General features: G+C 53.8%; 43 protein-coding genes and 1 pseudogene (2 of these 44 running past the window's edge). 28 read left to right on the forward strand and 16 right to left on the reverse strand.

All coding sequences use genetic code 11. The features are described from left to right. The 5 genes in view from Poly59_RS28260 to Poly59_RS28280 are tightly spaced (at most 18 nt apart) and all read left to right on the forward strand, a layout consistent with a single transcriptional unit that may run on beyond the window. A protein-coding gene (locus Poly59_RS28260; protein WP_146537410.1) for a peptidase M42 crosses the window boundary here: on the forward strand, positions 1 to 931 show its 3' portion. It extends 119 nt beyond the left edge of the window; 931 of the gene's 1,050 nt are visible here — the last part of the coding sequence; its start codon lies off the left edge, out of view; the stop codon is at positions 929 to 931. Further along, positions 928 to 1,662, forward strand: coding sequence for a cysteine peptidase family C39 domain-containing protein (locus Poly59_RS28265; RefSeq protein WP_146537411.1), 735 nt, complete (start codon positions 928 to 930; stop codon positions 1,660 to 1,662). The genes Poly59_RS28260 and Poly59_RS28265 overlap by 4 nt, the downstream gene beginning before the upstream one ends. A gap of 10 nt (positions 1,663 to 1,672) precedes the next feature. Continuing rightward, positions 1,673 to 3,139, forward strand: coding sequence for a RimK family protein (locus tag Poly59_RS28270; RefSeq protein ID WP_146537412.1), 1,467 nt, complete (start codon positions 1,673 to 1,675; stop codon positions 3,137 to 3,139). Between the two features lie 18 nt (positions 3,140 to 3,157). Further along, positions 3,158 to 4,390: a carboxylate-amine ligase gene (locus tag Poly59_RS28275; RefSeq protein ID WP_146537413.1), complete on the forward strand. Its 1,233-nt coding sequence runs from the start codon at positions 3,158 to 3,160 to the stop codon at positions 4,388 to 4,390. After that, positions 4,387 to 5,088, forward strand: a complete 702-nt coding sequence (locus tag Poly59_RS28280) for an N-formylglutamate amidohydrolase (RefSeq protein ID WP_146537414.1) — start codon at positions 4,387 to 4,389, stop codon at positions 5,086 to 5,088. Before Poly59_RS28275 ends, Poly59_RS28280 begins: the two co-directional genes overlap by 4 nt. 37 nt (positions 5,089 to 5,125) lie before the next feature. Here the strand turns inward: Poly59_RS28280 and Poly59_RS28285 are convergent, their stop codons facing one another. The 3 genes from Poly59_RS28285 to Poly59_RS28295 form a co-directional block, all read right to left on the reverse strand. Continuing rightward, positions 5,126 to 8,245 carry an efflux RND transporter permease subunit gene (locus tag Poly59_RS28285; protein WP_146537415.1) on the reverse strand — a complete coding sequence of 1,040 codons (3,120 nt, stop codon included), beginning with the start codon at positions 8,243 to 8,245 and terminating at the stop codon, positions 5,126 to 5,128. Further along, on the reverse strand, positions 8,242 to 9,522 hold the full coding sequence (locus Poly59_RS28290; protein WP_186776573.1) for an efflux RND transporter periplasmic adaptor subunit: 1,281 nt from the start codon (positions 9,520 to 9,522) through the stop codon (positions 8,242 to 8,244). Before Poly59_RS28290 ends, Poly59_RS28285 begins: the two co-directional genes overlap by 4 nt. Positions 9,523 to 9,662: 140 nt before the next feature. Next, positions 9,663 to 11,078 (reverse strand): TolC family protein, encoded by a 1,416-nt coding sequence (locus Poly59_RS28295; RefSeq protein ID WP_146537417.1) that lies wholly within the window; start codon positions 11,076 to 11,078, stop codon positions 9,663 to 9,665. A 487-nt stretch (positions 11,079 to 11,565) separates the two neighbouring features. On the opposite strand from Poly59_RS28295, the gene Poly59_RS28300 reads away from it, so the two are divergent. Next, positions 11,566 to 12,942 (forward strand): MFS transporter, encoded by a 1,377-nt coding sequence (locus tag Poly59_RS28300; protein WP_146537418.1) that lies wholly within the window; start codon positions 11,566 to 11,568, stop codon positions 12,940 to 12,942. A 9-nt stretch (positions 12,943 to 12,951) separates the two neighbouring features. On the opposite strand, the gene Poly59_RS28305 is transcribed toward Poly59_RS28300, so the two are convergent. Both Poly59_RS28305 and Poly59_RS28310 read right to left on the reverse strand, forming a co-directional pair. Next, the gene (locus Poly59_RS28305; protein WP_146537419.1) at positions 12,952 to 15,177 is read right to left on the reverse strand and encodes an outer membrane protein assembly factor BamB family protein; all 2,226 of its coding nucleotides are present in this window, start codon (positions 15,175 to 15,177) and stop codon (positions 12,952 to 12,954) included. 434 nt (positions 15,178 to 15,611) lie between these two features. Further along, a complete protein-coding gene (locus Poly59_RS28310; RefSeq protein ID WP_146537420.1) occupies positions 15,612 to 16,835 on the reverse strand; it encodes an MFS transporter in 1,224 nt (407 codons plus the stop codon). A gap of 313 nt (positions 16,836 to 17,148) precedes the next feature. On the opposite strand from Poly59_RS28310, the gene Poly59_RS29870 reads away from it, so the two are divergent. After that, positions 17,149 to 17,400, forward strand: coding sequence for a hypothetical protein (locus Poly59_RS29870; protein ID WP_186776574.1), 252 nt, complete (start codon positions 17,149 to 17,151; stop codon positions 17,398 to 17,400). A gap of 199 nt (positions 17,401 to 17,599) precedes the next feature. Here the strand turns inward: Poly59_RS29870 and Poly59_RS28315 are convergent, their stop codons facing one another. From Poly59_RS28315 to nhaD, 3 genes are all read right to left on the reverse strand, one after another. Further along, a complete protein-coding gene (locus Poly59_RS28315) occupies positions 17,600 to 18,616 on the reverse strand; it encodes an NAD(P)H-dependent flavin oxidoreductase (RefSeq protein ID WP_222436186.1) in 1,017 nt (338 codons plus the stop codon). A 214-nt stretch (positions 18,617 to 18,830) separates the two neighbouring features. Beyond that, on the reverse strand, positions 18,831 to 20,765 hold the full coding sequence (locus Poly59_RS28320) for a TolC family protein (protein WP_186776575.1): 1,935 nt from the start codon (positions 20,763 to 20,765) through the stop codon (positions 18,831 to 18,833). Between the two features lie 243 nt (positions 20,766 to 21,008). Next, positions 21,009 to 22,355, reverse strand: coding sequence for a sodium:proton antiporter NhaD (nhaD, locus tag Poly59_RS28325; RefSeq protein ID WP_146537421.1), 1,347 nt, complete (start codon positions 22,353 to 22,355; stop codon positions 21,009 to 21,011). A 559-nt stretch (positions 22,356 to 22,914) separates the two neighbouring features. Between nhaD and Poly59_RS28330 the strand changes: the two genes are divergently transcribed. Together Poly59_RS28330 and Poly59_RS28335 are read left to right on the forward strand one after the other, a co-directional pair. Further along, positions 22,915 to 23,622 (forward strand): cytidylate kinase-like family protein, encoded by a 708-nt coding sequence (locus tag Poly59_RS28330; RefSeq protein WP_146537422.1) that lies wholly within the window; start codon positions 22,915 to 22,917, stop codon positions 23,620 to 23,622. A 180-nt stretch (positions 23,623 to 23,802) separates the two neighbouring features. After that, positions 23,803 to 24,090, forward strand: a complete 288-nt coding sequence (locus tag Poly59_RS28335; RefSeq protein ID WP_146537423.1) for a hypothetical protein — start codon at positions 23,803 to 23,805, stop codon at positions 24,088 to 24,090. Between the two features lie 82 nt (positions 24,091 to 24,172). Here Poly59_RS28335 and Poly59_RS28340 read toward each other — a convergent pair whose 3' ends face one another. Continuing rightward, entirely contained in the window at positions 24,173 to 24,433 is a 261-nt protein-coding gene (locus Poly59_RS28340; protein ID WP_186776576.1) for a hypothetical protein, read from the reverse strand. Beyond that, complete coding sequence (locus Poly59_RS28345) at positions 24,433 to 24,666, reverse strand: carbon storage regulator (protein WP_146537425.1); 234 nt, start codon at positions 24,664 to 24,666, stop codon at positions 24,433 to 24,435. Before Poly59_RS28345 ends, Poly59_RS28340 begins: the two co-directional genes overlap by 1 nt. 74 nt (positions 24,667 to 24,740) lie before the next feature. Here Poly59_RS28345 and Poly59_RS29875 point away from each other — a divergent pair, with 74 nt between their 5' ends. The 12 genes from Poly59_RS29875 to Poly59_RS28400 all read left to right on the forward strand — a co-directional run bounded on the left by Poly59_RS29875 (position 24,741) and on the right by Poly59_RS28400 (position 44,421). Continuing rightward, positions 24,741 to 24,929 (forward strand): hypothetical protein, encoded by a 189-nt coding sequence (locus Poly59_RS29875; protein ID WP_186776577.1) that lies wholly within the window; start codon positions 24,741 to 24,743, stop codon positions 24,927 to 24,929. Between the two features lie 22 nt (positions 24,930 to 24,951). Beyond that, on the forward strand, positions 24,952 to 25,131 hold the full coding sequence (locus Poly59_RS28350; RefSeq protein ID WP_146537426.1) for a hypothetical protein: 180 nt from the start codon (positions 24,952 to 24,954) through the stop codon (positions 25,129 to 25,131). A gap of 804 nt (positions 25,132 to 25,935) precedes the next feature. Further along, the gene (locus Poly59_RS28355) at positions 25,936 to 27,174 is read left to right on the forward strand and encodes an efflux RND transporter periplasmic adaptor subunit (RefSeq protein WP_146537427.1); all 1,239 of its coding nucleotides are present in this window, start codon (positions 25,936 to 25,938) and stop codon (positions 27,172 to 27,174) included. Positions 27,175 to 27,237: 63 nt separating this feature from the next. Beyond that, positions 27,238 to 30,684 carry an efflux RND transporter permease subunit gene (locus tag Poly59_RS28360; RefSeq protein WP_146537428.1) on the forward strand — a complete coding sequence of 1,149 codons (3,447 nt, stop codon included), beginning with the start codon at positions 27,238 to 27,240 and terminating at the stop codon, positions 30,682 to 30,684. A 2-nt stretch (positions 30,685 to 30,686) separates the two neighbouring features. Beyond that, on the forward strand, positions 30,687 to 32,141 hold the full coding sequence (locus tag Poly59_RS28365; protein WP_146537429.1) for a two-component system sensor histidine kinase NtrB: 1,455 nt from the start codon (positions 30,687 to 30,689) through the stop codon (positions 32,139 to 32,141). Between the two features lie 8 nt (positions 32,142 to 32,149). Continuing rightward, positions 32,150 to 33,508: a sigma-54-dependent transcriptional regulator gene (locus Poly59_RS28370; protein ID WP_146537430.1), complete on the forward strand. Its 1,359-nt coding sequence runs from the start codon at positions 32,150 to 32,152 to the stop codon at positions 33,506 to 33,508. A gap of 15 nt (positions 33,509 to 33,523) precedes the next feature. Further along, entirely contained in the window at positions 33,524 to 34,045 is a 522-nt protein-coding gene (locus tag Poly59_RS28375) for a PTS sugar transporter subunit IIA (RefSeq protein ID WP_146537431.1), read from the forward strand. 667 nt (positions 34,046 to 34,712) lie between these two features. After that, positions 34,713 to 35,942, forward strand: coding sequence for an NO-inducible flavohemoprotein (gene hmpA / locus Poly59_RS28380; protein WP_146537432.1), 1,230 nt, complete (start codon positions 34,713 to 34,715; stop codon positions 35,940 to 35,942). Positions 35,943 to 36,118: 176 nt separating this feature from the next. Then, positions 36,119 to 39,958, forward strand: a complete 3,840-nt coding sequence (locus tag Poly59_RS30340) for an alpha-L-fucosidase (protein WP_246152001.1) — start codon at positions 36,119 to 36,121, stop codon at positions 39,956 to 39,958. A gap of 114 nt (positions 39,959 to 40,072) precedes the next feature. Beyond that, a complete protein-coding gene (locus Poly59_RS28390) occupies positions 40,073 to 41,614 on the forward strand; it encodes a sulfatase family protein (protein WP_146537433.1) in 1,542 nt (513 codons plus the stop codon). 58 nt (positions 41,615 to 41,672) lie between these two features. Beyond that, positions 41,673 to 42,509, forward strand: a complete 837-nt coding sequence (locus tag Poly59_RS28395) for an endonuclease/exonuclease/phosphatase family protein (RefSeq protein WP_246152002.1) — start codon at positions 41,673 to 41,675, stop codon at positions 42,507 to 42,509. Between the two features lie 838 nt (positions 42,510 to 43,347). Then, positions 43,348 to 44,421 (forward strand): hypothetical protein, encoded by a 1,074-nt coding sequence (locus Poly59_RS28400; RefSeq protein ID WP_222436187.1) that lies wholly within the window; start codon positions 43,348 to 43,350, stop codon positions 44,419 to 44,421. Between the two features lie 420 nt (positions 44,422 to 44,841). On the opposite strand, the pseudogene Poly59_RS30495 reads toward Poly59_RS28400, so the two are convergent. The 3 genes and pseudogenes from Poly59_RS30495 to Poly59_RS28410 all read right to left on the reverse strand — a co-directional run. Next, positions 44,842 to 44,907: pseudogene (locus Poly59_RS30495) on the reverse strand (hypothetical protein); the annotation flags it as partial. 9 nt (positions 44,908 to 44,916) lie between these two features. Further along, positions 44,917 to 45,045, reverse strand: a complete 129-nt coding sequence (locus Poly59_RS30350; protein WP_246152003.1) for a DUF1501 domain-containing protein — start codon at positions 45,043 to 45,045, stop codon at positions 44,917 to 44,919. Positions 45,046 to 45,141: 96 nt separating this feature from the next. After that, complete coding sequence (locus Poly59_RS28410; protein ID WP_146537434.1) at positions 45,142 to 46,560, reverse strand: sulfatase; 1,419 nt, start codon at positions 46,558 to 46,560, stop codon at positions 45,142 to 45,144. 456 nt (positions 46,561 to 47,016) lie between these two features. Here Poly59_RS28410 and Poly59_RS28415 point away from each other — a divergent pair, with 456 nt between their 5' ends. Next, positions 47,017 to 47,310 carry a hypothetical protein gene (locus Poly59_RS28415; RefSeq protein ID WP_146537435.1) on the forward strand — a complete coding sequence of 98 codons (294 nt, stop codon included), beginning with the start codon at positions 47,017 to 47,019 and terminating at the stop codon, positions 47,308 to 47,310. 276 nt (positions 47,311 to 47,586) lie between these two features. Further along, positions 47,587 to 48,768: a Gfo/Idh/MocA family protein gene (locus Poly59_RS28420; RefSeq protein ID WP_146537436.1), complete on the forward strand. Its 1,182-nt coding sequence runs from the start codon at positions 47,587 to 47,589 to the stop codon at positions 48,766 to 48,768. 153 nt (positions 48,769 to 48,921) lie between these two features. Here Poly59_RS28420 and Poly59_RS28425 read toward each other — a convergent pair whose 3' ends face one another. After that, on the reverse strand, positions 48,922 to 49,359 hold the full coding sequence (locus Poly59_RS28425; RefSeq protein WP_146537437.1) for a hypothetical protein: 438 nt from the start codon (positions 49,357 to 49,359) through the stop codon (positions 48,922 to 48,924). Further along, positions 49,350 to 49,712, reverse strand: a complete 363-nt coding sequence (locus Poly59_RS30770; RefSeq protein WP_390621539.1) for a glycoside hydrolase family 95-like protein — start codon at positions 49,710 to 49,712, stop codon at positions 49,350 to 49,352. The genes Poly59_RS28425 and Poly59_RS30770 overlap by 10 nt, the downstream gene beginning before the upstream one ends. 266 nt (positions 49,713 to 49,978) lie before the next feature. Here Poly59_RS30770 and Poly59_RS28430 point away from each other — a divergent pair, with 266 nt between their 5' ends. The 3 genes from Poly59_RS28430 to Poly59_RS29885 all read left to right on the forward strand — a co-directional run bounded on the left by Poly59_RS28430 (position 49,979) and on the right by Poly59_RS29885 (position 53,864). Further along, on the forward strand, positions 49,979 to 50,188 hold the full coding sequence (locus Poly59_RS28430) for a hypothetical protein (RefSeq protein WP_146537438.1): 210 nt from the start codon (positions 49,979 to 49,981) through the stop codon (positions 50,186 to 50,188). Positions 50,189 to 50,665: 477 nt separating this feature from the next. After that, complete coding sequence (locus Poly59_RS28435; protein ID WP_222436188.1) at positions 50,666 to 52,096, forward strand: outer membrane protein assembly factor BamB family protein; 1,431 nt, start codon at positions 50,666 to 50,668, stop codon at positions 52,094 to 52,096. Between the two features lie 247 nt (positions 52,097 to 52,343). Further along, on the forward strand, positions 52,344 to 53,864 hold the full coding sequence (locus tag Poly59_RS29885; RefSeq protein ID WP_186776578.1) for a GDSL-type esterase/lipase family protein: 1,521 nt from the start codon (positions 52,344 to 52,346) through the stop codon (positions 53,862 to 53,864). A 76-nt stretch (positions 53,865 to 53,940) separates the two neighbouring features. Here the strand turns inward: Poly59_RS29885 and Poly59_RS28445 are convergent, their stop codons facing one another. Continuing rightward, on the reverse strand, positions 53,941 to 55,794 hold the full coding sequence (locus Poly59_RS28445; RefSeq protein ID WP_146537439.1) for a DUF3472 domain-containing protein: 1,854 nt from the start codon (positions 55,792 to 55,794) through the stop codon (positions 53,941 to 53,943). A 131-nt stretch (positions 55,795 to 55,925) separates the two neighbouring features. Between Poly59_RS28445 and Poly59_RS28450 the strand changes: the two genes are divergently transcribed. Together Poly59_RS28450 and Poly59_RS28455 are read left to right on the forward strand one after the other, a co-directional pair. After that, positions 55,926 to 57,314 (forward strand): sulfatase family protein, encoded by a 1,389-nt coding sequence (locus tag Poly59_RS28450; protein WP_246152004.1) that lies wholly within the window; start codon positions 55,926 to 55,928, stop codon positions 57,312 to 57,314. 42 nt (positions 57,315 to 57,356) lie between these two features. After that, a protein-coding gene (locus Poly59_RS28455; RefSeq protein WP_146537440.1) for a sulfatase family protein crosses the window boundary here: on the forward strand, positions 57,357 to 57,671 show its 5' end (the start). 1,260 nt of this gene lie beyond the right edge of the window; 315 of the gene's 1,575 nt are visible here — the first part of the coding sequence; the start codon lies at positions 57,357 to 57,359; its stop codon lies off the right edge, out of view.

The following is a 57,671-nucleotide window of genomic DNA, read 5'->3' on the forward strand; positions in this document are numbered from 1 at the left end:
GTACCCGGTCAAGATCACGCGGTACCACGGCTTGCTTGTCGTTGAAGGCGATGAACCCGAAAGCGTTTACTTGTCGGCTCACGTCGATCGACACGGCTTGTTGTGCACTGGGCCGCGTGAATTCCAGTACGCCGCGTTCATCGCCGGCAACCGAGGCGAGTTGAACGGCGACTCGATTTCAGAACAATTTATGGAACTGATCGCCGGACGGTTTCGCGGTCAACGTGTCCAGGCTCACACGCCGTATGCGGGATCGTACCTAGGGCAGGGCACCATCACCGAATCGTATGTTTGTCCGCGACGAAAAAATCTGATCTTTGAAATTGACGGTCTCGATTACCTACAACCCGCAACGCCAGTTTCTTTTGTCGATCGCCTGCAAGAAAAAGACGGCTACATTTCCGCTCAGCTCGATAACGTAATTTCGGTCGCGATGGTGATCGAACTGGTGCGCCGAGGATTCGCAGGAACGGCTTTCTTCTCGGCCGGCGAAGAATCCGGACGTAGCTGGCGATTCATCGCCGAATGGTTTCAACGTCACGATACAACAACCGACCAATTGATCGTGCTCGACACGAGCCCATTTCCGACAGTCGATGATTGCGACCAACAAGATGTGGTGCTCCGCCATGGCGATTCCAACGCATTGTTCGACCCAGCCGCGACCGAGCGACTTCGCAAGTCGTGCGATCGGTTAGCGATCACCTACTGCTTCAAAGATGATTACATCCAGGCGCTCAATCGAACCCGCGAAAAACAGAGCTCGATCGGACGCACCGAACTAGGGCGATTGATCGCCGCCACGTCGGGCCAAGTGTCCGGCACAACTCTGCAATTGCCGACATCGTCATACCACACTCAATTGGAAACCGCGTCGCTGATTAGCGTCGATGCGATGCTGCGACTGCTCTGTCATCGGTGCCAGCTTTGACGCACGAACTTGTCCTCGAAATTCAACCGCAGCCGACTCAAACGGCCTGTGGTCCAACCTGCTTGGCCGCTGTTTACGAATACTGGGATCGCCCCGTCGACCTGCACGAACTAGTTGGCAAGATCACCGAACTGGATACCGGCGGTACACTCGCAGTCGACTTGGCCTGCGACGCGCTCGAGCGTGGTTTCATGGCCGAGATCGTGACTTACAACCTGCAACTGTTCGACCCAACTTGGTTCGACGGCGAGGGAGAAATGAAATCCGCCGACGAGTTAGTTAAAAAGTTGTCTCGGCAACTTGGTGCGAAACAACATCGCACCGACATTGACGTCATGCGTTTGACGGCCGCGACGAATACTTACCTGCGATTCCTCCACCTCGGCGGCAAAGTACGCATGCAGCCGCTCGATGACTTACTGCTGGTATCGATGATGGCACGCGAAACCCCTGTCCTTTGCGGACTAAGCGCGACCTACTTGTACCAAGAGTCTCGCGAGAAACCATCCGGGGATTCAGACGATGAAGCGGGCGATCCAACCGGCCATTTCGTCGTGTTGCACGGATTTGATCCTATCAAACGAACAGTCTTGATCGCCGATCCGCTGCATCCGAACCCGATGGCACCGACCAATAAGTACATCGCTCCGCTATCGCGAGTTACGTCAGCAATTTTGTTAGGCATCGTGACATTTGATGCCAACCTGCTGACCATCACCCTCAAGGATTGAACCGAGCTTTATGAAAACGATTCTTGTTGCTGAATCCAATGACGACTGGATCGGCAACTTCGATGGTGTGGAAACCGTCGACCCTCGCGATTACCTCTCTTCTCCAGATGCCAAGTCGCGTGGACGCACTCGCGTCTACAACCTAAGTCGATCCTATGCCTACCAGAGCATGGGCTATTACGTTTCACTGTTGGCCGAAGCCCGTGGTGAACGCCCCATGCCAGACGTCACCACAATCCAAGACCTGTCTGGATCAGCCGCCGTCCGATTAATTCCTCAACATCTCGAAGAACTGATCGAAAGCTCGTTCAAAGGCCTTTCCAGCGATGAGTTCGTGCTGAGTGTCTATTTCGGCCAGAACCTGGCCAAGAAGTATGACCGCCTGGCCAAAGAACTGTTTAACCTATTTCAAGCACCGCTACTGCAATTCAAATTCACACGCCGCAGCAAATGGCGACTCCGACGCGCGTCAGCGGTCTCGCTGGGTAATGTCCCGGCACATCATCGAAAATTCGTCGCCGATGCAGCCAAGAAACACTTTGCTCGTGGTGTTTCCAGCCGTCCCAAACGCAAGTCAATGCGTTATGACATGGCGATTCTGCACAATCCGGCTGAAGGGGACTTGGCGCCATCCGACGAATCGGCGCTGAAAAAGATGGTCAAAGCCGCAGCCGCGGAAGGTATCAATGCCGAACTGATCACACGATCTGACTCAAACCGATTGCTTGAGTTCGATGCGCTGTTCATTCGTGAAACGACGGCTGTCAACCATCACACGTATCGTTTAGCACGCCGGGCCGAAGCGGCCGGAATGGTGGTGATCGACGATCCGATATCGATCCTTCGATGCACCAATAAGGTTTACTTGGCCGAACTGCTGACCCGTGCCAAAGTGCCGATCCCGCAGACCACAATCGTGCATCGTCGCAACGCAGATGAATTGGCCGAGACGCTTTCTTATCCGTGTGTGCTGAAACGGCCTGATAGCGCGTTTTCGCAGGGAGTGGTCAAAGCCGCCGACGCTGATGAATTGCAGGCGAGGCTGTCCGAATTTTTTGCTGATTCTGAGCTTGTAATCGCCCAGCAATACATGCGAACCGATTTTGATTGGCGGATCGGTGTGATGGACGGCCGGGCAATGTTCGCTTGCAAGTACCACATGGCGCGTGGTCACTGGCAGATCGCGAAGCATGGCACCGAATCGGAATCGAAACCTCAGTTCGGTAAAGCTGAGACGATCCCTGTGGAAACTGCACCGCGAAAAGCGGTCGCGACCGCCGTCAAAGCCGCCAATCTAATCGGTGCCGGTTTATATGGCGTCGATGTCAAAGAGGTCGACGGACAGTTTTACGTCATCGAAGTCAACGACAACCCAAACTTGGATTCCGGCGTCGAAGACGCCGTGCTGCGAGAAGAACTTTATCGCCGCATCATGGAATCGTTTGCCCGCCGAATTGAAGCCACCAAACAAACTTAACGATAAAGCTTTCCAATCATGACACTGAAATTGTTTGACGCCTTTGGCATTGAAATGGAATACATGCTGGTCGATCGCGACACGCTGGGCGTGCGCCCGGTCGCCGACTCGCTGTTAGCGATTCTGACAGGCGGAAACATGGCCAGCGACTACGAGGCAGGTCCAATCACATGGTCCAACGAACTTGCGCTGCACATCATCGAGCTCAAAACAACGCTGCCAGTAACTAAGATTGGGTCGCTGCCATCGCAGTTTGAAACCGCCATTCGCAAACTTCGCCCCGCGATGGATCGATTAAATATTCGATTGCTGCCCACCGCCATGCACCCGTGGATGAACCCCGCGGTCGAAACCATCCTGTGGCCGCATGAAAACCATGAAATCTATCGGACCTATGATCGCATCTTCAATTGCAAGTCGCACGGTTGGGCCAACGTTCAAAGCGTTCACTTGAACCTGCCTTTTGATGGCGACGATGAGTTTGCTCGTTTGCATGCGGCTGTTCGTTTAGTTCTGCCGATCCTACCAGCCCTGACCGCCAGTTCGCCAATCGTCGACGGGCAATACACTGGCAAGGCAGATTCTCGGATGCAGCACTACGCCGACCATTGTAAAGCGATGCCGTCGCTGACCGGGCGTCTTGTTCCCGAGCCGTTGTTTGACGAGGCCAGCTATCGGAGTGAAGTGTTTGACAAGATCGCCAAAGATGTACGGCCACACGATCCACAGGGCGTGCTCGAGGTCGACTTTCTAAACTCGCGCGGAGCGATCGCGAGATTTGACCGTGGTTCGATCGAACTTCGCGTCATGGACGTGCAAGAGTATCCCGGTGCAGACGTGTCCATTTGCGCCGCCGCGATCGCAGTCATCAAATCGTTAGTAGCCCAGCAATGGTCGACGACCGAACTGCAGAAAACAGCTTCGACAGATTCGCTACGAGCAATCCTGGATCAAGTCACCGTCAGCGCGGAAAATGCCTTGATCGACAATGCAGATTTCCTGGCTATGTTTGACATTCAAAAATCGTCGTGTACCGCGAGACAGCTTTGGGGTGTCCTGCTTGAACGAGTGCGACGCGATGACACGGCGCTTGCAAATCTGTACGCACCGATCGAAATCATCATGGAACAGGGAACACTCGCGACCCGGATTCGCACCTCTCTTGGCGAAAACTTCGACCACGAAGAACTCCACAACGTGTATGACCAGATCGCCGACTGCTTGGATACTTGGGAACCGTTCCAGCCATGACTAGCCCAGAATGGTTGATCACGTGCGAACACGGCGGCAACCTGGTGCCCAAGCCTTTTCAATCGCACTTCGCGACACCCGGTGCGGCCAGAGCCCTCAACAGTCACCGCGGCTATGACCCCGGTGCACTGGAAGCGGCGACGCAGTTCGCAAAAGCTCAAGTTGCGGAACTAATCTCATCAGAAACCACTCGGTTGCTTGTCGACCTAAACCGATCACAAGACAATCCGGGCCTGTATTCCCCGTTCACATCTAATCTTTCCGCTAGCCAGCGAGCCACGTTGCTGGACGACTGGTACTACCCCTACCGCAAACAAGTAGAAGGCGAACTTCGCAGTCGAATTCAATCCGCCGGCTGTGTCGTCCATCTGTCCATTCATACGTTCACGCCACGTTTCAAAGGAACATGGCGTCCCATCGATGTTGGTTTTCTTTTCGATCCTGTGCGAGCCGGTGAAGCAGCTTTTTGCCAAGCTTGGCTTAGCGACGTGAAAAGAAAGCATCCGCGCGTTCGAGCGGTCGCCAACCAACCTTACGCCGGAACTGACGACGGATTCACAACTGCCCTACGCCAAAAGTTCGCAGACTCAAATTACCTTGGCATCGAAGTCGAGATCAGCCACCGGTTTTGGAAGCGATCGCCGCAAAGCCAAAAGAACATAGTCCGAGCATTGTTAGAAACGATTCCGCCACATTGACAAACACCTTGTTGCGGAAGCTCGCGGTCACAATCACCTAGCTTGGATTGGCTTCCTTGGGTTGGTGCGGTGCGAACATTCCATACATCACCGGCAAGACCAGCAAGTTCACGATCGTCGCACCGAACAGACCACAGAGAATCACCAGGGCCATCGGATACTCAATTTCTTGACCGGGAAGCTCGCCGGTGTAGATCAGCGGAACGAGCGCTAGCCCGGTTGTCAGCGCAGTCATCAGAATCGGCGCCAGGCGTTCTTCAGCCCCGCGCAGAATCAACTCCATTGCCGTGATCGTCGGCTCTTCTTCGGCGAGGTGCCGATAATGACTGATCAACATGATCGCATTGCGTGCTGCAATACCAAGCACCGTCACAAATCCAACGAGCGAGCCTAATGAGATGATGCCGCCACCAGCGAAAACACCTAGCAAGCCACTGGCCAACGCGAGTGGCAAGGCGAGCAGGATCAACAGCACCAATCGCCAGCTTTCAAAGTCGATGTACAGAATGATCGTGATCGCCAAGATCGAACCGAGCGACAGTAAAAGTAAACGTTGGCGAGATGCCTTGGCTTCCGCATATTCGCCCAGGAACTCGGGGTGATAGCCAGTCTTAAATTTCACGTTCGCAAGAACTGCGGCTTCGATTTCAGTCGCGACCGACGCCAAATCGCGGCCTTCGACGTTGCAGGTCACGTCAAGACGACGCGAGGCTCCTTCACGCTGGATAACGTTCGGAGCCGGAACGACGGTCAGACTGGCGACACTTGAAAGCGGTACCTGCGCACCCGAGGGCGTATCGATCATCAGATCGCCCAATGTGGCCAAGTCGGTGCGCAATTTGGCTTCGCCGCGAACAACGACAGGAAAGATCGCTTGGTCACGATACATTTCGCCAAATTGCGTTCCATTGACCAGCGTCGTGACGTTATTCATCAACATCCCAGGCGTCAAACCAAACTGTGACGCCGCCTCGACTTTCATGTCGATTGCAATTTGCGGCACAAGAACTTGCGGTTCGACTTTCAAGGTAGCCACACCTTCGATTGGCTTAATGACCGATTCAATTTCCTTAGCGGTTGCACGAAGTTGATCTAAATCGGGCCCATAAATGCGAACGACGATCGAAGCACTCGTACCGGTCAGGACTTCTTTGATTCGCTCGGTCAGATACGTTAACAAGTCGCGATACAAACCTGGATAACCGTCGACGATCTCTTGGACTTCGGCAACCGTCGCATCGTAGTCCTTGGTATCATCGATGCTGATCCAGAGTTCGGTGAAGTTCGGTCCGACAACTTCGTCCGCAACGGTTGCACGTCCGATGTGCGATCCAAAGTTACGGACGCCGTCGACCGCCATCAATTCGTCGCTGGCCCGGATCGTGATGCGGTTCATCGCGTCGATTCCAATACCAGGTTTTTCGACCCAGTGCATCAGGAAGTCGGTTTCACGAAATTTCGGCATCAACCGTTCGCCGAGCATTGGAATCGTCGAAACCAAACAGCCAAACAGAACCAAGGTGACAGCGATGGTGCCCCATTTGAGCCGCAGCGATAAGCCCAAAACCGTACGGTAGATTCGTTTGAACAAACGAACCAGTAGCCCATCGATGCTGCGACGTTCAGCCGACTTGGGCAACAGAATCAACGACATTGCGGGCGTCACTGTCAATGCAACGAACAGCGACGCAAGGATGGCCAAGATGTAAGCAGCGGCCAACGGCCTGAAGAACGCCCCGGCAAGGCCAGTAAGAAAGAACACGGGCAGAAACGCAAGAACGACAATCACTGTCGCATAGACGACGGCGCTTCGAACCTCCATCGACGCTTCCAACACGACCGCGAAATTGCTTCGTGGCTGCTTCAGCTTCGCGTTCAAACGCAGTCGCCGCATGATGTTCTCAACGTCGATGATCGCGTCGTCGACGACTTCACCTAGTGCAATCACCAATCCGGCTAAGACCATCGTGTTGACGGTGCCGCCGCGATAGTAAAGCACCATCACAGCCGCCAGCAGCGAAAGCGGGATCGCGGTGGCACTGATGACCGCACATCGCCAATCAAACAGAAACAGCAACAGCACGATCACCACCAACACACAGCCAACCAACATCGAATGGCCGAGGTTCGCCAGGGCTCGTTCGATGAACGTTGCCGGACGAAACACCGTCGTGTCATATTCAACTTCGCCCATCGCAGGCTTCAGCTCGGCCATCGCCTTCTCGACATTGCGAGTCACGTCGAGCGTGTTGGCCCACGGTTGCTTTTCCACAATCAGCAGCAAGCCCAGCCGACTGTTGATGATTGCATCGCCAATCGGGGGCGCGTAATCGTAGGTAACCTCCGCGACGTCTTTCAATCGCAGCGGTGCCGAGACGACGGCGGGCCCTGTGGCGGCCGCCGAGGGAGCACGAAAACCGACAACAATCTCGCCGAGTTGCTCGGGCGTATACACAGCTGGTACGTGACGAAGAGCCAGACGTTGATTGGCGGTGTCGACAAATCCACCCGCGCCGACCGCCGTCGCATCGCGAACCGTTTGCAAGATCGCGTCCAGGGTCAGACTGTTTGCACGAAGCCGATCAGGATCGACGACCACTTGCAATTGCGGTTCCTTCTCGCCCCATACCGCAATGTTGGCCACGCCTGCGATCGACATCAATCGCGGACGAATGGTCCACTTCGTTAGCACCGTCATTTCCATTTGCGACTGTGTGTTGGACCAAAGCCCGATCTTCAAACAGCGGCTAAGTGACGATAGCGGCGGCAAGATCACCGGCGGTCTGGCGACCATCGGCAGCGTCCTTGCAGCCAGCGCGAGACGCTCCTGCACCAATTGCCGTGCGGTAAGCAGATCCGTACCCGGTTCAAAGATCAATCGCACACTCGACAGCCCCAGCACGGACTTGGATCGCACGGTCTGAACAAAGGGAATGCCGTTGACCGCGTTCTCGATCGGAACCGTGATCAGACTCTCGACGTCCTCGGTTGAGATCCCGGGCGCTTCGGTTTGGATTTCCACAAGTGGCGGAGCGAACTCGGGAAATACGTCAAGCGGCACCGAGTCAGACGTGCGAACGCCAACAATGACAAGCGCGACGGCGAGAACGAGTACGAGCAATCGAAATTGCAATGATGTCTTGATGAGCCAGTTCACTTACCGGCTCCGAATTCGGTACCGAACAACTCGGCGGCACCGTCGACCACGACTTTTGTTCCCACCGGCGGGCCCGACGCCAACACGGCTTCGTCACCGTCGACGAACCGGACACTGACTCGGCTGCGGGTGTACTGTCGATCGCCGGTCATCGCGTAAACCCAGGCGTTGCCGTAGATATCGAACAAGATCGAACCATTGGGAACGATCAAAGATGACTCGGCCTTTGATGTCGGCAATTCAACACCGACTCGTTGACCGGGACGCAGCCCCAGTTGGCGGTTGTCGACTTCATAATACAGATCGGCGGACGAAGTCATCGCATCCGCTGTCGGCGGAGCGGAAATCGGATTCGCGATCGCGGATTGAGAAAGTGCGTCACCGGACAGCGAGACAAGATTGGCGGGTTGTTCGACTTGAATACTTGAAAGCATGTCCACAAATACCGGAACACGAATCCAAATCTTGTCCATACTGACGACTTCAAACATTACCGCGCCGCTGGCAACGGTTTGCCCTTCGCTGACTTCGATACGATTGACCAATCCGCTAATCGGCGTCGTCATCGGTAGTACCGAGGCTTCGCCTTCGGGATTCTTGACGTCTAGCATCGTTAGCAATTCGATCAGTTGCTTTTCACGTTCCTCGGCGGCAGCGAGATTTGATTTCGCAATGTTCAGCGCCGCTTCGGCATCGTCAACGGCGCGACGGGCACCGGCACGGTCGGCAAACAATTTCGTGGCTCGATCGAAAGCAATCTGGGCACCTTCGACTTCCGCCTTGCCGCGGTCCACATCACCGGCCGCAACGGTTTGCGCGGCCATCATGTTGGCTTGGGCTGCAACAAGCTGGACTCGTTCGGCGGGCGTCGGAACGTCACGCTCGGCCGACAGAAGCGGTTTTAGCGAAAACAGCGGTTGGTTCGCGATCACCTTCGTCCCTGGTACCGGCAATGAAACACGGCCTACACGTGTCACAACACCAGCCAAAGGAGCTGAGACGATGATCGTACTTCCCGACGGGATAACCGCTTGCCCACCGAGCGACCGTCGCTGCGTGACTTCTTGCTCGACAACAGTTGCCGTTGTGATTCCCAGTCGCGAATTGGCATCGTCCGTCAACGTGATTCTGGCCAAATCCGTTTCAACCGGAAGCTTCTCGACCTTGGCCGGGCTGACGGATTCCTTTTTCGACGATTTGTCCGTCTTCGTGCCGCAGCCGACCAGCGAAGAAATCAGCAGGATCAGCGTGGTCGTCGGTTTGATGGATTTCAACAACGATTAACCTCGGGGAAATCGCGGCAAACACGAGCACAACCAACGTGGGCCGCAATACGTTACTAAAAGCATAGTTGCAAACCACTGTATTGGAATCCGACTCGCAGCTTGCGATCGCATTCTAATCGCGTTAGTCGTGCTTAGGATTCGTCGAACTCTTGCACGACGACCTGTTCTAGCTCAAATTCGGACGCAGCCAGAATCTGCTCGACATTCACCCCACCCGCTTCCAAGTGGCACCCCACCGCTCGCTCAAGCTCGGCCAAAGCCCGCGAGTAGGCTGCTTTCTGGTCCAGTATCCGGGCTCGCGTGTCTAGATACTGAGTCGTCGTCTGCAGTACCAGCAAGTAGTCGGTGCCGCCATCGGCAAAGCCTTTCTGGGCAATCGTCAAAGCTTCGGCCAGCACGGGGGCCACTTCCTGTTCGAGGATGCGCAGATTCTCGCTGGCTTGCCGCATCTGCCGAACCGCCGTTCGCACATCGGCGACGATCTGGTCATGAATCGCATCACGAGCGTGCATCGCTGCGTTGACTTCCCAGTCCGCGCGAAGCACACCACCTTGGTTCCGATTGAAGATCGGAATGTCGAATCTCATCCCGCCACCGGTGCGTCCGCCCGGATTGCTGCGAACATCTAACACACCGTCCATTCGCAGAAATAGCCAGCGTGACAATCGCGATCGCTGCGACGCGGCTGCTACCGCCCACTTTGCCGACGCATAGTCTGGTCGACATGCCAGTGCTTGCGCGATCAATGTCGCTTCGTCGAGCATCGGCATCGCAGGCGACTGGATCGGCAATGGGACCAACGGAGTATCAAGGTTTGTCAGACCAATCCGAGACGCAAGTCTCGCTTCCGCAATTGCGACCACGTTCTGCTGCACACCGCTGGCGGCGGTTGCGTTTAGACGATCGACCTTCGCAGAAATCGTTTCGAGTTCGCTAATGTCACCTTCTTCAAGACGCTTCCGAGTCAAATCCGCAATACTCTCACGAATCTGCAACGCTTCATTCGCTAAGGAAGCCTGTTGACTGGCGACGGCAAAGTCTGCGTACGCGACGCGGACGTTGCGAGCCAGATCGAGTCCATTCTGGACAAGCTGTTCACCAACTCGGCGGTATTCGCGGTTGGCAATCTTGACGCGAGTCGGACGCAGGAGATACGACTCGATCGGTGCAAACAGTGTGTACTGACCTTCTTTCGATCCCGTCGGAAAGTAGACCAAGAACTGTGGGTTCGCTATCAAGTTTGCCTGCACAGCATCACCCTGTGCCATCCCGAATTGCGCAAGTGTGGCTTGGAAGGCCGAGTTATTGACGAGCGCCGTTTGCACGGCTTCGTCCTCGCTAAGTCCGTCCTCCAACACGACGCCAGCGGGAACTACTTCGCGGCAAGGCTCGACTCGCTCGTGCTGTGACTCCGTTCGCCAACTTACTTCGCGAGATACAAAATTCGGATCGCAACAAGGCTGCGGTGATTTGCAACCAACCGTCGCGGCCGTCACAACCGTTACAGCCAACATTGTTTTGATCGCATCACGTTTCAGTATCGCCATCGATGGCCTCGCAATTCGTGGTCAGTCGGTCGGATCAGCCGTTAGCGTCCGAGTCTTGGTGACTTTGGTTGCAACTGGCATCTCCCCAACTTCCAAATCGACCAACGCCAACGATACATTTAGTAGCACAGTACCTGCCTGATCGATCCCAACAATCGGAACGACCGGCTAGTGGGCCAGCCTGTGACCAAGCCGACGGTCAACAAAGCAGAACTACACCGGATAACACGGTATCCACAACCAACCCGAGTGGCTGTTTGGTCGCCCTAGGTGTGGACCGACAACGGTTTAGCAATGCTGCGATGTCGACATTTCTCAAACGCAAAGTAACTTGGAATCGAACTGCAGAACAGCAATCCGTTGTGGAAACGATCTGTCGACTGCCGACATAAGGCTGTAAAAGACCTGATCAAGACCATTTGTTCTTGTCACACCTATGTCGCCGAGACTTTCAGCTAACCACGAATCCCAAAACACTTTCGCTTTGATGGACCGCTCCCTCGCTGCCCCTGCACTCGCCGCGTCTGAAAGGTTCGCTGATCTTCCTTCGCGGGCCAACGATCCGAACCTATCACGCAGCATGGGCGACGCGGCGTGCTTTGGCGGCATGGTCGGCTGCGGCGAAACTTACTTTTCCGCCTTTGCATTGGCAGTTGGTTTGGGTGAAACCGCAGCCGGTTTGGTCGCCAGCATTCCGTTACTAGTCGGCGGCGTTCTGCAATTGGGATCACCGTACGCGATCAAACGAATCGGCGGCTATCGGCGATGGATCGTCTTGGGCGCCTCGTTACAGGCACTCGCGTTCCTGCCATTGGCGTTGGCAGCTTGGAACGAAACCCTGACCCTGCCGATGATGTTGATCATTGCTTCGGTGTACTGGGCCGCCGGTTTGTCGACCGGCCCAGCGTGGAACACTTGGATGGAACAAATTGTTCCGTCGCAACACCGCGCAAGATTCTTTTCCAAACGATCTCGACTTCAGCAAACTTGCACGTTCGTGTCCCTGATGATCGCTGGCTTGATCTTGCACTGGACGTCTAAGAATGGAATCGCACTGATCGGATTTGCGGGTCTGTTCTGCGCAGCCGCCGGATTCCGACTGGTTTCGGCTGGTTTCTTACACCGAACACGCGAGCCAAAAACGAAAAACCAGCCGATCGAAAGCACGACAAAACCTGTGGCTGATCTCGGTCAGATCGCAAGCACCGATACTCGTCCTGCGATGCGATTGCTGGCCTACTTGGTTGCGATGCAAGTCTTTATCCAATTGAGCGGCCCCTACTTTGTCCCCTACATGCTGGGCCAACTGGAGTTCGGATATGGCGTCTACGTTAGTTTGGTCGCCATCGCCTTTCTCAGCAAAGTTATCTCGCTCAACTTTTGGGGTCGCATTGCCGAACGGTCAGGCGCATCGAAGGTACTGTGGTTTGGTGGAATAGGTTTGGTCCCCCTGGCATCGCTGTGGATCCTGTCGACCAACCTGTACTGGCTTGCACTGATCCAAATTCTCAGCGGCATCGCATGGGCAGCCTACGAACTCGGGTTCTTCCTGATGTTCTTTGAAACCATGCCGGCCAACCAGCGAACGCGACTGCTGACCTACTACAACTTCGCCAACACGCTAGCGGTTTGCACGGGCGCCCTGACCGGCGCCGCGATCCTGGCAACGCTGGGCTGCGAGTCGCGAACGTACTACTATCTGTTCGGAATCTCATCGACTGGCCGCATGCTCTGCCTAGGATTGTTGGCGGGCGTCGTGCTACCGAAAGGATCACTCAAGACCATCCGGATGAGAATCCTGTCTGTCCGCCTGGGCGCCGGCAGCGTCACTGCGCCGATTACCGCCAGCGCTGAAGAAAACTGAAAGAGAATTTCACTCGGTCGCCTTCACAGTTACGTTGTCAATGAAGACTTCTGCATTGGTTGCGTTACCGAACAAACCGGGGCTGCCAATCAGATTTGCGGCTTCGTCCGTCGCAGTTACTGTCCACTCATCGGGCTCTTTTTCGTCGCGCGGCCAGACCTTGCCCTTTAAAACTGCGACGCCGTCTTCAACCGACGCCGAGAATTTCAACGTGTACCAAACACCTGCTTGCCACGTGACAGGAACACTCTTTGCCATTCGCAGTTGTGCGGCCCAGGTTCTGATCTGCAATTGTTGGGACTCACCCATCAGATCCAACGTGTAACGCTGACCGATCACGCCCATGTCTGGCAGCTTGCTGGTTCCCGATTGAGCCTTGACGTCTGCTGTTACTGTGTAGTCGTGCAAGTCAGTCGGACCGAACCAAGTTTGGCTACGGGTTCCTTTGGGGATCGTGGAGATCTTCACGATCATGGGTTCGCCATCAACTTTGCGGTACTCGTGACGATAGCGAGCGCCGATCCAAGTCACGGGAACCTCGCCAGGGGTGAAATCAAATTGCCACGGAAGCACTGGTATGACGCGAACACGAGCGGTTCCGACAGCGTCTCCCAGACGAACGTTTACCGTTGCCGCAACATGCGCGGAATCGGCATTCGGCACAAACACGCCTGACGATCCCACCGTTGCTCGGCCCGTGGTTTCAAACGCGACGTCGCCCATCTGAACCGCAACCGGTTCGCCGATGGCGTTGAAAGCGTTTACGGTAAATGCCAGTTCCTGGCCCGGATGCACAATCGCTTCGGCTGGGACAAGTTGCAACTGCGTGATCGTTCGCGACGCGTCAGACGCTGCCGATGGTTCCGACTTCGACGAACTCGATGGCGAGCGAACAGCCTCCGCCGATTTCGCGTCACCAGAACTTTCACCAGTCGCCAAACAGAACAGTCCACCGGTAGTCGGCAGGTAAACGCGGCCGTCGGCAGCGATCATCGAACCGCCCACGTCGTGTCCTTTGGGCAAACGCACCTTGAAGTCCGAATCCAATCCCGTGTCCGTTGGGCGAAGAATGTGAATGATACCGCTGGCCGTTGCAGCGTAAATTTTGCCATCCGCATAGAGCAAGCTGCCACGCATGGCGGTTCCGAGTTTCAAGGGCTTGCCGACTTCTTCACCGTTTGCCGAATCGAGCACGTGCAAACGCGACGAATCTTCGACTACGTACAAACGATCGCCGATCAGCAGCGGCGAACTCTTGCCAACGGTCAGCGATTCAGTCCGCCAAACTTCGGCCGCACCTGAACCATCGCCCGCTGCGACTGCGTCGATACGGACTACCGCGCCCATCTCGGTTCCTTCCGGGTTTTCTTCACCGTGAGCCGCATAAACTTGGCCCGCATCGTCAACGACCGCCGACGTGTTGATACCACGACGTGACAGCCTGTGATTCCAAAGAATCTTTCCGGTGCGTGGCTGGATTCCATAGACATCACCGTCACCACTGCCCGCCACCATGACATCTTGCCCATTGATTTTTCGGACCACTGGCGTGCTGTAAGTCGTATCCTCGGGTAGCGGCCGGGTTCCGGTCAACCAAACGAGTTTGCCGTCGGACTTGTCAAAGGCAAGAAAACGATGTCCTGGACGGGCCGTTTCGTCCCAGCCCGTGGTAACGCCACTGATAACGACTAAGTTTTCGTACACAATTGGCGTGTTGGTACGACCGCCGTACGTGCTAAGCATGCCGAATTCTTCACTCAACGATCGAGACCAAACCGTCTTACCGGTTTCGCCGTCAATGCACTGAAACAAACAACACGCACCAAGCGTATAGATGCGGTTCATTTCCGCATCACCACAGACGTTCGACCAACCAACACGCTCGGCGGGCAGGTCGGACAGGAAGACGTTGTACACGTTTTCCCACAGCAGTTCTCCTGTCACGGCATCCAGCGCAATCACTCGTTCGGCATCCATGTTCGTGTCCGGCTGGTCACGAACGATCGTGAACAAACGTCCGTTCATCACGATTGGGGTGCTAATGCCGGCCGCTACCTCGCTCTTCCACAAAACGTTGCTGCCTTCGCCACCCTTGGGATCAAATGCGTCAACTAAGCCTTTCTCCATGGAAATGCTGTCTTGATTCGGGCCACGCCACTGCGGCCAATCGCCAGAATAGAGGTTGCCCGTGAGGCAGGTGATGCATGCGATTGCAAAGCAGTGACGTCGAAGCATGTTCGGAAGTGGTAGGCTATAAGGTGGAAGGGAACCGCCGGAAAAACAACGCTCTTGCGGATGCATTGCAACACAGCGCAGTCACTCTGGCAAGAATCTGTCGGCGGATTTCAAGTTCTCAGAAAGGCACTTTCCGTACCAAAGTCGACGGAGCTTCACCGACCGCGACGAAGTCATGCCAGGCACCTAGCACGGACGGCCAACGCCGATGCAATCCCACCGATACGCGAGCATCTCGCCGCAAAGAAAAGCGATTGTCCACACTGTAAGTTTGCCTAGACGGTCTAAAAACAAGAAGATGCTTTCCAGGCGGCGGAAGAAATTTTTCCACCGCGTTCCCCGCATCATTCGCAACGCAAGTCAAAAGCCGCCAGGAACTGGATCTTTTAAATGGCATTTTGGACGCCAGGGAATCCAAGATTCAGCGAGTTGCATTACGCGACTTGTTCGGACTTTCGCGTATCAAGTAAGAACAGTACTGGAACCATCACAAGCGACACAGCGGCCATCGAATACATCGCGGCGGAGTACCCCGTCGCAGCGATGATCAAACCCGACGCGTAGCTAGACCATGATTCACATCCATTGGTGGATCCCATGAAGGTGCTAAACTGTGTCGCAGCGATTTTTGGTTCAGTCAGATCCATGAACAAAGCATACGACGACGCGGTGAAAATGCCGATTCCCAGAGCCGCGATCGACAGTATTGGAAACGCGTAAGTCTCCGCCTGCAGCCCCGAAAACTGGTCCGCAAGCCCCAACGCAACCACAGACGTGGACAACAGCACCAAGGCTCCGCCGACGGTCTTCTTAACGCCACCGCGATCGGTCAGCCATCCGCCTAACAGCGAACCGACGATCATCATGCCAATCATGGGGATCATCGAAAACCAACCAATCGTATCTTGCGATACTCCGCGGTCGATTAAAAAAGGACCGTAGAAAACTTCCAAAGATTTGAACGCCGCGCCACCGACGCCGCCGAACAGCAGGCCAAGCCAAGTGTTGCGCCGCGATAGCATCGTTTTGATCGACTGACCAATCTCTCGCAAACGGAATGATCGGTCGCCATCGGTGCTGACCAGCACTTGCTGTGGCAGAGTAATTACAAGCGACATCGAAAACGTGGTCAGCACGATCAACATGACAGTCACGAATCCGTCGCCAACGTACGTCGACAAGATCAGCGCCCCGCCGCCCATGATTGCACGGCCCGCCAACATTCCCGTTTGCATCCAACCATTGAACTGCCCACGTTCGCCGAGTGTAGTGGTCGCGATGCAGTACGCGTCGATTGCAACGTCCTGAGTGGCAGCCGAAACTGCGTGAACAAGTAGCGTTGCGGCGATCCACCCGAGTTGTTCCAGCGGATCGATCCACAACAGCGGCAGCAGGGTCAATCCCATCATCGTTTGTGCAGTCACGATCCAGTGCCTGAGCGTCCACGAACGGCTTCGCAGCAAATCAATCAGCGGTGCCCACAGAAACTTCAGCGTCCAAGGCAAAACCAGCATCGCCGTCAGCCAAGTGATCTGTTCAATGGGGACCTCGCGGGCGCGCAACCGTGTCGGCATGGCAAGCCAGATGAACCCGATCGGTGCACCCTCGCTGAAGTACAAACAAGTGAACAGCAATTTGCGAGTGGTGTTACTAGGCATGGTGCAGCCATCGTAACCGATGTTCGCGTATGCCTCGATGCCGAAGCCACACCAAAAACGGACGATGCAGATCAGGGTGCATCAGCACCACGCGGACGTCTCCGGGCAATGGAACCAAACGCCGTTGGCAAACGTGCCGGGAAAGAACGTCACTCGGTTGGTCTTCACCAATCGCCGTCCTTGAGTTCTTGGCCAGACCGCGAAGAGCAATCACATCGTTGCTGCGCGAACCACATCAAACTGCGAGGGTAGGAAAAACACAAGTCGGAATGAACGTCGTCGAGACTTACAACTTGACTTGGTTCTTGATGCAGTGCCGAAACTCCTGACGAGTTTTACTACCGAACCTTCGGACGCGTCGTTGAGTTGCGAACACACCGATCTGGTCCCAACTCCTGTTCCCGTCGGCGTTGCTGCTGGTGTCTTGCGTCCTAAGAATGCAATCGCCCAGCCAATCAACGCTCTAGATCGTATCCCTTGCTTTGGCTGGTTCGTCGAGGACTGCTGCAAAAAACAAACCTACATGATTCAATCCGGCGACAACCGATACCGTGTCGATGGTTAGCACCAGGCCTATAGATTTTCGATGACAACGAAGCAACACGAATTAGTTTGTTCGAGCTGATCCTAGAAGTGCAAACGACAAACGAACGTCAGTCAGTTACCGATGATGGCGAAGAAGCCACCACGTTCATTTCGGATCACCTTGTAGCCATTATTGACGAATCAAACGAGTCGGGCCGATCCGAGCATGCCATCTGCACTTACCGAATCGAAGTCAGTCGAAGGATCGTCGCTTCCGCTTCGCTAACGATGCGTTCGACAACTTCGCCCGCCGTCGCCACTTCGTTAACTTGTCCCGTTACCTGTCCAGCGTACATTGCGAGTTTGTGCAGATCACCTGTCATGGACTTCAGTGGCGAGTCGGTGCTCATCAGATAGATCGGGCGTCCTTCCTCTTCGGCGATTTGCCGTCGAGGTATGTCGGCTGCGCTGTGTCCAAACAGATTATCTCCGATGCCCGTAGTCGCTTCGCTTTTTAGGACTCGGACTGGCGAGTGCGGTGGCCAGTTGATTGCAAACGCGTCCGTGTGAATCGTGTCGGTCGAGTCCGCGTCGACCACCGTTTGTTTGTGAACGTCATGCGCGAACGATTCGGTCGTGGCTAAAAAAGCAGTTCCGCAGTGGATACCTTGTCCGCCAAGCGCCAACGAAGCCACCAAACTTCGCCCGCCAGCGAAACCACCTGAACCGACAACCGGAATCGAGACGGCATCCACCACAAGTGGCAGCAATACCAGAGACGACACTCCGCCATGCACATGCCCACCCGCTTCGACTCCTTGCGCGATGATCGCGTCGGCCCCCGATTGTTCCGCGAGCAAGGCTTGTTCGACACTTCCTACCTGATGTAGAACATTGCAACCCGCATCCTTTGCTCGGCGAATCGCATCAGGAACAACGTCCCAAAAATAGATCAACGTCGGGACACAAAGACGCAAGCACTCGTCCAGTTCGGAAGCAAACAAATGCGGGTCCGTTGCCGCGGGAATCAAGTTCACAGCGAACGGCCGGTCTGTCATCGTGCGAACCTGCTGAACTTGATGGCGAATCATTTCAGGCGATTCACGCACCATGCCAAGACAGCCGAACGCCCCAGCCTCGGCGACGGCCGCGACGAGTTCAGCCCGAGCAACGCCGCCCATGCCAGCCTGCAGTATCGGGTAACGACAACCCAACAATTCACACACGGCCGTAAACATCGCACAGTTCGTGGTCACAGAAATTCATTCCGTTTTGGTCTTTGATGACCTGGGATTGGACGCAAGCAATGCCGATCAATCACCGCTTTAGGTCTGCATTGACAAACAAATTTGCCCACCGGAAGTTTTGCAACGAATTCGGCCGACGATCGCTGAAAGCGAGAAGTGAATCTCGGGTATCGAACCAAGTGACAGTCGTTGCCGAGTGCAAACAGACTTGTCGGTGACGATATCAAAAGCCGCCACCACCGAGCGCCTGATACGCATTGACAATCGCCGCAAGCTGTTCTTGCTTGGTGTCGATCAGCACCATTTTGGCTTCCATCATTTCGCGCTGCGCCAACAGCACTTCGACGTACTCAGCTCGCGCGTTTTGAAACAACTTGTTCGCGGCGTCAACCGATGCTTGCAGAGATTCAAGCTGTTTCTTTTTGACCTCGATGCTTTGCCGATAGTTTTCCACCTTGGTGATCTGGTTGACCACTTCGATATGAGCTTCCAGAACCGTCTGCTGGTAGTTGTAGATTGCCTGCAACTGAGACGCGTTGGCGCTGCTATAGTCAGCCCTAATCGCTCGCTTGTTGATCAATGGCCCAACCAACTCACCCGCCATGCCGTAAATCAATGACTCAGGCGTCCGAAACAGATAGCCAGTAGCGAATGCGTTCCACCCCAGTCCAGCGGTTAGGCTGAGCGAAGGATAGAAACGTGCCCGGGCGACTTGCACATCCAGACCGGCTGCTGCGACTTGACGTTCGGCTTCACGGATGTCGGCACGATTCTGCAACAGTTCCGACGGAACACCTGCGCCAAGCGTCGTCAAGTTCAAGTCGACGAACTCGGCGCTGATGCGACCAACGGGCTGAGGATAGCGTCCCGCCAGAAAGTTGATGCGGTTTTCGACTTCAACAATCTCTTGGGCAATCAGCGATCGTTCGCTAACGTTCTTTTGAACCTCGGCCTTGAACCGCTGAACGGCTAACTCGGTCCCACGACCAGCGTCTTTCTTGGATTGCGCTACTTTCAAACTCTGTTGTTGAATTTCGACGGTTGCTTGCAAAGTTTGCAAACGACTGTCCAGTGCAAGAAGTTTGTAATAGTTCTCGGCAACTTCGGCGACGACTCGAGTAACGATGTAGTTTCGTCCCTCTTGCGTTGCCAGGTACCGCATTCCTGCGGCTCTTTGCGCGTTCCGCAGCTTGTTCCAAATATCGATTTCCCACGAAACATTCGCCCCTACGCCAAAATCACCGAGTGGGTCAGGGAACTCCTTTCCCGGAGCGACCTCAAGCTGGTGTTCAACAGCGCCGGACCGGGTGTGACGACCGGTCTTTTCAAATCCAGCACCAGCCCCCAGCGTCACGAACGGCCGATACTCTCCGCTACGAGCGTAGGTTTCGTTACAAGCGATCCGAACTTCTTCGCTTAGAATCTTCAGCTCTTGATTGCCCGTGATCGTCTCAGTGATCAAGCTAAGCAGGTAAGGATCGTTATAAAAGACAGCCTGCGGCAACTGCGATGAATTCTCAAACCCGACGATTCCAATGCTGTTGTCGCTGGGACCAATTTCGGTGTCGATCAGACCGTTGCCAGAAAGGTCGGATGCCGATTCCGTGACGTCCGATCTGTAACTTTGCTCTTTTTCGTCGCGACCTTCGTCGAAACCGTCGCCCAACGGTTCGCGATCAGCGTCGTCGCCGAGCTCGGCTTCGATTTCTTTAATCTGATCGTCGATTGCCGGATTCTTTTCATCGTCTTGAGCGACGGGGTCAAGAAAGCTAGTCGCTCGAACAAAGTTGCCAAAGCTGCTGGGATCCTTCTGCTTATCGAACGTCGCCACGTCAACTTCATTCGGTACCACTGGCTCGCTGGCGTTTCCGTCCCAACGCTCTGTCTGAAGTTCGCCAACATCGAGGCTGTGAACTTTACCGTCGCTCTCGGCGGTGTGCGATTCGGCAGCGTCCGCCGACGCCATCGTTTTGGATCGCCAGAACGGAGCGCCGTTGTTCCAATTGTAGGCGGTCGGTATAGCGGCACCGGGCTGAGCCCGTCGCAGCCCTGGGATATTGCAACCCGACGAGGTCGCCAACAACCCGCAAACGATCGCCGACAGATAGGCACGTTTTTTAAGCTTGCTCGGTATCGCTTCTAAGAATCTTCGGTTCATAACCATCCCTGATCACCTTCGCTCGAGTGGCATCCTGCCAAGCAATTTGTCGTGTGCTGAGTTGTCGGAAACTACTGTCAATTACGGACCGCAGAATCTCGAATGTTCAATCGTTATCGTCTGGCGAGTTGTCATCGATTCGGCCACGAGCGACTTTGACCTGATCGTGCCAACATTTGCAGAACGATTCTTCCAAGCGTCTTAGTTGCGGCGACTTTGCCGGTCACGCCATCTTTGACTGTTCTAACTATTGATCGATTGCATGGTCACAACGACCGCTGCACCCGCGAGATATCCCAACAATGCCCATCCAGAGATCTTTCGCACGTACCAAACGAAGTCGATATGATCGAGTCCCATCGCAGCAACACCGGCCGCCGAACCAATGATCAAGCAACTGCCGCCGGTCCCCGCGCAGTAAGCCAACAGCATCCAAAATGGATCGTTCATCGGCAGGTCATACATCTCGATTCCCGCCGCGACCAGCGGAACGTTGTCCATGATCGCCGAGACCAATCCGATCGCGATCGCAACGGCATTACGTCCGGGAAGCAGCGAATCCATCGAATCAGCGGCAATGCGAAGTAAACCGGTCGCCGACAACGCTCCGACGGCCAACAGGATTCCTAAAAAGAACAGGATGCTGGACATGTCGATGCGGCGCAGCAACGTGTGGACGCCGGTGGAAGTTCGAAGATCCTCTTCGAAGGTGCGTCCGACACATTCCGAAACCACCCACAATACTGAAAGGCTCAGCATCATTCCCATGTAGGGCGGCAAGTGCGTTAGTGCTTTGAACGCGGGCACGAATAGTAAACCTGCTAATCCAAGGATCAAGAACAGCCATTGATGCCAAGGACGAATGTGCTCGGCAACCGACGCCGTCGCGACGGCGGGCGCAGACACTGTCCCCGGCATACGCCAAGACATACCGATAAGCGGCACCAACAAACAAACCACACTGCCCAAGAACAACTCGCCCATCACCTCGACGGCACCTAACTTGTGACGAATCCATAGCATCGTTGTGGTCACGTCACCGATCACCGTCCAGGCTCCACCTGCGTTCGCGGCGATGACGACCATCCCCACAAATTTCAATCGATCTCCACGGTCACTAATAATCTTTTTAAGAACAGAAACGGTAACAATGGTTGTCGTCAGGTTGTCCAAAGCAGCGGAGAGGAAGAAGGTCATCAACCCAACGGTCCACAACAATCCACGTCGACTGCGAGTGTGAATGCGATCGGTCACCAACGAGAAGCCTTCATGAGCGTCGATCAATTCTACGATTGTCATCGCGCCGACCAGAAAAAATAGAATACTGGCAATCTCGCCCGTTTGATGCAGGTGTTGAACATCGATTGCGTAGTGCAACGGAATCTCCGACGCCTGTTCGTTTACGGCAATTTGACGAAACCACGACGGTATCGCATCGACCGGCAACAGGTCCGGCAAGTCAACCAGATAGAGCGTCCAGCACACTGTGCCGATCAACAGCGCCGTCGCGGCCTTGTTGATGTGCAACTTGTGTTCGAGTGCAATCGCAACGTAGCCGAGAAAGAAAACGGCAAGGATCAGGTAGGTCATTCGGGTAGGTCAGTATTGCGTCCGAAGACGCCAAGTTGAGGTAGAAGTCGAGGTCGGCGAGGGAATGTCGGCTAGACGGCACGAATCAGAAAGTCGCAGCGGTAAAATCGAGTAGCGAAACGCGTCAAGACTTTCGGTGTCCCAAAAAATTGCCTAAGGTGTTGACCAAGTTCGCCATTCCATTTTCCGGGTATTGAGCTGAGGTCCGATGGGGCTAGTCACTAGCAACTCATCAGCAATTCGCGGACCATTTCAAAATAGCCGCGTTAGATCGCCAATTTTGTGCGAGCAAGCGATCGCGATCTGCAATATCTGGCACTCGCATGCAAAGGTTTGCTTCATCTCCGTCGCAAGTTAACACGATCGTTTCATCTGTGAAGCAAGATCGTAAATTCACCGACCGACGTGATTTCCAACATGGATGACGTGTTGACGTGAAAGTCACGAGCCAGAATCTTTCGCTTTGGTCCGTCGTGTGCGTTGTTGGTGTGTGACGCTTCTTTCGGCTGCACTTTGGTCAGTCGAATGACGCAACCACTCTCTCGAAAGGAATAGACTTATGAGTCTTCACGTTTCTGCGATCGAACAACGAGCTGAAAGCAACATCCAGAAATGGGTACAAGCCGAAACCACATCGAATCGACTCCCCCACAACGAGCTGCAAAAGCAGGTCGGACCATACCTTGCAGTGTCGCGAGAAACCGGCGCCTGCGGCAGCGAGGTAGCCGAAAAGGTTGCCAAGCGACTGCAGTGGGACTTGCTTGATCATCAAATCGTCGAATACATGGAGCAGCATTATGGCACTCCTCGCTGCTTGATACAGCGGGTCGACGAACGGCATGAAAACTGGCTCAGTTCGATCGTTACTGCCCGAATTGGCGGACTCGGGTTTTCTGAATCAACGTTTACCCATCGCGTCACCAAACTTTTACTGCTGGCAGCCTCCCACGGCAACGTAGTCATCGTCGGCCGTGGCGCTAGTTTCGTTTTACCCCGCGATCGCGGCCTGTCCGTACGAATCGTCGCACCGATGGATTTCCGAGTCGAACAGATAATGCTTCAACGTGGTGTCAGTGAAAAAGATGCTCGTCGGTTTGTCGTCGATACAGATCACGACCGAGAAGTGTACATCAAAGACCACTTTCACCAGAAAGCTACCGATCCGCATCTATACGATCTGATCTTAAATGTGGGAGATATCTCGCTCGACGATGCCGCGGACACGATCGTCGAGTCAATCGGCCAATTCATCCGAAAAGTCGCTTGAAAGCGTTCGGTAAAGCAGGATTTCAGTGTCACGACTACGCCCATGCAAACCAACCGAACACGCATTGCATGACTCCCGTCACTGACACGCCCGACAAAGAAGCATACGGAAAGTACGTAGGAAAATATGCCATTGCCCGACGCCCACTGCCGCCGCCACAACTTCGTTCAATCTTGCGACGTGTGCGGACGACCAACCATCATTGCGATCGAATTCCGCGGCAATGCTGTGGGGTGCCGTCACTGCGGCGGCACCTTCGTCGCGGCTGAAAAAGCACTGGACGCGTGCGAGGACATCGTAGGGATCTCAAATCTAAACGAATCTCGCGACAAGTCCGGTGAACGCGAACAACGACCTCTAACGTTGTCCACTTCCCAAAAGTTCGCCAGACTTAACGACATCGCTCCGCTGCGCCTTGCCGCCAGTTTGCTGACGGCGATCAGCAATCTGTTTGCTGAATCGATCTGAGCGAGGCGTCACACTTCCGCAGCAGCATTCGCCAGAAATTTGGTCCAACACCTGTTTTCTGGCGAAGCCCGAAAAAGTCAACTCACCAATTGGCCGGCGGGTCGCTAGCCGGGAATGATTCGGCGCCCGTTTCGTCAACGCAGTCGATCACTCCATGTTCGGCATCAAAGCTAGCGACGAGCGGATCCATCCCTGTGGCGAACGCTTGCTTGTTTTCAGGTTCCGCAGGCATTTCGGGTGGCGAGAACTGGATTTCGATTCCGTGAACGGTTCGATAAACGCATTCCCGTTTAGCCACATTATCTGGCAAGTTGTACTTGTCTTGTTTCGCATTCATGACCATCAGATTTCTCGTGTTGCTTGAGGACGTTTAGATCCAGTGGCACAGCCAGCGAGGGCTCGAAACTCGTCGTAACCACAGCAGTCCTTATCGCGAAGCTGGCTGTGCGAAACCGCAATCTCTCGAGGAGCATCAATGTCAATCTCAACTCGCGCACTCGCCATTCTCATGACGACGAGGGCGACACCCGAAACAATTTTAATGGTTCCACTCGCCTTTCGACTGAGAACAAACATTGTTTGATCCTTCAATTTGGGAGATGGTTACAGCAAGTCTCGCCATCGCAGCAGGCGGACGACACTGATGCTCAATGTCTGAGCAATCTATGGGCCAATCGTTTCGCAATCCGCAAACCACGCTTTGCGATCGTCCCAAGCTCACAGGCTCAACTATCTTTGCACTGGCCAAACTGCTCGAAAGCAATTCACTGGCTACGCTAAGACATGTTGCAATCCTGCGTGTCGTTCGCGGCACGATCAAATCGGTGCGGGAAATGTGATGAAGCAACTGATTGCAGTGCCATGCCAAAACTTGCACGCCTTACAAGGATGACCGAGGCGTCGTTGAAGAGCGGACTGCTAGAAACATACGACAAATTACAGCCCCAATTGCCACCCAAGCTCAGTTCGTTGAGATATGAATATGGCTTGGCATGGCGTCTGCTGATTGGTCGATTCAACATCAAGACCACCGAAGACTGAACCCAAAGGCGGATTTGGTCAGACTCTTTGCGATCGGTTTTTGTGACTGTCGCGTACCCGCGACAGGGTGGTCTTACCGATCAAACCACAGGTATCAACCATGTCAAACTTTCTTCGTGCAACTTTAGTAGTCGGATCCTTGATCGCCGTTCTCGGCGGGTCAAGTCTTGCGCACGCGTCCCACATTCGCAGCGTTGTTGATCGACGCCAGCATCCCGAGGGATTGTTCTTCAAAAATCCCGAGCCACATTGTGCGCAGATCACTCGCCGAACGAGCCGACCAACGATCTTCAATCGTTCGCGTTGATGCCGTCGTGAACCCGTGCTCCCAATGAAGGATGCCAAATTGCGGCCTTCGCAACGTCCGAGTTGTTTTCCCCAGACAACCGGACGAATGCGAAGGCCGCTTTCTCATTGAGTCCTTCACACCTCGATGTCGCCCGATCGCGTGTGCACAACCAATCGAGTGCGCCAAACAAGCCGGTCGCCTTCAAGCATGCCACTCACTGAGTCACTCTCGCAAACGACCTGCGATCCCACTCGATAGTCCACCCCGAGTGCAGAGGTTTGCCGGGACTGTGAAAGAAATTGCAGACTCGCCCCGGCTAAGCAACCTCGAGTCAGAAGAACCAAGAAAACTGATTCTCCCCCAAAAGCGATCGTAAAACACGGTTCATTCGCACAAACCATCTCCGGACAAGTCCGTTTGGCACGAGCGATGCTTTGGTATGCAGTTTAGCGATATCTGCTCTCTCTCGTCGTAACACCACACAGTCAACCAACCCATCACAGGAATTGTTACCAATGCGTATCAAGCTAGCCCTAACGGTCATCGTCGCGATCGCCTCGCTGTCGGTGGCAGGCGTTGGCAGGCTGAAAGAAACCTACAACGATCACTTCGGTTCGCAAGCATCATCTGGTGAAAACGCCGACGAAGCACTTGAACTCGCGGAGGTCTCTGAACATCACCTTGAAACCCAGGGTAACGCCGATCATCACGCAGTCGCTGAACACGGCGGGGGCGAACATCACGCCGAGCATAAGATCGTCGTCACCAGTCCGGTGTCGACGGATGTGACGTTGACACAACAATACGTTTGCCAAATTCACTCTCGTCGCCACATCGAAATCTGCGCACTCGAAGGCGGCTATTTGAACGAGATCGGAGTGGGCGAAGGACAAACCGTAAAAAAGGGTCAGTCGTTGTTTCGCATCTTGCCGACTTTGTACGAAGCACGACTGGACGCCGACATGGCCGAAGCCCAACTGGCCGAAGTCGAATACAGCAACACACAAAGTTTAGTCCAGCAGAACATCGTTTCGGAACAAGAACTGAAACTCGCAAAGGCAAAACTCGCAAAAGCGCTCGCCAAGGTCAAATTGGCCCAAGCCGAAATGAATTTTGCTGACATCAAGGCACCGTTCGATGGCATCGTCGACCGCTTGCACGAACAAGAGGGCAGCCTTGTCGAAGAGGGCGCGATGTTGACGACCATGTCCGACAACAGCGTGATGTGGGTCTACTTCAACGTCCCCGAGGCTCGCTATCTGGAATACCAAGCTGCGTTGAATGCGGGACAGGACCGAGACAGCCTAAACGTGCAGTTGAAACTAGCGAACCACCAAATCTTCAATCAACCCGGCAAGATCGGAGCCATCGAAGCCGACTTCAACAACGAAACCGGCAACATCGCATTCCGCGCCGACTTCCAAAACTCTGAAGGTCTGCTGCGCCACGGCCAAACCGGAACGATCTTGATTCACAAAATTGAAAACGATGCGATCGTAATTCCGCAACGAGCGACGTATGAAATTTTGGCAAAGAAGTATGCCTATGTCGTCGGTGAAGACAACGTGGTTCATCAACGCGAGATCGTTGTCAAAAACGAAAAGGACGACATCTTCATTTTGTCCGAAGGACTCGCAGCAGGCGAAAAGATTGTGCTCGAAGGCATTCGCCAAGTTCGCGACGGCGAAAAGATCGAGTACGAGTTTGCCGAGCCTGAAACCGTGCTCGCCAATCTTAAGAATCACGCGGAATAACACGAACGATCACGTTCGCGAGCAAGAAGCTAACGCCACCCATCCTAAAGTAACTCTGCACCGATGTTTGAAAAATTTCTAAATCGGCCCGCGTTGGCCATCGTCATTTCGCTGCTGATCCTGTTCATGGGTGGGCTGGCGATCAACGTGCTTCCGATATCGCAGTTCCCATCGGTCGCACCGCCTAGCGTTCGCGTGTCGGTGTCCTATCCAGGTGCGAGTGCAAAGATCCTGATCGACTCGACGATGGTCATCTTAGAGCAAGCGATCAACGGCGTGCCCAACATGCGATACATGTTGAGCGACGCCACCAGCGCAGGCGAAGGAACCATCCAGATCATTTTTGAACCCGGCACTGACCCCGACGTCGCGGTCATGAACGTGAACAACCGCGTTCAGATGGTCAAGAACAATGTGCCACCGATCGTCCAGCGCGAAGGCATCATCGTCATGCAAAACATGACCAGCATGCTGATGTACGTGAACGTGTTCAGCACCGATCCAAACGTCGACCAGAACTATCTTTACAACTATGCCACCGTCAACATTCTGAACGAAATCAAACGCATACCAGGCGTCGGTTTCGCATCGATTCTAGGCAACCGGTCGTATGCGATGCGAGTTGAATTAGACCTAGAACGCATGCGAGCTTACGAGGTCGATGCGGAAGACGTGATGGAAGCGCTCGCCGAACAAAGCATGATCGGCTCGCCAGGGCGACTTGGACAAGCCACCGGAACAACATCGCAAACACTTGAATACGTGCTGACCTGGGTTGGCCGCTACACCACGCCCGAGGAATACAGCAAGATCATTTTGCGAGCAACACAGGAAGGCGAGATCCTGCGACTCGGCGATGTCGCCAAGGTCTCGCTCGGATCGTCTTTCTATGACCTCTATTCCGATATCGACGGCTTGCCCGCCGCCGCCATCGTCCTGAAACAAACTCCCGGCTCGAATGCGGCCGAAGTGATCGAGAAAGTCAAAGAGAAGGTCGCCGAGATCAAAGAGAAACAGTTTCCGCCAGGCATGGACTACGCAGTGACCTACGACGTCTCGAACTTCCTAGACGCGTCGATTGAAAAAGTGCTTCACACTCTATTCGAAGCATTCATTTTGGTGTCCTTGGTCGTCTATCTGTTTCTTGGCGACTTTCGCAGCACCTTGATTCCGACACTAGCGGTTCCCGTTTCGCTGATCGGAACGTTCTTCTTCATGCTGATGTTTGGCATGTCAATTAACTTGATCACTCTATTCGCACTCGTGTTGGCCATCGGTGTGGTGGTCGACGACGCGATTGTCGTGGTCGAAGCAGTCCACGAGAAAATGCACGCGAAACACCTTGGCCCCTACCAGGCTACCCAAGAAGTGGTTCGCGAAATCAGCGGAGCGATCATTGCGATCACGTTGGTGATGACCGCTGTTTTCGTTCCCGTAACATTCATGACTGGCCCGGTAGGCGTGTTTTACCGACAGTTTGCACTAACGATGGCAATGTCGATTGTCATCTCGGGGGTTGTCGCACTATCGCTGACGCCGGTGTTATGCGCGATGATCTTGAAACCGCTTGACGACAAAGGCCAGCGAGGAATTGTCGGCGCAATCAACCGAGGCTTGGCCAAAACGACGGGGCAGTTCGCGTTTGTTTTTCGCGGTCTGTTGTGCTTGATACTCGGGGTGGCCGTTGGTATCGGCACCTATTATCTGCTGCATGTTGAGATCGTTCACGAAGTACTATCCGAACAAATCGAACTAGACGACACCCGCGTTCAAATCATTGCTGCTGCTGTCGCAGTGTTAGCTGCATTCTCGTTTCGAGCCATGTTCTCCGGTCACGACGGCAGCCCAAAGCGACGCAGTCCCATCGGGGTCTTTTTGCATGTGTTTGACCGCGGCGTCGAAAAGGTTACCAGCGGTTACGCCGGCATTCTTCGTCACATCATCACACGCCGACTTTTGACCATGGTTGTGATCGCCGCGTTTGGCTACGGCATCCTTGTCGTCAACAAGGTATTGCCGACTGGCTTCATTCCGCTGGAAGACCAAGGCATGATCTACGGCATCGTGCAGACGCCGCCCGGCTCAACACTGGAATACACCAACGCAAAGTGTCATGAACTGCAAGCGATTTGCAAACAGATGGACGAGGTAACCTCGGTCTCGTCGATCGCTGGCTACGAAGTCTTGACTGAAGGGCGCGGATCAAATGCTGGCACATGCATCATTAACTTGAAACCCTGGGCTGATCGCGAGCTAACCTCGAAGCAAATCATTGAAGAACTAGAAGAACGCGGCACTGATATCGCCAACGTAAAACTGGAATTCTTCGAACCGCCCGCCGTACCAGGCTTTGGTGCCGCAGGTGGATTCTCGGTGAATCTGCTAGATCAAACCAACAGCGGTGACTACACGGCTTTGGGAGAAGAGACCGACAAGTTCATGGAAGCGCTCGGCAAACGCCCTGAACTGAAAGGTCTGTTTACCTTCTTTGCCGCCAACTATCCCCAATACGAAATCATCATCGACAATGACGTCGCGATGCAAAAAGGCGTCTCGATCCGCGACGCCATGGACAACTTGTCAATCGTGATCGGAAGCACGTGGGAACAGGGGTTCGTTCGCTTTGGCCAGTTTTACAAAGTCTACGTTCAAGCCGCGCCACAGTTCCGTCGCTATCCTGATGACTTGGACAACTTGTTCGTCAAAAATGATTCTGGCGAAATGGTGCCCTATTCTGCGTTCATGCGTATCGAAAAGAAGCAAGGTTTGAACGAAATCAGTCGGTACAACTTGTATCCGACCGCACCAATCCAGGGTGCACCCGCGGCGGGATACAGCAGCGGCGAAGCAATCGCGGCAATCAAAGAAGTCGCTGCCGAAACGCTGCCGAACGGGTTCAGTATCGACTGGCAAGGTCTCGCCTATGACGAAGCAAAAGCTGGTAACACCGCCGTCTATATTTTCGCAATCGTGGTGATCTTTGTTTATATGGTCTTAGTCGGACAGTACGAAAGCTTCATCATCCCGCTAGCCGTGCTGGCGTCACTACCAGTCGGACTATTTGGGTCGTTCTTGTTCCTAAAGTCGATGGGGCTCGCCAACGATGTGTATTGCCAAATCGGCTTAGTGATGCTGGTCGGTTTGCTGGGCAAGAATGCGATTCTGATCATCGAGTTTGCGGTGCAACGTCGCCAACAGGGCCTAAGCATCATGGAAGCCGGCATCGAAGGCGGGAAGCTGCGGTTTCGCCCGATTTTGATGACTTCTTTCGCGTTCATCGCCGGTCTGATCCCGTTGGTACGAGCAACTGGTCCCGGGGCGATCGGAAACCGAACAATCGGTACCACGGCAGTCGGCGGCATGTTGCTGGGGACACTTGTGGGCGTTCTGGTGATCCCAGGACTTTACTATCTGTTCGCAAAACTTGCTGATGGACGACACCTGATTCGTGACGAACACGAGGAACCGCTCAGTGAAATATTCGAGCGTCACCATGGGGACACGCACTAACCATGTTTCGCAATCAGACAACCGAAATCGGAAAGAACTATCGGGTAGCCGTGATCGGTTTGTCTTTGCTAAGCGCAGCGGCCCTAGCAATCACCCTATGGATGCTAACCGACCTGACCAAGGAGCAATCAGTTGTCGACAGTCTGATGAAAGAGTTGCCAACTGGCGAAAGGGGGCCTGCCGAATATTTGGCAGGCGAGTTGAAGTGGCAGTTTCGTTTGACGATCTTGGTCGTCATAAACGTCACCGTCGCCGGAATCGCTGTCATCTTGTTGTGGCGTGCCTACCATGCTTCGCAAGCGTCACTACGCGATTTTAAAGCGCTCGCCAGCGATGTGATCAGCGGGATGGACCTTGGCGTGATTACAACAGACTTGGCTGGATACGTCACCAGCATCAATCAGCGTGGCATCGAACTGCTTGAACTTGATTCAGACTGCGTCGGCGACTCAATCGCAGGTTTCAAGACCGTTGCCCTAAACGAGTTCCGCGATGACTGGATGGCGGAACGATCGACTGAAATGTTTCGGGATCTTTCCGTCGAAATCGACGGTGGTACTCGCCGGCTTCGTACCTTCTGTCAAACGTTGAACGATCACGAAGGAAACGAAGTTGGAAATGTGATTCAACTTCGCGACGTCACCGAGCGATTTTTAATCGAACAACGAATGCGACGGATGGAGCGTTACATGGGGCTAGGTTCGCTCGCTGGTGGTCTGCACCACGAGATCAAGAACCCGCTAGCTGCATTGTCGCTGCACGTTCAGCTGCTAGAAGAACAACTCGAATCAGATGGAACCTCGGACGAGAATCGACAGATGCTTGGCGTCATCCGGACCGAAGTAACGCGGATCGGCGGAGTTTTAGAAAGCTTTCGCGATTTCGCGGCAATTGACAGTCTCCATTCGATCCGAGTGGATATCGCCGAAATGCTAAAGCAACAAGTTGAATTGATGCGACTACAAACTCATCAGCAAAATATATTGGTCGTTTTGAATACAGGCGAAGGTGAAACGACGTTGGAGGCTGACCAGACGCGTCTAGAACAAGTTTTTTTAAACCTATTCATTAACGCGACGGAGGCGATGCCGGAGGGTGGACAACTGACAATTTCAATCGATCACATCGACGAATCGTTGCGGATTAACTTTGCAGATACTGGAAATGGCATTCCAGCAAGCCTAGCCGACAAGATCCTCGACCCCTATTTCACAACCAAAGATCACGGCACCGGATTGGGATTGGCACTCTGTGACAAGATCGTGCGGCAACACCAGGGAACACTTGATTTTTATAGTTCCGCAAACGGAACGACGTTTGAAGTCACATTACCATTCGAGTCTCAAGCCAACGTTTCGTCGGGTGATTTGCTTGACCAAGCAGAGAGCCCAATGGACTTCCAAACGTTGCCAACACGTTCACCAGACGCTCAGTTGGGCGTGATACAAGCCCATTAGAAGTAAACATGAATAGCAATTTCAATGTCCTGATCGTTGACGACGAACCCAACATCCGTTCGGGACTCGCTAAAGGTCTGTCCAAGCTAGCCAACCAAATCGACACAGCCGGAACGGTCAATGAAGGACTCGACAAGTTTGACGCAGGCGACTTTCAGCTCGTCATCGCCGACGTGCGAATGCCTGGTGATCGAGATGGTTTGGATCTAATTTCGCTGGTCAAGCAACGAAGTCCAGGGACAACCACCATCGTGATCACGGCTCACGGCAGTATGGAAACGGCTGTCGATGCGATGCGCCGTGGTGCGTTTGACTTCATCAGCAAGCCGGTCGACTTGAACCTGATAAGGGAACAGGTCAGCCGAGCTGCCGCCCACCACCGGCTTAAGAATGAAAACCACGAGCTGAAAGAAAAACTAGCTGCCGCAGGCGAGATCAGCGGAATCATTGGCAACAGCCAAGCGATCCAAGAGTTACTGGTGCAGATTCGCCAAGTCGCCTCGACTGATGCCACCGTCATGATCCAGGGCGAAAGCGGTACGGGCAAGGAACTGATTGCTCGAGCGATTCATGACCAAAGCAACCGGGCGTCCAATCCGTTCATCGCAGTGAACCTTGGTGCGTTGCCTGAATCGCTATTGGAAAGCGAGCTATTTGGTCACGAACAGGGTTCGTTTACCGGTGCTTCGCGTCAGAAACCCGGCTGTTTTGAACAAGCAATCGGCGGCACTCTCTTTCTCGACGAGATCACCGAAATTCCTGCCAAGAGCCAAGTCGATCTGCTTCGCGTGTTGGAATCCCAGCGATACTTGCGGGTGGGCGGTGAAGCTGAATTGCAATCGGATGCAAGAATCGTGTCAGCGACAAACCGCGACGTGTCGCAGATGCTCGCCGAAGGAACGTTTCGCGAAGACCTTTACTATCGCTTGAACATCGTACCGATTCACGTTCCGCCGCTCAGGTCGCGTCGTGGCGACGTGCCCCTGTTGGTGGAATACTTTCTAGAACACTTTCAAAAACGTCACGGCCGACCGCCCAAGGCATTTGACTCTGACGCGATGCAGTTACTAATCAACGCCCGATGGCCCGGAAATGTTCGCCAACTAAGAAACGTAATTGAACGTGTCGTCGTGACGTCAACGAGCGACAAGATCGGAATCCGTGACCTACCGGACGATCTACCCCAAGGCGAAGTATCGTTAAATCACCCCGTTCGAACGCTTGCCGAAATCACCGAAGCAGCGGAAAAATCAGGTATCGAATCTGCGTTAGCGGCAAACGACTACCATCGCGAGCTAACGGCTAAATCGCTTTGCATCAGTGTCCGTACCTTGCACTACAAAATGAACAAATACGACCTTCACTAAGAACCGGTGAACGCAATGACTGTCTCGACCGTTCCTGCCAACGATCGCAACCATCCATCGATCGCACCTGACCTTTCGTTCGCAAGTGTCTTTCACGCCGATACCGTCATGGTTCTCGGCGAACGGGAAACCAAGCTATCCGTCGTCGCGAAGTTGGTCCAACGGCTATCGAATACCGGCCGGCTGGGCGTAAACCAAACCAACGAGATCATTCACCGTATTACGTTTCGCGAAAGCCTAGCGTCGACCGCATTTGGCCGCGGACTCGCGTTTCCCCATCTTCGGACTCCGCATGTCAAAAACTTCATTGGCTCGATCGCCATCCTGCCGTCAGGCGTCCCCTTCGATTCCAACGATGGCGCAGAAACCAAACTCGTCTTCTTGACACTGTCGCCTTACGCCAGCCGCGAGCACCATACCCAATTGCTCAGCCGTCTGGTCAGTCTGCTTAGCAATAAAGCCGCAGCAGTTCAGTTGATCAAGAACGAAAACGCAACCGCATTCCACCGCACACTTTGCCGCTTTGACGCTCGCTAAAATCGTGTCGCAATCCAAAACAAACGGCATCCGTTGGGGCAGCTGGTTTGGTCTTCCGATTATTACCTCGGACAAATCAGAACCGCACAAAGCCAACGCGTAGCAGTTCAAAGCAGAAAGAAACGGCCAAAGAATCGCGTCAGGATTTACGGCACCCATCCCACGCCGGTCGTCAATCAAGCCGCCGTTGCGATGAAGGTAACCACACTGGACATCGGATCCAGGAACTGTATTTGCAACGCATTGCCAAGTCCGTGCCAGCAGACGGAGTAACGGCAATTTGCCAACACGCAAGCAAAACGATTGACGTTGCGATCGAAAAACGGGCGAGGTTGAGCCCCGGTGCATCTTATCGTTGCATCCTATCCGTGCAACCTATCGGTGCGAATGCATTGAACACATGCAAACTCGTTATCGCGCAGGCGGCTTTGCCAAGCATTTACAGCAATTAGCTCGCATTCGGCTTTATGGGAACAGGTCTCAAGCTCTGCCCGTTTGAACCAAAACTTGCCCTGCACCCAAAAGTGTACCTTGACGTACACATTAGGAAGTGTACGTTCTGGTGCAGATCGCATCCCGTCGACAAACTTCGTCGAATCTGGGATTCCGATGCCCCAATGCCAAAAGTCTGGCAACTTCGGCTACTAATAACCAGGAAACAACCGACATGCTGAGCGACAAAACGATCCGGATCGTCAAAGAGATCACTCCCTTAGTCGCAGCCAACGCGGAAACAATCACGCGTCGGTTCTATGAACTGATGTTCGAAGGAAACCCCGAAGTAAAAAAGTTTTTCAATCAGGCACACCAGCATTCCGGCGGCCAACAGAAAGCACTGGCTGGTGCGATCTGTGCCTACTTCACTCACATCGACAATCCCACCGTGTTGATGCCCGCGATCGAATTGATTGGTCAGAAGCATTGTTCGCTGGGCATCAAAGCGGAACACTATCCGATCGTTGGCAAACACTTGCTGGCTGCTATCAAGGACGTGATGGGCGACGGCGCCACAGACGAGATCATCGAAGCGGTCGCCGAAGCCTACGGATTCTTAGCGGACATCTTCATCGGCCGCGAAGATGCGATCTATGACGAACAACAAACTGCGCCGGGCGGATGGAACGGGACTCGAACGTTCGTGGTTTCTAGAAAGGTTTCCGAAAGCGACGTCGTCACCTCGTTTTATCTCAAGCCCGAAGACGAATCACCGTTGCCACCGTTCAAGCCGGGCCAATACATCACCGTTCATATCAAACACCCGACCACACCAACGTCGCCTCGCAACTACAGCCTGTCTGATAAACCGAACGCCGAGCATCTTCGCATCAGTGTCAAGCGAGAAGAACCGCTGGCACCGGGCGCACCGCACGGTTTGATTTCCGGACATCTGCACGACGCCATCGAAGAAGGGCACCACGTCGAAATCGGTCCGCCTTGTGGCGAGTTTACGATCGAGCCTGACAACTCCGATGGCCGACCCGTGGTGCTGCTGGCAGGCGGTATTGGCGTCACACCACTCTTATCGATGGCCAAATCAATGGTGCATGCCAACCCCGGGTCACCGATCTATTTCCTTCAAGCGGCGAGAAACAGCCGAGTGCATGCATTCGCCGACGAGATCAAGAACTTGGCGTCACAGAGTTCGAGCATGCACACGAAAGTCCTGTACGACGTGCCTCTTGATGGCGATGTCGAAAGCGGTAAGTGCGATGCAGTTGGATTTGTCACTACGGATCTGTTGCGCCGGTGGACACCATTCGCCGATGCAGACTTTTACTTCTGTGGCCCCAAGCCTTTCATGCAAAACATTCACGCCTGTTTGCAAAAGCTGGGCGTTGACGAAACTCGAGTTCGTTACGAATTCTTTGGTCCCAAGGAAGAGTTAGTAAACGCGTAGCATGCAACGGACCGCCTCAACCGATTTCCATTGGCGACGTCGAACTCTGCATCATGCCAAATGCCAATGGAAACGCAGCACACGCAACTCTCAATCAATTAAGCTATCGGATCGTGTCGCGGTGACGCGAAGATTGATCAACAAGAATGCGGCAACGACGTGTGCAGAGGCAAATCATGACCCCAAGACTGTTTCACCTGCTGGCGACTGTGTTGGGCGTATTCGGCATAATGATGGCAAGCACGTCGAGCGGCGAGCAGCCAAACGTGATCGTCGTGATGACCGACGATCAGGGCTACGGCGACTTAAGTTGCCACGGCAATCCGATTCTAGAAACGCCGAATATTGACAAGCTCTACGCCGAGTCAGTGCGGATGACGGACTTTCACGTCAGTCCGTTTTGCACGCCGACGCGAGCGGCATTGATGACAGGGCGATATCCGGGCCGCACTGGTGCGTATCGAACTAGCAGTGGACGAACCCTGATGCATACCGACGAACGGACCATCGCGAACATATTTTCCGATGCTGGATACGTTACGGGAATGGTTGGCAAATGGCATCTTGGCGACAACGCGCCGCATCGACCGCAGGACCGTGGCTTTCAAGATGTCGTCTGGCATCGCTGTGGCGGTGTTGGGCAGGCGTCTGACCATTGGGGCAACGATTATTTCGATGATACGTACGAGCGAAACGGTCAGTTCGAAAAGTTCGAAGGCTACTGCACCGACGTCTGGTTTCGCGAATCGCTCCGCTTCATCGAACAGAACCGTACCAAGCCGTTCTTTCTGTATCTCGCCACCAATGCTCCGCACGGACCCTACCGAGTGGATCCCAAGTGGGCCGCTCCCTACCAAGACAAGGCGAAATGGGGAAACGGTGCGAACTTCTATGGCATGATCGCAAACTTCGATCACAACCTGGGCGAACTGCGCCGGAAACTTGACGAGCTTGACTTAGCCGACAACACAATCCTGATTTACATGACCGACAACGGCACAGCGGCCGGTGGAAAGTTCCAAACGCTGGACTCGGAAGCCATTGAGGGTTTTAACGCCGGCATGCGTGGCAAAAAGTCATCGGTGTACGACGGCGGCCATCGAGTCCCGTTCTTTATCCATTGGCCAGCCGCAAAGTTGAGGGGCGGCCGTGACGTTAAGTCTTTGGCAGCGCACATTGACGTTATGCCGACTCTGGCCGAATTGTGCGACGTCGATATACCAGCGAATCACCACTCGGATGGCATTTCGTTTGCCAAACAACTAACCGACACGAATGCGCCGGCGGATCGCGATCACGTGATCGTTCAGTTTCAAGGCGGAGCCTACTTTCACCATGCTCCTCAGCCCTGGGCCGACACTTGCATCATTCAAAAGAACTGGCGTCTGATCAATAGAGACGAACTCTATGACATCAGCACCGATCCGGCTCAGCAGAACAACGTCGCGACGAATCACCCAGCCGTAGTGAAACAAATGCGAGACCTCTATCAGCCGTTTTGGGATTCCGTTTCACCTCGCATGTCGCCGGTTCGCATCGACATCGGTAATCCCACCGACAATCCTACCGTGCTTTGTTCACAAGACTGGTACATGCAAAGTGGAAACCCGCCCTGGAACTTTGGTTCGATTTCGAAGCTGCCAAAAACAACCGGTCCTTGGATGGTCAACGTCAAGACCGCCGGACGTTACCGTCTGACTCTACGGCAGCTACCCAAAGAAGCAAACGCGGTACTCAAAGCCGTTCGCGCCAAGGTTGTGATCGCCGGTCATGAAACATCAGTCGAGGTCGAAAGCGGCAGCAAAGCCGCCGTCATCGAGCTGGACTTACCAGCCGGGCCAACCGAATTGCTGACGTATCTGTATGACGAGAACGACAAATTTGGCGGAGCCTATTTTACGGAGGTTGAACGGCTTACATCCGAAATCGCCACGGTAGGGAAGCCGTATGACGGAAGCTGGAAGTCACTGCAAAAGATGCCGGTACCGGCGTGGTTTGATGACGGCAAGATCGGCGTATTCATCCACTGGGGACCGTACAGTGTCATCGGCTACCGCCAGGGAGGACGTGGCTATGCCGAGCACGTTCCCAAGCAACTCTATTCAGCGCAAGATCATTACTACCCCTACATGCAAAATCGCTGGGGCGCGACGCCGCCAGAGTTTGGCTACAAGGACATCATTCCCGAATTCAAAGCCGAAAACTGGGATCCCGATGCGTGGGCAAAGCTGTTTGCGGATGTCGGTTTTAGATACTGCGTGATGACGGCCGAGCATCACGATGGCTGGGCAAACTGGGACTCGGATCTGACGCCCTGGAACGCGGTGGACAAGGGACCGAAACGGGACTTGGTCGGCGATCTGGGAAAAGCACTGACGAAGCAGGGACTGAAATTCGCACCCTCCTATCACCGGGAACGCCATGCTTCCTTTTTCGGCAAAAAGCTCTACATGGTGAACGTGGAACCTCAGGATGATATTGCCGAAGAAATCCGGCGTGTTCCCGAAGCGGCCTCGTTGTATGGACCGTTCGGAATCGACAAAGAGTTTGTCGACGATTACGTCGCACGTTGGAAAGAAATTCAGACGAAGTACAAGCCTGACTTTTTGTGGATCGACGATATTCCCATCTGGACACGTGACGGAAACCAAGTGCTTGCTGGCCAGGCGAAACCTGAGGTGCAATATTTCTATGATCAGTGTCGACTGATGATCACCGATTTCATGAACGATGGCGCAGCACGAGGTGCCGAGGTTTACGTCAACAACAAAGGCGGTAATCGGAACTGGCCCGCAGGAGTCGGATGTCTAGAAAAAGACAATCTCAAACTCCATGTGATTGGACCAAAATGGGAAAGTTGCACGACCTTTGGAACGTCATTCGGTTACCTGGAAGGTGACAAATACAAAACGATCGAAAGCGTTATCCATGAGATGGTCGAAGTGATCAGTCGCAACGGAAACTTTCTCGTCAACATCGGGCCAAAGGCGGACGGCACAATTCCAGAGCCTCAAATGGAACGTCTGATGGCGATGAAGAGTTGGCTGACGGTCAACGGTCCAGCCATCTATGGTTCCCGCTATTGGAAGGATAGTGAGCAACAAGATGAGCATCTGGCTTTTACAACCAACGGGAAAAAGCTGTACGCAATCAAACTTAAAGAACCCAAGGCACCGTTTGTCATCACAGGCACAGCAGGCTGGGACTCTGAAAAAATTGAGTCCGTTCGCCTGCTCGGATCAGACGCCAGCGTGGTTTCGCAGATGACGTCCGCTGGTCTACGAATCACACCGCCCGCGGATTTGGGACACAGTGATCATGCGTGGACGTTCGAAATCATGACCGATGAAGACCAGCATCATCCGAATGTCATCGTTCACGATGCGGACAGCGCACTCGAGGGAACTAAAGCCGTCGATCTGGAAGGACGTGACGCCACGAGCGCGCAAACGCATCCGCCACTGAAACCATATGTGATCCCGGGTGCTAGTGTCATCATCGAAAATGCACCAAGCCCCGCGGAGTTCCGAAAGCTACCGGTTCCGGGCGCATCCAACCGCACGGTCACCGCCAGTCCACAAACCAGTAATGATCCGCTCGACTCACTGACCGACGGAAAGGTTGCCGCAGGAATCGGACCGGTCTTCAAAAACGGTATTCATCACGGAATCTACAAAATGGATTTGGGTGCCGCAAAACCAGTCTCGGCCATTTCAGCTTGGTCGTACAACCGAGCCCGAGTGCGGGGCGCGCAAAAGCTAACTCTCTACGGCAGTGACTCAGTCAAAGATCCCGGCTGGGATCTGAGTCAACTCACACCGCTAGGCACGGTCGACACCGGCAAATCAACGACCGACTATACCGCAACTTCACTGCGCGCTGCGGAAGACGAATCGCTGGGAAAATTTCGCTGGATCGTGTGGGCCGTTTCGCCGGTCACCTCAACGGGCGGCGGAGAAAACACGGCCTTCCAAGAGCTGAATGTCGCAGTGCAAGATCCAACAACAAACGAATAACTGGTCCAAGAAGAATCAGATTCGTGCTGGATCTTCCGCGACCATATTCGACGACATGCGAGCCGCACCAGACCATGACTTTGTCCTTTTAACCATCGAATGCATGACAGGGAAATGAAACACATCGTTAAAACCATTTCGTTCGCAGGATTTGTCGTCGGCCTACTCTCCAGCACGTTGTACTCCGCTGAGAAGCCCAACGTCGTCATCATCTTTGCCGATGACCTCGGCTACGGTGACCTCGGTTGCTATGGAGCGACCAAGCTGAAGACACCGAACATTGATCAGCTTGCCGCAGATGGCAGGCGTTTTACCGACGCACACTCAGCGTCGGCGGTGTGCACGCCGTCGCGTTACGCTTTGTTGACAGGCGAATATCCGCACCGAACGAAGTTAACCAAACCCGTTTTCTTAAAGAGCGGTTTGGTTGTCGATCCGGAGAAACAGACCTTGGCCGATGTGATGAAAGATGCGGGCTATGCCACCGCCTGCATTGGCAAATGGCATTTGGGTTTTGGCGAGGAGACCCCAGATTGGAACGGCGACCTGATTCCTGGTCCGCTAGAGCTTGGCTTTGATTACTACTATGGCGTGCCTACGGTGAACAGTCACCCGCCATTTGTTTATGTCGAAAACCATAACGTCGTGGGACTCCTGCCCGATGATCCGTTTGTCTATCGCCAGAAGGCAAAGACCCAAACGATCCATGAAAAGATGCACATCGGCGATATCGGCGGTGCCGATGCCGCCCATGCACTTTACGACGACTATCAGGTCGGCACGCATCTGACGAAAAAAGCTGTCGATTGGATTAAACAGCAAGATGAAGACCCTTTCTTTCTGTATTTAGCGACTACCAACATCCATCACCCCTTCACGCCGGCGGCCCAATTCCAAGGAACCAGTCAGTGTGGACTCTATGGCGACTTCGTACATGAACTCGACTGGATCGTCGGCGAGATCAACAAGACGCTCGAAGCGCGAGGCGTCGCCAACAATACGCTGATCATTTTCACCAGCGACAACGGCGGCATGTTCAATGTGACCGGACAAAACGCTTGGGATTCGGGACACCATCTAAACGGTGAACTGCTCGGCTTCAAGTTCGGCGCATGGGAGGGTGGACACCGCGTCCCGTTTATCGCGAAGTGGCCAGGCAAGATCAAGGCGGGATCGGTGTCCTCGCAGTTGATTTGCAATGTCGACATGGTCGCAACGATGTCGACACTAACCGGTGTCGAGGTTCGCAGCGATCAAGCGATCGACAGCGTGAATGTGCTGCCCGCCCTCACCGGAGATGTGTCAGACGCCATTCGTGACCACGCTGTTCTGGCCGCGAGTAAACCCGGCTTCCTCGCGATCCGCAAAGGCAAATGGATGTTTATCAGCGGCCAAGGGAGCGGTGGTTTTGGTGGAAACAAGCGAGGTAGCCACAACTTTGGCGGCCCTGCTGCAGTGACCTATGCGGGATACACCAACAGCGATATTGCCAACGGAAAAGTCAAGCCAGGTTCGCCGCCCGCACAGCTTTACGATTTAGAGAACGACCTGAAACAAACTCGAAATTTGTATAACGACCACCCCGAAGTCGTACAGGAAATGCAGGCGCTACTGAAGACCTATCAGGATGGCCCCAAACCTGCGCAGAAGAAATAGACAGCGCTAAGCATTCGTTCAGGATTTCATCAATGATTGAATCGAAAGAGGTCGAGCCATGATGAAATGTAGTTTTGTTTCGGCAAAGTATTTACGTGTCGGACTCACGAGACTTGTCACGCTTTGTGTGCTGGGTCTAACGATGTCGCCTGGCTTGGCGGATGACCCGATCGAAGTTCGTGTGCTTAGCTACAACATTCATCATGGCGAAGGCGTTGATCGCAAAATTGATCTTGCTCGCATCGCTCGTGTTGTCGCGTCGGTGAATGCAGACATCGTTGCGTTGCAGGAAGTCGACCAGAATGTCAAACGCTCTGGTGGGGTGGACCAACCGGCTGAATTGGCCAAGTTAACAGCGATGAGCGTTGTTTTTGGCGGAAACATCTCGCTGCAAGACGGTCACTATGGCAACGCGATCCTGTCACGCTGGCCAATCGCCGAACACGTCAATCGACTTCTACCAAATCTCAATAGTGGCGAACAACGCGGCGTGATCCAAGCTTACGTCCAGACGCCAATCACCAAGACACCGCTGATGATTTTGGCGACGCATTTCGATCATCGCTCTGACGGTTCGGAGCGTTTTGCATCAGCGCAGGCAATCAACGAACTGGTAATGAAACATCCCCAAAGCCCAGCGATTCTGGCGGGCGATTTGAATGACGGTCCGGATAGCAAAACATTGCTGGAACTAAAGCGGCACTGGACCGCCAGCAGTGAAAAACCGATGCCAACCATTCCTGTTGCAAAGCCAACCAAGCAGATTGACTTTGTACTTTTTCATCCCAAAGAGCGTTGGAGCGTTCATGAGACAACAGTACTCGACGAGGCGGTCGCTTCGGACCATCGTGCCATTCTAACAGTGTTGAGATTCCAGGAAGAACAGAAGCAATAGAGTTTTCGATTGTGTTCTGCGTGTAAATATTTTCCGGTCTGATCGTTCCGTGTGCCAATGCCGACGACTTAGTTAACGTCACTTGCAGCGAATCCTTCACTAACCATTTGCAGAGTGTCTGTGTTGATGAAGACACAATTTTCGGGAGCTTCACAACGACCTTAGTGAAAACGGATCGCAGCGGCAAGCAGCTTGCAAGCGTGTCTGTCGCGAACCAGCGGCGAAGAAGTAGTGAAAGTGCACTTTCATCTTTCGTTGTCAGTCACTCGGGATCGCGGGCCGATCATTGTCATCAGCTTCGCAATCTTCTAAGGCTCGAAAGTCTCAGTTGCTACGGACCGATCAGTGAGCTATCAACTGCTCTGATCGCGGCTACCCAAACATTTAACTCAGCACCTTGCTTCTTGGAATTACTCTAGAAGCAATTCCAACCGACGCACGTAAGTGAAAACTGTTCGCCCCGGAGGACCATGCCACCGATTATAAAGCGGGATCGGCGAAACCGTATTTGGTTTAGTGGACTGACTGGTTACGGATCGTCGTTTGCTGGTGTTTGAAGCAATCGACCGGTCTGCGAAACTCCTGGCACGGGTAAACGAGAAATCAGTCTTCATCAACGGCCAGAATCCGTGAGATCGTGTCTGATGTCAGCCTCCCTGGTTTCCGAAGGACGACGCACAACACTTGGCACGCTTGGTTGTGATTGACAATGCGACTATCGCGAGAGACCTTGGTATTCGTTGGATGGCCAGAATCCCAATTTGAAAAATTCAGTATTCGGTTTCTGCATACGCCTACCGTTGCGCAGATGAAACTCAGCACAAGCAGTCAACCACGCATGAATCGATACGAGTTCTTAAAAATTTCGACAGGGATCATTGGCGGGCTGACCATTCCCGGTGTCTGGGGAGCTACCACTTGCGCCGCGGAAACACCACCGGCCGAACGTGTTGGATTGGACGACTTCTATCTAATGAGGGGCCTCAATGCACTGGCGAGATCTCATCAGATGAGCGCGATGGCTGGGCATCTTGGGGCGTCCTTGGTTGCCGGTTACTTCCTTGGGAAGCAGCGTCCGAATCTCGAATCGGAAGTTTACGACGGAATCCAAGGCGATCTCGATCGGGTGATGGCGGGGGAATCGGTGTTCGGGTCGAAGATGGCGAAGAATTCGAAGATCGCTGATTCCGAGCTATTTGAAGCCTTTCCGAAGGAGAAACCGAACGAAAGCTTGATCGACGGCATCGCCGAAGCGCTCGAGAAAAACATCAAGACGCCACGAGAGTCGGGGCACAACGTGATTTTCGCCTCCATCGCTATTCATGCGCTCAAAGAACGCCCGGATTTGGCGACCCCATCGATCGTCGACGGCATCCGCAAGCTGATTGGCCTTTTCGACAACGCCCACCCAGGAAGTGGTTACTACGGAAAGACGAAGGGCCGAATCAAAGGAAATAAGATCACTCTTCCGGAGCTGGATGATGAGTTGCCCCCGTACACGGATGTGAAGGGAATGGTCGAGGTCGTGCTCGAGGAGATCATCAACCAGGACCCGAAAGTCCATGTGCAGGGTTACGGAGGTCTGGTGCACGTCAACAACCACGCCGCCGCAATCACCGACCTCGCGCAATATGGCTACCCCGAACTTGTGCCAGCGGCGATCGCGTCACACCACCAGCACCTGCGACTGTGGCGAAATCTGCCAAACGTCGCCGATGAATTTGGACCGTCGCCCTATGCAGAATTCAATCCGTACACTTCCGCCTACTGGACTTCCGGCAAGGTCTCCTATGACCACGCGCTGCTGACACACCGAGTGAAAACCATGTTCGGTTTTGACGAGCTAGCCGAAGCCATCGACGACGATCGGAAGGAAAATCGGGCTTACGACAAGCTGCGTTACATGATGTAGTTCGCGAACCCAGGGAATCGCTAGTACCTGACAAGACGTCGATCATAAGTGCATGAAGTTGAATAAACCGACATCTCGACAGGAATCAGTTTGGACGCAGAGCTGACTGGAACCGAAGCAACTTTGGCGAGCGCGCACTAAAGATCGACACCGATATAGAAAAATGAATCGGTGTTTCCATCGTGCTTGGTACAGATAGTTTTTTATTTGCGCGCCCATCCGCATTGCGGATCTCTAGCGTCACGCCAAGATGTCGTGGATGACGTTTCCATGGACGTCGGCGAAGCGGAAGTCTCGGCCGGATTATCGGTAGTTTAGCTTTTCGTGCTCAAGGCCGAGTGCGTGCATCATCGTGGCGTCGAGCTCGTGGACGCTGGTTGGATTCTCTTCGACCTTCTAGCCAAATTCGTCGGTTGATCCCTAGGCAGTGCCTCCGTTGATGCCGCCGCCGGCCAACCAGACGCTGAATCCATAGTGGCTGTGGTCGCGTCCTAACTACGATGCGTCTGCGCCGGTCAGTTCCACCGTCGGCGTGCGTCCGAATTCGCCACCCCACACGACCAACGTCCACTTTGAATTGTCGACTTGGCTAAGAATCGCAACATTCCGGTTTCCCAAACGCACGCAGCGAATCGCGAGCTGGGAACTGACGCCTGCATCGAGTCGAACGAAACGAACAGAGTTCCTTCAAAGTCTGTCATTCCCCGGCGTTACCGATGGCTACTTCTTTTTCTTTTTGCCGCCGGACAACGTTGACTTCGCTGGCTTTGTTGGTTGCCTGTCCTTTTGGGGAAGCTGATCACGATGCAGCTTAAGAATTTGCAGATGATCAGGTGAGTCGACGACGTTGGTCCATTCGTAGGGATCGATTCGGTGGTCGTAAAGTTCTTCGCTTCCATCGGCATATCGGATGTACCGCCAATCCTTTGATCGCACAGCGTGATTCTTGTAACCATGAGTCGTTATTGCGACGGACGGTCGAGCAACTTGAGGGTCCCGCAACATCATTGCGATGCTCTTTCCTTCGACATGATCAGGGATGGGTATCCCGGTCAACTCACAAAGCGTCGGGTAGATCGTCATGAAGTCCACTGTCTCATCGCATCGTGTTGCTGGTTGTGTCACTCCCGGTGCAATCCAAATCAGCGGTGCTCGGGTTTCTTCTTCCCAAAGCGCAAACTTGCGCCAATGTTGTTTTTCGCCAAAGCTCCAACCATGATCGCCCCACAGCACGATGATTGTGTTTTCGGCAATCGGGCTTTTGTCCAGCCCATCGATTAAGCGTCCAATGTTCATATCCAAATAAGCAACAGTTGCTAAGTAAGACTGAATCGCATCTTTCCAACGGCCCGATTTCAAGAACCGAGCGTGGTCGCCATTTGCGCCCGCCATTTTGATGCCGGCTGGTGAAAGATCATCGAGGTCGTCTTCTCGGTGGGGCGGCAATTCGATTTCGTCAATCGGAAACATGTCGTAGTATTTCCGCGGAACCGCAAAGGGTAAGTGCGGTTTGTGCAATCCACAGGCTAGGAAGAGCGGCTTATCGTGCGGCTGATTCATTTGTTCGACGCACCAATCAACGATGTGGTAATCCGAAATGTCTTCGTCCACTAAATCGTGCACTAACGGCTCATGAAAACCTTCGTCTTTCCCCACGCCTTTCCCAGTGGCTGAAACTCCGCCGCGAGGCATGTATTCAGACCATTCTGATTCGTAGTACGAATCGCTGTGATAAATCTTCCCGGAACCGGCAACGTGATACCCAGCGTTCATGAACTGTTTGCTGAGTCCGAGACCTTCGTCAATGTGTTGCTTCCAAGGATTTGCATTGAGGTAGCAAGCTGTGTTCCATGGACGCAGTCCTGACATCAACGCGGCGCGGGCCGGATTGCAAGCCGGAACGGCACAGTGAGCTTGGTGGAATGCGACCCCACGAGCGGCCAAGCGATCAAGGTTCGGCGTCTTGGCTTGGGAATTGCGGCCCATGTAGCCGACCCAATGATTCAAATCGTCGACTGCAATAAACAGGACGTTGGGCCGATTCGTGTCCGGTCCGTCCTCGGCACGAACTTCGTGACTGCAAATCGCAAGGGCGATGAACGCGATCGTACTGGCTCGAACAAACGTTTTCTTCAACATGGCGGACACCGAAGGTGGGGTAGTAAGGGGCATAGTCCAGCGACAGGATTCTACATTCTAACAACGACCGTTTCATCGTTGGTTGGGGCCGCAGAGAATCATCGGCTACGATTAGATGCCGTCCGCTCAAATTTCGGCTAGCAAAAGTCGTTAGCGGTTTGTCGGTTAAGTGAGTCCTGACGCGCAAGAGAACGTCCGGCATGGGATATTCAGTTTATACCGTTCTTTAAGAATGCGAATTCACTCTCGCTCGAGAGAGTCGATCCTAGGCTTGGAGTGCGCGGTCAGGGACTCGAAAAGGGACAGGCAATGGTTGGAGGAAAGCAAGGCCGTTCCCTACCGGCCAAAACTCTGCGTAGCCGATTGGTGAAACCGGCCCTATGTGCTGTTCGCAACGTATAGTACTGTCCTGACGTCATCTGTCTTTGACGTTGCCAAATTGAAATCGACAAAGCAATGAATCAGCCAAACGAAATCGTCCCCGGAATCAAGATCGACTCGACCGGCCACGCGATGGTCGACTCTTCCATGCAAGATATCCTGTTCGATCTCGCGTTGGCTTTGGAAGCACCGACCAATTTGCCGGTTGACATGCAGCACGTCGTCGCTGCTTTGATGCTTGCCAGTCGTGACGGACATGTCAATGCCGAGACTGCCATCCGAGCCGACGACGCAACTTTGATTGAAACGTTGGTGCCCTACGTGAAGTCCGTTTTCCAAGTGTTCGGTGGAGAACTTGGTGCAAGCTAAAATCGGACAAACAACGATTGCAGTCAGCGATGGGAACGCTAGTATCCGTCCGCAGTCTAACGTAAAACTTGGTACCGCCGCAGACACTCAGTGACAAACAACCACCAGGAATGCTGGTAGGAAGTAGACGCGAACCGCACTGAGTGACATAACGCTATTCGATGCAAACAGGCACTGATCAAAAATTTTGGCTCGGTGGTTTTATGAGCGTCAACTAGCAACGCCTAATGTTGCCACATTCCGCCGATGTCGTAAACGAAAGAAGAGACACTGATCATGGACCGTCGTACATTCATAGCCGCATCAGCTTCAACCTTGACAGTACCAGCGATTGGCTTCGGGCATGGGACAGACAAACTACGCGTTGGGGTGATTGGGCATACGGGCCGAGGCGATTACGGTCATGGCTTAGATACGGTCTGGCTGCGCATACCGGAAACGGAAATCGTTTGCGTTGCCGACGCAAATAGCGCGGGACTCGCAGGGGCCGCGAAGAAACTGCAAGTTGACAATAGCTTTACTAACTATCGCAAGATGTTGACCGAAGTGACGCCGAGTATCGTCGCCGTTTGTCCTCGCCAGCCAGATCAACATCGCGACATGATTCTTGCGGCAATTGATAGCGGAGCAAGAGGAATCTACGTCGAAAAGCCCTTTTGTCGAACACCGGCGGAAGCAGACGAAATCATCGCGGCTTGCGACAAACGCGACGCCAAGCTCGCGGTAGCCCATCGCAATCGGTACCATCCCACACTACAAGCTATCGACAAACTGATCGCAGATGGCGGGATCGGCAAGGTACTTGAGATCCGAGGACGAGGCAAAGGTGATCGGCGAGGCGGTGCAGAAGATCTTTGGGTGCTTGGTTCGCATGTACTGAACTTAATGAACTACTTTGGTGGTACGCCGAAGTCTTGCTCTGCCGTGTTGCTTCAAGACGGACGACGAGTCACCAAGGCAGATGTGCATGAAGGCAACGAAGCGCTAGGGTTGCTTGCTGGTAACGAAGTTCACGCTCGTTACGAAATGGAACGCGGTTTCATAGCGTACTTCGATTCCGTCGCGAGTGATGGCACTCGAAGCGCCGGATTCGGGCTGCAGATTATCGGCAGCGAAGGCATTGTCGATATTAACTGTGACAAGTTCCCGTTGGCATACCTTGTCCGTGGTAATCCGTTTGAGCCAACGGCCGAGCCACGACCATGGATTCCAATAACGTCGGCTGGTGCAGACAAGCCTGAACCAATCGAAGACATTGGCGATCTCATCAGCCATCATGTGAGTCCCGCCCGCGACCTCATTGCCGCCATACGCGATGATCGTCAACCGTTGTGCAACGTCCGCGAAGGTGCAACGACAGTCGAGATGATTTGTGCCGCGTTCGCATCGCATCGCGAATCGAGCAAGGCAGTCGCGATACCGCTGGAACATCGAGGAAACGAACTCGCGAGGCTATAATTCGTTTGGTGAGAGGATTTAGGTCGGGATCGAACATGTGATGTGCGGCGAATCGTTGATTGAACCAACATCTAAATGAAAGTTTGATTGGCTGCAGAATCAGGTCTCTACCGCGAAATCACCGCTTTGTTCGAGCCGAACGGTCACTGCGTTCTACTGCAATCGCCGAATCGTTTTTATTGCACCTTCGTCGCTCTCGCGGCCATCCGCACGCACCGCAGTGACTTTGATTGTCATCTGGTCTACCTGTTTTGGGTCGGTGGACTTGTGCATGAAATCGGTGCCTGCGATGTCTGAAGCGATCAGCTCATTATCCGGCGCGTTACCAACCGCGCGGTCAAGTTTGTACGACGTTGCATTCTTGCTGCCGGCCCAGGAAATGTGGATCTGATCGGTTCCACCTTCCTCGTTGAGCTTCAATTTCGTGGGCGCGAGCACTGGAATGCAGGCCGGGATGTCGGTGAACACGTAGGCCTGGCCCTTTGTGGTCTCGACGCAGACTTGGTCACTGCCCTTGCTGGCAAAATCTACCTCCTGACCTTCGGCGGTTTTGACGACGGCCTGGGCAACGATGGGGTACCTTAAGTCCAAATTTCCACCCGATTTCGACAAGACCTCCGTCGGCTGGCGTGACCGCCGGACCACTGCGCGGAGACCTCGAAGTTGCCTCGCGCCAAAAGGCCTCGGCTGCTGCCTTTGGGCCGTGCTGCAGGCATCGCGGACAATGACGCCATGACGCGATCGCGGCTCTGCATCGGCATATCGACCACGCTGGCGGAGGCGCAGCAGTAAGCGTCAGCCTGGAATAGCGGTTCGCCACGGTTGTCGTTTATCACGTTGTGAAGGCAATTTTCGCCCATCAACAATTGATGGAACGAGTAAGCTTCCTCGCCGTCGTGAACCCTGGCCCACATCGCGATCCGTTCGGCACTCGCCCAACCAATGTCGGTTTGGTCGGTGCGTTTAGTTAGGCTGACCTTGGCGGCACCGAGTCAAGCCGGCGCCATGTTGCTGATCAATTGCGCCGGGTATTCCAGCGCCGCGTTGAACAACAATATCTCTTTTTGCTTGGATGGTTCAGCGTGGCTATCACAAGAGAATCGAAAAACATTCCGTTCGCTTCGCACGGGTCATAAACCGTTTTCAACATTCGCAACCTATCTTTCTGCGTTCACCGCCATACTTCAACAACGCACGCCCAAAAAAAATCATGTGCCCGTCAAATGTGTTGTACAAACTGCCCCGTTTGATTCCTGTCGCTTCCGTGATTCCAGAGATCGTTTTGGCGGCGTATCTCTATGCCCAGAAGACCTCCATCGCCCGCTCGACTACATCCGCTTCGTCAAACGACCTTTCCCAGGGCATGCCCGCCTATCAAGTGAACTATCTTGATTCGTCAGCCAAACCAACTTTGTTTTGACGGATCGTTTTAAACAACTGAAGACCCGATTTCCCGTTCGAAGGAATGTGAATGCAAGAGGAGACAGTGACCAAATCGACCGGAACGCTATCGTTTTGGCGATTGAGTGCATCGCAGAAAAACTTTGCGGACTGGTCATTTGCTAGTCTAGCTATTTGCTACTCTTGATTCTGGAGTTAGCACATTACGATTACAGCTACTGGTCTCGACATAGCAAATCAACGACACCGACGCCGTTCCGGTCGAAACGCGATGGACAGAGCCCCCGTGCAGATTTCATCAACTAACGCGAGAAGGCTCCAAAAGTGAAAGTGACTGCGTGCCTCGCCTGAACATCGGTTCCTGACCTTAGTTTGTCAAAAACGACTCCCCACCCCGCAAAGACCAAGTCAAATGCATCCATTAACCGCTTTTGCCTGTCGTGGTGCTGACGGTTCGACAGCACGCTATGATTCAGAACAAGTGAAGAGAACTAAAATGTCTAAAAAGCCGATGTGTGAAATGATGCCTGTAAGAATACCGAGTCGCACCGAGGTCGCCCGCAGTCTTGCGATCGCAATTCTGACCGTCTGTTTTAGCGTGACCTCAAAAGCAGACAATTGGCCTCAGTTTCGCGGCCCCCATGCAAATGCAATTTCGACGCGGCCATTGCCGAAAACTTGGTCAGACCATGATGGCGAGACAGAGAACATTCGATGGAAGATCCCTGTCGCTGGCGAAGGATGGTCGCAACCGGTGGTTTGGGATGAAAGGGTTTTCCTGACTGCCGCGGTCCCAATGACGGAAACAAGCAGTGGTCCGGAACCTTACTCGAGTGGCGGTGGGCGTGCTGTAAAGGAGTTGATGAAGACAGAGTTTCTCTATCAAGTCGTTTGCATGGATGCCAATTCAGGTGACGAACTTTGGCGGACGACGTGCAAGGAGGAACAACCGCCAATCCCGCGTCACAGCACGAACACCTACGCGACCGAAACGCCGATCACCGACGGCGAACGGGTCTACGCCTACTTCGGAATGAACGGGATCTATGCATTGGATTTGCAAGGAAACGTTCAATGGCAAAAGGACCTTGGCGTCTTCGAGATGAGAGCGGATTGGGGGACTGCTAGTTCACCGACGCTGTTTGAAGGAAAATTGTTTGTCCAAGTTGACAACCAAATCGAGTCATTCTTGATTGCTTTGGACGCGGAAACGGGCGATGAAGTTTGGCGCGTCTCACGCAATGAAAAATCGCAATACAGTAGCCCGATGATTTGGCGGAACTCGTTGCGAAACGAACTGATCGTCGGCGGAATGGTCTACCGGTCGCATGATCCCGCAACGGGCAAGCTTCTTTGGGAACTTGATATGGCGAAGGGGCGCAGTTCCGCGACACCGGTCGCGGACGGCGACCGGCTTTTCGTTGGCAACGAGCTTAGGAACCGCGGGGGCGATGACGATGGCGGGGGACGACTATTTTGTGTTAAACCAGGCGGCAGCGGCGACATCACTCCACCAGACGATTCTCAAGAGACTGAATTCGTTGCGTGGTGGATCGAAAAAGCAGACATGCAGATGGCATCACCGACGATTTGCAACGGTAAAATTTACTTGTTTGAACGCAGCACCGGCAACATGCACTGCGTCAATATGGATACAGGCGAGACGGTCTATCGCCAACGCGTACGTGGTGCAAAAGCTTTTTGGGCGTCGCCGTGGACAGATGGGCGACAAGTTTTCTCACTTGATGCAAGTGGAACGACTCACGTCTTGTCGTCATCGGAAAAGTACGAGTTGCTTGCCGCCAATGAACTCGATCAGCAAGCTTGGAGCACCCCAGCACTGGCTGACGGCCGCATCTATTTGCGGACGATCGATCATCTTTACTGCATCGAAAATCAGTCGCCCGTCGATCAATCTGCGAAGTAAACTTTTGATTGATCCTTTCACGCGAAGAGATGAAATTCGCGATGAAACACGGTCGGTGTGCAACGAACTTCTTCAACCAAAGTATATTTGGTTGAGTCTTTCTTTAATCTGACTCCCCTCTATCACAACCACGTTTGTAGAAAGAGCTGAGGGGAAGAGACAATCAGGTTTGTTTGTTTCGGAAGTCGGTTTGGATTTGGATGATTCTTTGAGAACAACTCGACGCGCTAACCCGAGAGAGACACCGATGAACCCAGTCATGCTTCTGCTGATTGCCTTGACGCCAATGATAGCAACTGCCGCGGATTTCCAGCCGGATGAAACCCTCATCTACAAAAAAGTTGCGAACCAAACCAAGGAAGGTACCGTTGAGCTGAAGTTGCACATGTACACGCCTGAGGGAATTAAGGCGTCTGACAAACGACCAGCGATTGTTTTCTTCTTTGGCGGTGGTTGGAGCGGTGGAGATCCAAAACAGTTCTACCAGCAAGCGGATTTCTTTGCAGAGAGAGGAATGGTTGCGTTTTCGGCTGATTATCGAGTCAGCGGACGAAACAAAACGACGCCGTTTGAATGTGTGATGGACGGGAAGTCGGCAATCCGCTGGGTGCGAGAGCATGCTGCCGAGCTCGGTGTCGATCCCGACCGAATTGTGGCGTCCGGCGGCTCGGCGGGCGGCCATGTAGCGGCTTGCACAGGAATAGTTAAGGGCTGCGAAGAGGCCGGAGAAAACTTAGCGGTTAGCTCGTCACCCAACGCGATGATTCTGTTCAACCCGGTCTTGGATACCACAGAGAAGGGTTATGGCGCGAACCGTTTCAATTCGCAGCAGCAGACCGACTTGTCCCCGTGTCATCTCACGCGTCCCGGCTTGGTCCCCACGTTGCTGTTGCACGGCACCGCGGACACAACGGTGCCATTTGAAAATGCCGAGCGGTTCAACAAACTGATGACCGAGGCCGGCAACGAATGCACGTTGGTGCCCTTCGAAGGTGCGAAGCACGGTTTTTTCAACTCCGTCTTCTTCCGCGCCAACACCAAAGATCTCGCGTTTTACAGCAAGGGGATTGACGCGAGCGTGGCATTCCTAACCAAACTCGGCTATCTGCCAATCAAAACTTCAACGGTCGCTTGCGTTGGCGATAGCATCACTGCGGGCCCTTATCCTTCGTTGCTTCAAGCCGCCTTGGGCGACGAATGGTTGATCGTCAATTGCGGCAAGGGAGCCGCGACAGTGATCGACGGTACCCTTCGGCCTTACCATACGCTGCCCGAATATCAAAAAGCCCTGAACGCAAATCCCGATGTTGTCATCATCATGCTTGGCACCAATGACGCGAACCCGAAGTGGTGGGATGATCAAGATCGCAAAACGTCATTCGACGGATCGCCTGGGGCAGAGTTTCGAATGCGGTACGTATCCTTGATCGAATCGTTTGAACAGCTTCCTAAATCGCCTCGAATTCTTCTTGCGACACCTATGCCGATCTTCCCTGGAAAGGAATCTCGGGATCAGATGCAAGAGGAACGGGTGGGCCGCCGAGCGCACCTGATCAATGATGTGATTCCGCAGATTCGACAGATCGCTGCTGAACGCAATTTGCTGCTGGTCGACCTTCATCAGCGGATGAGTGCTCAAAAAGAAAACTGTGTTGATGGTGTACATTACAACCAAGCTGGATATCAAGCGATCGCCGATTCCATGAAGGTGGCGATACTGTATGCAAATCTTCCGGTTAATGAGTTGGAGTCCCAGCCAAACCCATGACGAACGCAAATAGATCGCAGCACACTAATGCGTTACTGATGTAGCTTAGCAACCCGGTCGGCAACGGCGATTGGGACTATTTCGTCCGGAAAGTTAGCGTGTTGAACGACCACACCTTGCCTTCGTCATTTGTGATTAGAACGCGGCAATAATACGTGGTCTTGGGTTTTAAGTTGGTCAGTGCCACCGAGTTGTTGCCGTTGTTAATCGGATGGATAGACACGCTTTGTTGCCAAGACCTTTCATCGCCTTGTGTTGACTTGCTTACCGCGGAATTGCGTTCAGTCCCATGCAGCTTGCGTTTTGCAAAGGTCAAGCAGTCCGTTTCGCTATAGTAGATTTCGGCGCGAGCGTTGACGCCCGCTCGTTGCACACCGATGTTAATCAGTGCCGTCGATTGCAAAACTTCGACGGCCTTCGACTCGCCCAAATCAGCAGGCAATTGGACGAGTTGCTGAGTGGCTACAGCGGACAAAAATTCGGGTAGCGGTGATTCGCGATCGAGTTTGCGAGGAGTTTCAAATTCATAGTAGCGCATGCCTCCGGTGGCCATCGCAAACTCGCCATCACTAGTCGTCTGCCAAAACTTATTGGCCGGACCTTTCGATTTGCACTCAAATGTATCCATCGCATGCCACTGCTTGTCGTCCCCGAAATGCCAGCCTCGCCGGCGTACTTCACGCACCAAGTCACCAGAACGCTGAATGTGTGGCGGACCGGGAACTTCACAAAACGAACCAGGAGCCAGATGCTGTTTGGGTTTTCCACCGTGCCATTTGCGACCAACCGCATACAGTTTCCACCGATGGTTTGGACGATCCCAGAAATGCCCATGATAAGTGTCGTAGACACCATCAGTCACGACTCGCAGTGCCTGGACTACGACTTCGGGGCGATCGACCATCGGCGTCCATCCTCGCAACTTCACACCAGATCCTTCGTGCCCGAACCCGCTGAACTCAGCCTCGGGTGACCCGGCAGCCAACAGATGCGGCATCTGATGAAGTGGCGGTACGCTACCGCGTGAACGAGCTGCCCACATCGAAAAGTTTAAGTTACCGTTGCTGCGACGATTAGCGTCGAATGAAGTCCCGAAGTACCCGAACGGTGTCGTGATTGGCGAGTAGCTGCTGAAGTCACACAGGCTGCGTGTGGCCATCACCCAGACGCGACTTTGCTTGATAGTCGAGCAATAGTAGCCTCCATGAACGGCCGCAGGACGCCAGCGAGCACGCAGCAATTGCGCGTCGTTGATTGCTGGCCCGTGGACATCGATCGTATGCAATTCGCCCACACCCGACTTAGGATCCGCAATCTGGGTCGCCTTGAATTCGATCGTATGTTCACCCGGTTCAGCGACCTCGAAGACGAGATCCCAAGGCTGCGGCTGAGCAAGTTTAGATTCCACCGTTCTTACCGTTCGCGATTGCCCGGCAAAGGAAACTTTGATTTCCGACCCGGCCGACGCGTTGGCAACTTGCATGTTGACATCCAGCCGAACCTTCCCCGGTTGCGATATCCAAACATGCCAGCGAATTGTTCCATCGGTTCGTTTCCAGTGGCGCAGGAATGCAAAGTTTGGCTGAATCAAATCTTCATCACCGACTTTTGGAAGCGACGATTCGCCATCTGCGCGACAGACACCATGGTCAAAGAATCCATTGCTTGCAGTCAGAATCAACTTGCCTTGCTTAGCCGGTTGACCGTTCAAAAAGTACTCGCGGCCCGAATCATCGACACCAGCGGCGAAGAGCGTGGGAGCCGATTCAAGTTGCCCCATGCCTTGGGGAACGACGTCGGACGCAGTCGCCCCCGGCTCTTGAGCCGTGACCGTCGCACAGGTAAACGCCCACACAAGCGAGACCATCGCACTGCAAAAAAAACTGTATTGCGTTTGCAGCGACCGTTTGTCGTACGTGAAACGACTCATGTTGTTTTTTGTTGGGCGCATGATGGTGTGCGATAGTCGTAGAATGGGACAAAGACTCAAACATAGCGTTTCAAGCATAGCCTAACCGCCTCGTCCGTCGTGACAGCCGGCAATCTCTAGGGACACATCCATTGAACCGATTACTAGCCGTGATTCTGTTGCTTGCGGGACTCACAATGCCGGCCGAAAGCGCCAAGCCAAACTTTATCGTCATCTTCACGGACGACCAGGGCTACGCGGACCTCGGTTGTTTCGGAGGTAAGCACGTCAGCACACCTCGCATCGATCAGATGGCGGCGGAAGGGATCAAGCTGACCAGTTTCTATGTAGCGGCTCCTGTTTGCACGCCTTCGCGAGCCGCGTTGATGACGGGCTGTTATCCGAAACGCATTGACATGGCGACGGGTTCCAATTTCGGTGTGTTGCTGGCGGGTGACACGAAGGGCCTCAACCCCGACGAGATCACGATCGCCGAAGTCCTGAAATCGGCGGGCTACAAAACGGGGATGTTTGGCAAATGGCATCTTGGTGATCAGCCCGACTTTCTGCCCACGCGACAAGGATTCGACGAGTACTTTGGCATCCCTTACAGCCACGACATTCACCCATTTCATCCGGCTCAGCAGAGACACAATTTCCCAGCGCTGCCGTTGCTCGAAGGCGACGACGTGATCGAGATGGATCCGGATGCGAACCTACTGACCCGCCGCGTGACGGAGCGTGCCGTGAGTTTCATCAAAGACAACAAGAACCAGCCGTTCTTCTTGTACGTGCCGCATCCGATTCCTCATCGTCCTCTGTATGCTTCCGAGCCGTTCATGCAAGACGTATCCCCAGCGATCAAAGCGAAGCTCGCTAATGAATCCGAAGGCATCGTCGACTACAAGACTCGCGACAAACTGTTTCGCCAAGCAATTAGCGAAATTGATTGGTCGGTAGGGCAAATTCTGGACACGCTGAATTCCGAAGGCATCGACGACAATACTCTGGTCATTTTCACCTCGGACAACGGCCCGGCGGTCGGAAAAGCAAACCCACTGAGAGGAAAAAAGGGACAGACGTATGAGGGTGGCATGCGAGAAGCTACCGTGATCCGCTGGCCCGGAAAACTTGCCGCCGGCATGGTCAACGATCAATTGATGACCACGATGGACTTGTTACCGACGTTCGCAAAATTAGCCGGCGCAGAAGTGCCAGGCGATCGCATCATCGACGGCAAGGATATATGGCCTGTGCTTTCCGGTAACGAAGAGACGCCACACGAAGCGTTCTTCTATCACAAAGGCAATCAGCTAGCGGCAGTGCGCTGCGGCGAATGGAAGCTGCACGCAAACCCAGATGGCAAGCCAACTGAACTGTATAACTTGACCATGGACATCGGCGAAAAGACGAACGTCCTGAAAGAAAATCCAAAGATTGCTCGGCGACTGAAGCGCCACCTCGACGCATTCGCAACGGAGATTGGACAAAACAGTCGTCCGGCGGCGTTTGTGGATAATCCGAAGCCGCTGTCGAAATAGGGTAGCCTCAATCAAGCAATCAACACAAACCTAAGCACAACCATGAAACCATTCGTACTTGTCCTGACCACACTCTTCGTCATGTCAGGACTGATCGCTGCTGAACCTTCGCGCCCCAATGTTGTCCTGATCTTTGCGGACGATCTGGGTTACGGCGATCTTGGTTGCTATGGTGCGACGAAGGTGAAGACACCAAACATTGACCGGCTTGCCAAAGAAGGCCGGCGGTTTACGGACGCCCATTCCGCTTCGGCCGTTTGCACCCCATCACGTTACGGTTTGCTGACCGGCGAGTACCCATCGCGCAAGAACATTTGGGGACCGTGCAGTCACACTCAACCGTTGCTAATCGACACC

The organism is Rubripirellula reticaptiva, from assembly GCF_007860175.1.
Taxonomy (GTDB): Bacteria; Planctomycetota; Planctomycetia; order Pirellulales; family Pirellulaceae; genus Rubripirellula; species Rubripirellula reticaptiva.

Coding starts and splice junctions, on each gene's coding strand:
- Poly59_RS28270 (WP_146537412.1), top strand. CDS start 1,673: ATGAAAACGATTCTTGTTGCTGAATCCAATGACGACTGGATCGGCAAC.
- Poly59_RS28275 (WP_146537413.1), top strand. CDS start 3,158: ATGACACTGAAATTGTTTGACGCCTTTGGCATTGAAATGGAATACATG.
- Poly59_RS28280 (WP_146537414.1), top strand. CDS start 4,387: ATGACTAGCCCAGAATGGTTGATCACGTGCGAACACGGCGGCAACCTG.
- Poly59_RS28295 (WP_146537417.1), bottom strand. CDS start 11,078: ATGGCGATACTGAAACGTGATGCGATCAAAACAATGTTGGCTGTAACG.
- Poly59_RS28300 (WP_146537418.1), top strand. CDS start 11,566: ATGGACCGCTCCCTCGCTGCCCCTGCACTCGCCGCGTCTGAAAGGTTC.
- Poly59_RS28305 (WP_146537419.1), bottom strand. CDS start 15,177: ATGCTTCGACGTCACTGCTTTGCAATCGCATGCATCACCTGCCTCACG.
- Poly59_RS28310 (WP_146537420.1), bottom strand. CDS start 16,835: ATGCCTAGTAACACCACTCGCAAATTGCTGTTCACTTGTTTGTACTTC.
- Poly59_RS28320 (WP_186776575.1), bottom strand. CDS start 20,765: ATGAACCGAAGATTCTTAGAAGCGATACCGAGCAAGCTTAAAAAACGT.
- nhaD (WP_146537421.1), bottom strand. CDS start 22,355: ATGACCTACCTGATCCTTGCCGTTTTCTTTCTCGGCTACGTTGCGATT.
- Poly59_RS28330 (WP_146537422.1), top strand. CDS start 22,915: ATGAGTCTTCACGTTTCTGCGATCGAACAACGAGCTGAAAGCAACATC.
- Poly59_RS28340 (WP_186776576.1), bottom strand. CDS start 24,433: ATGGTCATGAATGCGAAACAAGACAAGTACAACTTGCCAGATAATGTG.
- Poly59_RS28345 (WP_146537425.1), bottom strand. CDS start 24,666: ATGTTTGTTCTCAGTCGAAAGGCGAGTGGAACCATTAAAATTGTTTCG.
- Poly59_RS29875 (WP_186776577.1), top strand. CDS start 24,741: ATGTCTGAGCAATCTATGGGCCAATCGTTTCGCAATCCGCAAACCACG.
- Poly59_RS28350 (WP_146537426.1), top strand. CDS start 24,952: ATGCCAAAACTTGCACGCCTTACAAGGATGACCGAGGCGTCGTTGAAG.
- Poly59_RS28355 (WP_146537427.1), top strand. CDS start 25,936: ATGCGTATCAAGCTAGCCCTAACGGTCATCGTCGCGATCGCCTCGCTG.
- Poly59_RS28360 (WP_146537428.1), top strand. CDS start 27,238: ATGTTTGAAAAATTTCTAAATCGGCCCGCGTTGGCCATCGTCATTTCG.
- Poly59_RS28365 (WP_146537429.1), top strand. CDS start 30,687: ATGTTTCGCAATCAGACAACCGAAATCGGAAAGAACTATCGGGTAGCC.
- Poly59_RS28370 (WP_146537430.1), top strand. CDS start 32,150: ATGAATAGCAATTTCAATGTCCTGATCGTTGACGACGAACCCAACATC.
- Poly59_RS28375 (WP_146537431.1), top strand. CDS start 33,524: ATGACTGTCTCGACCGTTCCTGCCAACGATCGCAACCATCCATCGATC.
- hmpA (WP_146537432.1), top strand. CDS start 34,713: ATGCTGAGCGACAAAACGATCCGGATCGTCAAAGAGATCACTCCCTTA.
- Poly59_RS30340 (WP_246152001.1), top strand. CDS start 36,119: ATGACCCCAAGACTGTTTCACCTGCTGGCGACTGTGTTGGGCGTATTC.
- Poly59_RS28390 (WP_146537433.1), top strand. CDS start 40,073: ATGAAACACATCGTTAAAACCATTTCGTTCGCAGGATTTGTCGTCGGC.
- Poly59_RS28395 (WP_246152002.1), top strand. CDS start 41,673: ATGATGAAATGTAGTTTTGTTTCGGCAAAGTATTTACGTGTCGGACTC.
- Poly59_RS28400 (WP_222436187.1), top strand. CDS start 43,348: ATGAATCGATACGAGTTCTTAAAAATTTCGACAGGGATCATTGGCGGG.
- Poly59_RS28410 (WP_146537434.1), bottom strand. CDS start 46,560: ATGTTGAAGAAAACGTTTGTTCGAGCCAGTACGATCGCGTTCATCGCC.
- Poly59_RS28415 (WP_146537435.1), top strand. CDS start 47,017: ATGAATCAGCCAAACGAAATCGTCCCCGGAATCAAGATCGACTCGACC.
- Poly59_RS28420 (WP_146537436.1), top strand. CDS start 47,587: ATGGACCGTCGTACATTCATAGCCGCATCAGCTTCAACCTTGACAGTA.
- Poly59_RS28430 (WP_146537438.1), top strand. CDS start 49,979: ATGTGCCCGTCAAATGTGTTGTACAAACTGCCCCGTTTGATTCCTGTC.
- Poly59_RS28435 (WP_222436188.1), top strand. CDS start 50,666: ATGTCTAAAAAGCCGATGTGTGAAATGATGCCTGTAAGAATACCGAGT.
- Poly59_RS29885 (WP_186776578.1), top strand. CDS start 52,344: ATGAACCCAGTCATGCTTCTGCTGATTGCCTTGACGCCAATGATAGCA.
- Poly59_RS28445 (WP_146537439.1), bottom strand. CDS start 55,794: ATGAGTCGTTTCACGTACGACAAACGGTCGCTGCAAACGCAATACAGT.